Genomic DNA, 57,671 nt, shown 5'->3' with positions numbered 1-57,671 from the left:
AGCGGCAGCCAGCACCGGGCCGTTGGTCTTGCCCAACTGGCCGAACAGGTCATCGAGGTTGTCGGCGGTCTCGATCTCCAGCTTGACGCCCAGGTCATCGGCAAAGCGCTTGACCAGTTCGTATTCGAAACCGGTTTCACCGTTGCGGTCCTGGAAATACGTCGCCGGGCTGTTCCGGGTAATCACCCGCAATACGCCATCCTCCTTGATTCGCTCGAGCGTGCTGGGTTTATCAACACAGGCGCTGAGCAGCAGGAAGAGTCCGGTTGCGAAGAGCCATTTGGCACATCGCGGGCGCAAAGCAGTTGGGGAGAACATCTGCGCAGTATACGCAAACGGCCCACGGCGCCATATCTCGACAGCGTTGGCGTTGTCTGCTAGACGCCGGAAAAGCGTGCTGCAGCCCGCAGAAATGGGGCTTGGCGCGGGATTGTGACGGTTAAAATAACTGCGCGACCTACCGCGGATTTTGCCCCGATAGCGTGCAAACCCGGCCAACTGACGTTCGGCAGCGGCCAGCGGTGCCGTTTCGGGTGCCGTTGGCGACGGTTTACGCTAGAATGCACGGCCTCAAAGCACACCCCTTCCCGAGGCTGTCCCGAAGATGTTGATCCTGCGCGGCGCTCCTGCCCTTTCTGCCTTTCGCCACAGCAAACTCCTTGAACAACTGAGCCAGAAGGTTCCAGCGGTTACAGGCCTGTATGCTGAATTTGCTCACTTCGCCGAAACCACCGGCGTCTTGACCGCCGACGAACAGCAAGTGCTGGCACGCCTTCTGAAGTACGGCCCAAGCGTTCCCGTTCAAGAGCCGACCGGCCGCTTGTTCCTGGTTCTGCCACGGTTCGGCACCATCTCGCCCTGGTCGAGCAAGGCCAGCGATATCGCCCGCAACTGCGGCCTGGAAAAAATCCAGCGCCTGGAACGCGGTATCGCCTTCTATGTCGCTGGCCAGTTCAGCGATGCCGAAGCCGAGCTGATCGCCAGCAGCCTGCACGACCGCATGACCCAGATCATCGTCAGCCAGCTGGAACAGGCTGCCGGCCTGTTCAGCCACGCCGAGCCCAAGCCGCTGACCGCGATTGACGTGCTCGGTGGCGGTCGCGCCGCCCTCGAGAAGGCCAACACCGAACTCGGCCTGGCCCTGGCCGACGACGAGATCGACTACCTGGTCAATGCCTTCAACGGTTTGCAGCGCAACCCGCACGACATCGAACTGATGATGTTCGCCCAGGCCAACTCCGAGCACTGCCGTCACAAGATCTTCAACGCCAGTTGGGACATCGACGGCGAAAGCCAGGAAAAAAGCCTGTTCGGCATGATCAAGAACACCTACGTGATGCACAGCGAAGGCGTTCTGTCGGCTTATAAGGACAACGCCTCGGTCATCGTCGGCTCCGTCGCCGGTCGTTTCTCCCCGGCCCCGAAACCCCGCCAGTACGGCGCGGTGCAGGAGCCGGTGCACATCCTGATGAAGGTCGAGACCCACAACCACCCGACCGCGATTGCCCCGTTCCCGGGCGCAGCCACCGGTTCCGGCGGCGAGATCCGCGACGAAGGCGCTACCGGCCGTGGCGCCAAGCCAAAGGCGGGCCTGACCGGTTTCACCGTGTCCAACCTGCAGATCCCGGGCTTCGAACAGCCGTGGGAAGTGCCGTACGGCAAGCCTGAGCGCATCGTGACTGCGCTGGACATCATGATCGAAGGCCCGCTGGGCGGCGCCGCGTTCAACAACGAGTTCGGGCGTCCGGCCCTCACCGGCTACTTCCGTACCTTCGAACAGTCCATCACCACCCCGCGTGGCGATGAAGTGCGCGGCTACCACAAGCCAATCATGTTGGCCGGCGGCATGGGCAACATCCGTGAAGAACACGTCAAGAAAGGCGAGATCCTGGTCGGCTCCAAGCTGATCGTCCTCGGCGGCCCGGCGATGTTGATCGGCCTGGGCGGCGGCGCCGCTTCCTCCATGGCCACCGGCACCAGCTCGGCAGACCTGGACTTCGCTTCCGTACAGCGCGAAAACCCAGAGATGGAGCGTCGCTGCCAGGAAGTCATCGACCGTTGCTGGCAGTTGGGTGACAAGAACCCGATCAGCTTTATCCACGACGTCGGCGCGGGCGGTTTGTCCAACGCCTTCCCGGAACTGGTCAACGATGGCGACCGTGGTGGCCGTTTCGAACTGCGCAACATTCCAAACGACGAGCCGGGCATGGCCCCGCACGAAATCTGGAGCAACGAATCCCAGGAACGTTATGTTCTGGCAGTCGGCGCTGAAGACTTCGCACGCTTCCAGGCCATCTGCGAACGCGAGCGCTGCCCGTTCGCCGTGGTCGGCGAAGCCACTGCCGAGCCGCAACTGACCGTCACCGACAGCCACTTCGGCAACAGCCCGGTGGACATGCCGCTGGAAGTGCTGCTGGGCAAAGCCCCGCGCATGCACCGTTCGGCGGTACGTGAAGCCGAGCTGGGCGATGACTTCGACCCAAGCACGCTGGAACTGGCCGACAGCATCGAACGCGTGCTGCACCACCCGGCCGTGGCGAGCAAAAGCTTCCTGATCACCATCGGCGACCGCACCATCACCGGCCTGGTGGCCCGTGACCAAATGGTCGGCCCGTGGCAGGTGCCGGTGGCCGACGTTGCCGTCACCGCCACCAGCTTCGACGTCTACACCGGTGAAGCCATGGCCATGGGCGAGCGTACGCCGCTGGCCCTGCTGGACGCTCCGGCGTCGGGCCGCATGGCCATTGGTGAAACCCTCACCAACATCGCGGCGTCGCGTATCGGTAAATTGTCCGACATCAAACTGTCGGCCAACTGGATGTCCGCTGCCGGTCACCCGGGTGAAGATGCGCGCCTGTACGACACCGTCAAAGCGGTCGGCATGGAACTGTGCCCGGAGCTGGGGATCACCATTCCGGTGGGCAAGGACTCGATGTCCATGGCCACCCGTTGGAACGAAGACGGCACCGACAAGAGCGTCACCTCGCCGCTGTCGCTGATCGTCACCGGCTTCGCGCCGGTCACCGACATCCGCCAGACCCTGACCCCGCAACTGCGCATGGACAAGGGCACCACCGACCTGATCCTGATCGACCTGGGCCGTGGCCAGAACCGCATGGGCGCGTCGATCCTCGCGCAAACCCATGGCAAGCTCGGCAGTCAGGCACCGGACGTTGATGACGCTGAAGACCTCAAGGCCTTCTTCGCCGTGATCCAGGGCCTCAACGCCGACGGCCACCTGCTGGCTTACCACGACCGTTCCGACGGTGGTTTGCTGACCAGCGTGGTCGAGATGGCATTTGCCGGTCACTGCGGCCTGAACATCGTGCTCGACAGCGTTGCCGAGGCAGCGTGCGAGATCAACGGCATCCTGTTCAACGAAGAGTTGGGCGCGGTGATCCAGGTTCGCCAGGACGCTACCCCGGACGTACTTGCACAGTTCAGCGCTGCCGGCCTGGATGACTGCGTGGCAGTGATCGGTCAGCCGATCAACAACGGCGAGATCAATATCTCGTTCAATGGCGACACCGTGTTTGCCGGTCAACGCCGCTTGCTGCAACGCCAGTGGGCCGAGACCAGCTACCAGATCCAGCGTCTGCGCGACAACGTTGAGTGCGCCGAGCAGGAATTCGACGTGATCCTGGAAGAAGACAACCCGGGCCTGAGCACCAAGCTCAGCTTCGACGTCAACCAGGACATCGCCGCGCCTTACATCAAGAAAGGCATCCGCCCACAAGTTGCCGTACTGCGTGAGCAGGGCGTCAACGGCCAGGTAGAAATGGCGGCTGCGTTCGACCGTGCCGGTTTCAACGCGATCGACGTGCACATGAGCGACATCCTCGCCGGTCGCGTTGACCTCAACGAGTACAAAGGCCTGGTGGCCTGCGGCGGTTTCTCCTACGGCGACGTGCTGGGTGCCGGTGAAGGCTGGGCCAAGTCGGCGCTGTTCAACAGCCGTGCCCGCGATGCATTCCAAGGCTTCTTCGAACGCAACGACAGCTTCACCCTGGGTGTGTGCAACGGTTGCCAGATGATGTCCAACCTCAGCGAACTGATCCCGGGCAGCGAGTTCTGGCCGCACTTTGTGCGCAACCGTTCCGAGCAGTTCGAAGCCCGTGTCGCCATGGTGCAGGTGCAGGAATCCAACTCGATCTTCCTGCAGGGCATGGCCGGTTCGCGCATGCCAATCGCCATCGCCCACGGTGAAGGCCACGCTGAGTTCGCAAGCGAAGAAGCATTGCTTGAAGCCGACCTGTCCGGTTGCGTGGCCATGCGTTTCGTCGACAACCACGGCAAGGTCACCGAGACCTACCCGGCCAACCCGAACGGCTCGCCGCGCGGGATCACCGGCCTCACCAGCCGCGACGGTCGCGTCACCATCATGATGCCGCACCCGGAGCGCGTGTTCCGCGCCGTGCAGAACTCGTGGCGCCCGGAAGAGTGGAACGAAGACGGCGCGTGGATGCGCATGTTCCGTAACGCTCGCGTGTGGGTGAACTAAGACGGTGTACAAGCTCGCCTTCTTTGTGCCCGACAGCTTTGTTGAGACGGTGAAAACCGCCGTCTTCGCAGCTGGCGGCGGGCGCATCGGCAACTACGACAGCTGCGCCTGGCAAGTGCTGGGCCAGGGCCAATTCCGCGCGATGGACGGCAGCCAGCCGTTTATCGGGCAGGTGGGCCAGGTTGAAGTGGTTGAAGAGTGGAAGGTGGAGCTGGTGGTGGCGGATGAATTGATCGTGGCTGTCGTGGCTGCTTTGAAACTCAGCCACCCGTATGAGACACCGGCTTATGAAGTGTGGCAGTTGGCGGATTTCTGATTCGTACACTGCAAAAACAAGAAACCCGCTGGGCCAGTTTGGCCAGCGGGTTTTTTGTTGGCGGTGAGGGCGTCATCGCCATCATTTCCGATAAGTCGTCTGGGTTGCCTTTCGTCGTCAAAGTGATCGACCTGTAAGATTTGACAGTTACGGTTTTCGGCCAATGAATATTCAATTGAGCCTCATTTGAGTGTTCAAGGAGAAGAAACATGGCCTTAAAAATCGATAGAGTCTCTCACGGCGGTACCGCTTACCCTCCCGGAAGCCAGACAGATGCACCCGAACTCACCATTACCGTGTCAGGAGCGGTTGGGACAGAGGAGGAGGTAACGATTAAAAGCGATAGAATTTTGCTTGCAAGCAAAAAACCTCATGGCGATGGCACTGTTCAAATTACGGTGAACAATTTGCAGGTTGGTTTTTATCACTTTGTGGCGGGGCAGGAGGGGCAGCAGTCTTCGGGCCAGTGGACCATTGAAAAAACGTCCTGAACGTTTGGTTGACTGACCAGAAGGAAAGCCGTTGGGCTGGAAGCACAGCGGCTTTTTATTCCTCTGAGACGGTATTCGGCCGATCAGGCGTCGACTGAGCGAGCAACTAACCGCTCCAACGCCTCACCCAATCCAGTGGCTTTGACACCAATCAACAGGTGCCAAACACCGCTGTCCAGTTGGCTCACACCTTGGCAACCCAGTGCAGTCAGGTCAGCTTCGGACACCACCGAATCATCCCCCAACTCCACCCGCAACCGTGTCATCGCCACCGCTTCCAGCTGCCGCACATTCGCCCGGCCACCCAAGGCATCCAGCCACTTCTCGGCTTCCTGCACATTCACGACGACCGGCTTATCCACAGGCGCAACCGTTACCGGCGCACTCGCAACAAACGAAGGCATCGCCAAGCGAATCTCATCGGCAATGCTATCGGCCATCGGCCCGACCACGACCTGCAAACTGCCGCCATTGCCCGGTCGAACCACGGCCATGGCGCCCAGCGCTTTCAACTCCGCATCCACCGCCTTGTTGCGATCCACCATGTCCAGGCGCAGGCGCGTCGTGCACGCGCCCACACTCAACAGATTCGAAGCACCGCCCAATGCGCGGATATACGCGCTGGCCCGCTGGTTATCCGTCATCACCTCAGCCTGCAGCACCTGGACATCCTCGCGACCCGGTGTCTTCAGATTGAACCGGCGAATGCAGTAGCTGAACACGCTGTAGTAAATCAGCGCATACGCCAACCCCACCGGGAACACCAACCAGCCGTTGGTGGACTTGCCCCAACCCAGCACCATGTCGATAAACCCGCCGGAGAAGGTAAACCCCAGGTGGATATCCAGCAGATTGGTCACCGCCATCGACAACCCGGTGAGCAGCGCATGGATCAAGTACAGGAACGGCGCGAGAAACATGAATGCAAATTCAATCGGCTCAGTCACCCCGGTCAAGAACGAGGTCAGCGCCATCGACAGGAAAATCCCGCCCATCACTTTGCGCCGCTCCGGCAGTGCGTTGCGGTACATCGCCAGGCACGCCGCGGGCAGGCCGAAGAGCATCACCGGGAACATGCCGGTCATGAACTGGCCGCCTTTCGGGTCGCCGGCGAAGTAGCGCGTCAGGTCGCCGGTCACTACTGCGTCAGTCAGCGGATCGGTAAAGCTGCCAAACACAAACCACGCCATATTGTTGAGGATATGGTGCAGCCCGGTGACGATCAGCAGGCGGTTGAATACCCCAAACACGAATGCACCGAGGCTGCCGCTTTCCATCAGTAGCACGCCGAAGCTATTGATGCCGTGCTGGATCGGCGGCCAGATCAAGCCAAAGATCACCCCCAGCCCGACCGCCGAGAACCCGGTGACAATCGGCACAAACCGTCGCCCACCAAAGAACGCCAGGTACTCCGGCAGCTTGATGTCCTTGAAGCGGTTATACAGCCCGCCCGCCATCAGGCCGCTGGCGATACCGGCGAGCATGCCCATGTTGATGCTCGTATCCATCACCTTCAGCGTAGAGATCATCACCAGGTAACCAATCGCCCCGGCCAGCCCCGCCGTGCCGTTGTTGTCGCGGGCGAAACCCACGGCGATGCCGATGGCGAAGATCAGCGCCAGGTTGGCGAAGATCGCCTGCCCAGCGTCGTGCATCACCGCGATGTTCAGCAGATCGGTATCGCCCAGGCGCAGCAGCAGGCCGGCGATGGGCAGGATCGCAATCGGCAGCATCAGTGCGCGGCCGAGGCGTTGCAGGCCTTCGATAAAGTGTTGGTACATGGCGTGTCTCCTTTTTTCTTGTTGTTGTCAGCTCAACGGCCAGTGGTGTTGACAGGCTTGGCGCACGGCCTTGGCGCTGCTCAGGTCGAGCAGGCCCTGGCTCAGTTGCCGGCATTGCGCCGCGTCCAGGTGGCGGACGCGGTCCTTGATTTCGCCGATCTGCGGCGGGCTTACGGACAGCTCGCTGACGCCCAGGCCGATCAGCACCGGCGTGGCCAGCGGGTCTGAGGCGAGGGCGCCGCACACGCCGACCCAACGCCCATGCTTGGCCGCGCCCGCGCAGGTTTGGGCGATCAATCGCAGCAGTGCCGGGTGCAGCGCATCGACGCGGGCGGCGAGGCCGGCGTGGTCGCGGTCCATGGCCAGGGTGTACTGGGACAGGTCGTTGGTGCCGATGGAGAGGAAGTCCGCGTGCTTGGCCAATTGCTCGGCCAGCAGCGCGGCGGCGGGCACTTCGATCATCACCCCGAGTTCCGGGCGCTGGGTCAGTTCCAGCTCGACGCAGAGTTCGTCCAGGCGCTGACGGATCTGCAGCAGCTCATCGACTTCGCTGACCATCGGCAGCAGGATGCGGCAACGCTGCAGCGGCGAGACTTGCAGCAGCGCACGCAGTTGTTGATCGAGCAGTTCCGGCCGCACCTGGGCCATGCGAATCCCGCGCAAACCCAGCACCGGGTTGGCTTCCACCGGCAGCGGCAGATAGTCGAGCTGCTTGTCGCCACCCACGTCGATGGTGCGGATGATCACCGTCTTGTCGCCCATGGCATCCAGCACGGCTTGATAGGCGTGGCGTTGCTCCTGTTCATCCGGTGCGGTGCGGCGGTCGACGAAGAGGAATTCGGTGCGTAAAAGCCCGACACCATCGGCGCCGTTTTCGTACGCCACTTGGGCCTCGCTACTGGAGGCGACGTTGGCGGCGACTTCGATGCTCACACCGTCGGCGGTGCGGGCTGGCAGTTGCGCCTGGGCCTGTTGCTGTTGGCGGCGCAGTGTCTGCGCGTCGCGAATCTGGTGCACCTCGGCGTGGCGCGCCGCGCTGGGGGCCAGTTCCAGGCGGCCATTGGCGGCGTCCAGTACCACGCGTTGGCCCTGGGGTACGTCGAGCACTTCGCTGCCCAGCGCCACCACGCAGGGCAGACCCTTGCCGCGCGCCAGGATCGCCACGTGGGACGTGGCGCCGCCTTCGGCCATGCAGATGCCAGCGGCCTGTTGCGCGCTCAACTGCAACAAGTCCGATGGGGTCAGTTCATGGGCGCTGACAATCGCCCCGGCCGGTAACTCGAAGTGCCAGGCTTCACCCAGCAGTGCGCGCAGCACCCGTTGTTGCAGGTCGCGAAGGTCATTGGCGCGCTCGGCAAACAGCGGTTTGCCCAGGGCCAGCAAGACGTCGCACTGGGCCTGGAGCGTATCGCGCCACGCGTGGGTGGCGGCGCTGCCCAGTTCGATGGCGCGGGTGGCTGCGTCCAACAGTGTCGGGTCTTCAAGCAGTGCGAGGTGGGCGGCGAAGATGTCTTCTTCTTCGACGTGCTTGCGCTGGCGGGCATGGGCGAGGGTGCTGCGGATTTCGCTGCGCACCTGTTCCAGCGCGACGTCCAACTGTTGCAGTTGTTCGTCGGCTGAATGCTGGCCGGTGTCTGGCGGCAGGTCGATGCCGGTCAGGCGCACCAGTGGCCCGCACACCAGGCCGGGTGCTGCACAGACGCCCTGCAACACGCCGGCTTCGCTATTCGCGCGGCGTGGAGCAACGATAACGGGCGCTGGATGATCATCTTCGGTTGCAACGGACAGCGCAGCGACCAAGGCGTGCAGCGCCGCCTCGCAATCCTTGCCTCGGCAGCTGACACGCACCTCGTCGCCTTCGCCAATGCCCAAGCCCAGCAAGCCGATCAGGCTGTCGCACGCGGCCGACTTGCCGGCGAAGTGCAGCTGCGCCTGGCTGCTGAAACCCTGGGCGGTCTTGCGAATCAACGCCGCCGGGCGCGCATGCACGCCGCCCCGATGAGTGATGCGTACGTGGGCACTGGCTTCGGCCGTGGAGTTATCCACAGGCGCCTGAATCGAAGCTGCCGAGCGCGCCACAACTTGCAGCAACGGCTCCCCGACCTTGACGGTTTTTCCCGCCACCGACCGTAGCTCAAAGTGCTCGCCATTCGTGAGAATGATCAGGCTGACCAGGCTTTTGCATCGCCGCGCAATCCGGTCCAGATCGAACTGCACCAGCGCCTGCCCCTCACGCACTCGCGCGCCGTCCTTGACCAACAATGCAAACCCTTCGCCGTTCAACTCCACCGTATCGATGCCCACATGCATCAACACCTCGGCACCGTTCTCGGCGCGAATCGTCAGCGCGTGCCCGGTGCGCGCGACATGGATGATCACCCCATCACAGGGTGCATGCAGGCAGTCGTTCAGCGGGTCGATGGCAATGCCGTCGCCCATGGCGCCACTGGCGAACACTTCGTCGGGCACGCTGCCCAGGGCCAGCACGGGCCCGCTTAACGGGGCGCTGAGGGTCAATTCATTATTGTTGTAGGACATGGGCACGGTACTCATCAGGAAAACGCGACTCAGTGAGTGCGGGTAACTTTGCTCAGGTGACGCGGCTGGTCCGGGTCCATGCCCCGGGCTTCAGCCAAACCTGCCGCCATCACGTAGAAACTCTGGATCGCCAGGATCGGGTCCAAAGTCGGGTGCTCGGCGCGGCTCAGGGTCAGGTCACGCTCGGCGATATCGTCCGGCGCGGCCAGCAACACACGGGCGCCGCGTTGGCGCATGTCGGCGGCAAGGCTCAACAGGCCGGCCTGCTCGGCGCCGCGTGGGGCGAAGACCAGCAGCGGGTAGTCGGCGCCGATCAAGGCCATCGGCCCGTGGCGCACTTCGGCGCTGCTGAAGGCTTCGGCCTGGATCGCCGAGGTTTCCTTGAGCTTGAGCGCGGCTTCCTGGGCGATGGCAAACCCGGCGCCACGGCCGATCACCATCAGTTGCTGGCAGCCGCGCAGGGCGTCGATGGCAGCGCTCCAGTCCTGCTGGGCCGCTTCGCGCAGGCCGTCGGGCAGCGCCTGGCAGGCTTGCAGCAAGTTGGCTTCGGCGTTCCAGTGGCCGACCAGCAACGCACTGGCGCTGAGGGTGGCGATAAAGCTCTTGGTCGCTGCGACGCTTTGTTCCGGGCCGGCGCACAGCGGCACGTGGAACTCGCAGGCGGCTTCCAGCGGCGAGTCTTCGGCGTTGACCATCGAGATACTGAGCGCACCGCGTTTGCGCAGCAGGCGCAGGCTGTTGACCAGGTCCGGGCTCTGGCCGGACTGGGAGAAGCCGAACGCGACCTGCCCGCTGACTTTCATCGGCGCCTGCAACAAGGTCACCACCGACATCGGCAACGACGCCACGGGGATGCCCACGTGCTGCATCGCCAAATAGGCAAAGTAGCTGGCGGCGTGGTCCGAACTGCCGCGGGCGATGGTCATCGCCACTTGCGGCGGTTGGCGGCGCAGGCGGCCGGCGATTTCTGCAAGCTGTGGTTCCAGGCGTTGCAGCTGTGCCGCGACGGCGTCGCAGGAGGCCAGGGCCTCTTCAAGCATTTTTGAAGTCAATGGTTTCTCCTTCGACCATTACGTCGGTGAGTTGCAGGGAGCGGTCCAGGCGCACGCAGTCGGCAAAGCTGCCGGGTTGCAGGCGGCCGCGTTCTTCCAGGCCCAGGTAGTCCGCCGGAAATTGCGACAGGCGTTGTGAGGCTTCGCTGATCGGCAGGCCGATTTTCACCAGGTTGCGCAGCGCCTGATCCATGGTCAGGGTGCTGCCGGCCAGGGTGCCGTCGGCCAGGCGTACGCCGCCCAGGCATTTGGTCACGGTGTGGCTGCCCAGCTTGTATTCGCCGTCGGGCATGCCGGCGGCGGCGGTGGAATCGGTGACGCAGTACAAACATGGGATCGCACGCAAGGCCACGCGCATGGCGCCGGGGTGCACGTGGAGCAAGTCGGGGATCAACTCGGCGTACTTGGCGTGGGCCAACGCGGCGCCGACGATGCCCGGCTCGCGGTGATGCAGCGGGCTCATGGCGTTGTACAAGTGGGTGAAGCTGGTGGCGCCGGCGGCGAGGGCGGCGACGCCTTCTTCATAGCTACCCAGGGTGTGGCCGATCTGCATGCGCACGCCGCGGCCGCTGAGGGCGCGGATCAAGGCGTCATGGCCGGCGATTTCCGGCGCGATGGTGATCACGCGGATCGGCGCCAGGCGCAGGTAGGCTTCCACTTCATCCATCAGCGCGGTGTGGGCGAAGTTGGGTTGGGCGCCGAGTTTTCCCGGGTTGATGTAGGGCCCTTCCAAGTGCACGCCGAGTACGCGGGCGCAGCCTGCAGGGCGTTGTTCGCAAAAGGTGCCGAGTTGGCCGAGCACGCGGGAGATCTCGTCCACCGGCGCGGTCATGGTGGTGGCCAGCAACGACGTGGTGCCAAAGCGCACGTGGGTGCGGGTGATGGTCTCGAAGGCGGCAAAGCCTTCCATGATGTCCTTGCCGCCGCCGCCGTGTACGTGCAGGTCGATAAAGCCCGGCAGCAGGTAGGGCAAATCGTTGTCGGCCGGGTCGCAAGGTGTGCCTTCGATGGCGACGACCTTGCCGTGTTCGTGCACCAGGCGGCCGCGAATCCAGCCGCTGGGCGTGAGGATGTTGTCTTCGGACATGGGCAGTTCTCTAAATTCGCAGTTCGGCGGAATAGTCGTGGCGGCGCAGCTCTGCGACAAAGTCGTAGTAGTCGTTGCGGCAATAGGTGTCGGTGATTTCGATCGGCGTGTTGTCGGCGGTGTAGCCCACGCGAGTCATCAGCAGCATGGCGGTGCCGGGAGCGATGCCCACCAGCTTGGCGAATTCGTCGGAGGCGTTGATCGCCTGGATATGCTGGAGGGCGCGCACCACCGGTTTGCCGATGCCTTCCAGGTATTCATACAACGAATGGCCGATGGCTTGTGGCTGTGGCAACACCGAGGCGGGCATGGTGGTCATTTCAATCGCCATCACCGTGTCATCGGCCTTACGCAAGCGCTTGAGGCGTGCCACTTTGTCGGCGGGCGACAGGCCCAGGCGGATCATCTCTTCGTGGGTCGGCTGGGTCAGTTCACGCTCCAGCCATTGGGAGCTGGGTACAAAACCCTTGAGCCGCAGCATTTCGCTGAAGCCCGACAGGCGTGACAGCGGCTGTTCCAACCGTGGCGAAATATAGGTGCCGGAGCCTTGATTGCGGCGGATCAGGCCTTGGGCAAACAACACTTCCAATGCCTTGCGAGCGGTCACTCGCGAGATGCTCAATTGCTCGCTGAGCACGCGTTCTGACGGCAGTGCCTGTTCGGACGTCCACTGGCCGGCATGGATTGCCGCTTCCAGTTTGCGCGCCAATTGCAGGTACAGCGGCGTGGATTGTTTGTCGTCGGGGCGCAGGGCCAGGATGGGGTTCATCTGTTGGGATTCCGATGCGGTTATTGGAGTGTTGTCGCCCGGTATTGGCCGGAAATTAATACCACTTAAATACCATGTCAATGCAGCCAAAACGGTGCGGACCAGGGTTTTATAGCCCTGCAATGGGGCCTGGTATCAAGTGGTATTAGAGAGGTCTTTATTGCGTGCAGAACAGTGCAGCCCGGCGCGGTGAACTGGTATTCACCGGCAGGCGTGTTCGGCAGGGGGGATTTTTTTTGAATTATTTTACGAACGCTACGAGATTACGGACGAATCTCGATCAGCGTGCCGTCCTTGACCAGGTTCCAGACCTCACGCATGTCCACGTTGCGCATGCCGATGCAGCCGTCGGTCCAGTCCAGGGTGTGGAACCACTGCTCCGGGTATTCTTCGGTGTCGGGGGTGCCGTGGATCATGATCATGCTGCCGGGCTTCACCCCTTCACGGCGGGCGCGGGCGGCGTCGCTGATGTTGGGGTAGGAAATGTGCATGGCCAGGTTGAAGCGGTCACTGGTCTTGCGCCAGTCGAGCCAGTACAGGCCCTCTGGTGTGCGGCGGTCGCCTTCGATCAGCTTGTGGCCCTTGGGGTTCTTGCCGAGGGAAATGCGGTAGGTCTTGAGGGGCTTGCCGTCGTTGATCAATTGCAATTGGTGGGCGGACTTGAGGACCAGGACTTTTTCGACGGTTTTGCCGCCGAGGGTTTCCACCGTGGAGGCTGATGACAAGGTAGCGAACGACAGGCAGATAAGGGCGAGCAACAGACGCATTAAAACGATTTCCTGCCTGGAGTGTTATTTGGGCGATGGCATCATCGGCGGCACGGCTTCGCTGCGTACCGGGAACTGCTGTTGCCGACGGTCAGCGAAAAAGCATTCTAAGGTACGCCCGACCGTGCGGAAAGCCAGCTCGGACCAAGGGATGTCGGCTTCGTCGAATAGCTGCACTTCAAGGCTTTCGGGGCCTGCGGCGAAGTCCAGGTCCACCAACTCGGCGCGGTAGAAGATGTGCACCTGGTTGATGTGCGGCACGTCGATCAGGGTGTAGATGCTCAGGTTACGCACGCGGGCGCAGGCTTCTTCCAGGGTTTCGCGGGCGGCGGCCTGTTCGACGGTCTCGCCGTTTTCCATGAAGCCGGCGGGCAGGGTCCAGTAGCCCAGGCGCGGTTCGATGGCGCGGCGGCACAGCAGCACTTTGTCACCCCACACTGGCAGGGTGCCAGCGACGATATTGGGGTTCTGGTAGTGAATGGTCGAGCAGTGATCACACACAAAACGCAGGCGGCCGTCGCCTTCGGGGATGCGTTGGGTAACCGGTTTACCGCACTGGCTGCAGAAATTCATGCTGGGGTTCCTGGAAAGTGCGCCTATCTTGGCTTGGCGGGCAGGGCGCTGCAACAAGTTGTCGTTTAGCGACAGCCCCCGGGTTTTGGGGTTGGGCGCCCGCACGCTTTGGTGCATGATGCAAGGTAGCCAACAGACCGAGATGACTCATGCTGGACGAGCTACTTCGCCGGGTAAGCAATCACACTCCCCACACCCTGGAGACCGACGGGCGTTTCCCCGAGGCCGCGGTGCTGGTGCCGATTACTCGCAGTGACGAACCTGAGCTGATCCTGACCCTGCGCGCCAGCGGCCTGTCGACCCACGGCGGCGAAGTGGCCTTCCCTGGCGGGCGCCGCGACCCCGAAGACCCGGACCTGATCTTCACCGCCCTGCGTGAGGCCGAAGAAGAAATCGGCCTGCCGCCCGGCCTGGTGGAAGTGATCGGCCCGTTGAGTCCACTGATCTCCCTGCATGGCATTCGCGTCACACCTTATGTAGGCGTTATCCCCGACTACGTCGAATACCTGGCCAACGATGCCGAGATTGCTGCCGTTTTCAGCGTACCCCTGGAGTTTTTCCGACAGGACCCGCGTGAACATACCCACAGGATCGACTACCAGGGCCGCAGTTGGTACGTGCCCAGCTATCGGTTTGGTGAATACAAGATCTGGGGCCTGACGGCGATCATGATTGTCGAGTTGATCAACCTGCTCTATGACGACGCCAAGATCAGCCTGCACCAGCCACCGAAAAGCTTCATCAATATCTAAGCCATCGTTTGAATGGCGAGCCGTGAGGAAAAACCATGAAATACCGCCTGGGCGACGCCCGCGTCGAGACGCACCCCAACAGCTGGGTGGCCCCCAATGCCACGCTGGTGGGCAAGGTCAAGCTGGAGGAGGGCGCCAATGTCTGGTTCAACGCGGTGTTGCGTGGCGACAACGAACTGATCCTGATCGGCAAGAACAGCAACGTGCAGGACGGCAGCGTGATGCACACCGACATGGGCTACCCGCTGACCCTGGGCACCGGCGTGACCATCGGCCATAACGCCATGCTGCACGGCTGCACGGTGGACGACTACAGCCTGATCGGCATCAACGCGGTGATCCTTAACGGCGCCAGGATCGGCAAGCACTGCATCATCGGCGCCAACTCGCTGATCGGTGAAGGCAAGGAGATTCCTGATGGTTCGCTGGTGATGGGCTCGCCGGGCAAGGTGGTGCGTGAGTTGACCGAGGCGCAGAAGAAGATGCTCGAAGCCAGCGCCGCGCACTATGTGCATAACTCGCAGCGTTACGCGCGTGACTTGGTTGAGCAGGAAGAATGAACCCGACTGAACGCCCTGTTGCGTCGCCGTGCGTGAGTATTTGTGCGTTGGATGACGACGATATCTGTACTGGCTGCCAGCGTACGGTGGATGAGATCACGCGCTGGGGGCGCATGGACAATGCCGAGCGCCGGGTGGTGTTGGGGTTGTGTCATGAGCGGGCGGTGGCGGGGGGGATGGTGTTTATGGTTCCGGGGAAATCGGGCGCCCAATAGATCGCTATCGCAGGCAAGCCAGCTCCCACATTTTGACCGCATTCCTACAGGATAAACGCGGTCCAATGTGGGAGCTGGCTTGCCTGCGATGAGGCCCTCCCAGACGACATATTTCCAATTGTGAAGTACCCTGTGCGGCATAACCCACAGGTCCACTTTCCCATGCTCTTCCTGATCGCCTACATCAGCAGCGTCGTGCTGATCAACTTCGCCTTCTCCACCGCCCCGCACCTGGATGTCATCTGGTCCGCCTGGGGAGGCCTGGTGTTTATCCTGCGGGACATGGTGCAAACCCGCTTCGGCCACGGCGCAATCGTCGCCATGCTGGCGGCGCTGGTGCTGTCGTATGTCACGTCCGACCCGGCCATCGCTCTGGCCAGCGCCACGGCGTTCGCGGTGTCCGAATGCATCGACTGGCTGGTGTTCAGCATCACCAAGCGCCCGCTCCACGATCGCCTGTGGATCAGTTCGGCGCTGAGCATTCCCCTCGATACCTTTATCTTTTTCGGCCTGATCGGCGCACTCACCCCGGCCGTGGCCGGCACGGCGCTGGCGTCGAAATTCGCCGGGGTCACGGTGGTGTGGCTGATCATGGCCTGGCGTGTGCGCAAGCGCGCCGTCGTCAACTGAGGCCAATTCTTACAGTTCATGTAAAATGCCGGCCTTTCTCCCCATGATCCGCTCCCCTGAGGACCTGAGATGACCCGAATCGGAACTCCATTGTCGCCAACCGCGACCCGCGTTTTGCTGTGTGGCTGCGGTGAGCTGGGCAAGGAAGTGGTAATCGAACTGCAACGCCTGGGCGTTGAAGTGATTGCCGTGGATCGCTACGCCAACGCCCCTGCCATGCAGGTTGCGCACCGTAGCCACGTGATCAACATGCTCGACGGCGCCGCCCTGCGTGCGGTGATCGAGGCCGAGAAGCCGCACTTCATCGTGCCGGAAATCGAAGCCATCGCTACCGCCACCCTGGTGGAACTGGAAGCCGAAGGCTTCACCGTGATCCCGACGGCGCGTGCCACTTCGCTGACCATGAACCGCGAAGGCATCCGTCGCCTGGCTGCCGAAGAACTGGACCTGCCCACCTCGCCGTACCACTTCGCCGATACCTTCGAAGACTACAGCAAGGCCGTGCAGGACCTGGGCTTCCCGTGCGTGGTCAAGCCGGTGATGAGTTCGTCGGGCAAGGGCCAGAGCCTGCTGCGCAGCGCCGATGACGTGCAGAAAGCCTGGGATTACGCCCAGGAAGGCGGGCGTGCCGGTAAAGGCCGGGTGATCATCGAAGGCTTTATCGACTTCGACTACGAAATCACCTTGCTGACCGTGCGCCACATTGGCGGCACCACTTTCTGTGCGCCGGTTGGCCATCGTCAGGAGAAGGGCGATTACCAGGAATCCTGGCAGCCACAGGCCATGAGCCCGATTGCCCTGGCCGAATCCGAGCGCGTTGCCAAAGCCGTGACCGAGGCATTGGGTGGCCGTGGCCTGTTTGGTGTGGAGCTGTTCATCAAGGGTGACCAGGTGTGGTTCAGCGAAGTGTCGCCGCGCCCGCATGACACGGGCTTGGTGACCCTGATTTCCCAGGACCTGTCGCAGTTCGCGCTGCACGCCCGCGCGATTCTCGGTCTGCCGATTCCGTTGATCCGTCAGTTCGGGCCTTCGGCGTCGGCGGTGATTCTGGTGGAAGGGCAGTCGACCCAGACCGCATTCGCCAACCTCGGCGCGGCCTTGAGCGAGCCGGACACGGCGCTGCGTTTGTTTGGCAAGCCGGAAGTGAATGGCCAGCGGCGGATGGGTGTGGCGTTGGCGCGGGATGAGTCGATTGAAGCGGCTCGGGCTAAAGCGACCCGTGCTTCCAAGGCTGTTGTAGTAGAGCTGTAATCGAGTCGCGTCCATCGCAGGCAAGCCAGCTCCCACATTGGACCGCGTTTATCCTGTAGGAATGCGGTCAAAATGTGGGAGCTGGCTTGCCTGCGATAGCGGTGCATCAGGCAACGCGATTCAAATCATTATCCCGCGTCTCTTTCAGGCACAGCACCGCAATCAAGCTCAGCAACGCTGCCGCCGACACATACCCGCCGACATAACTCAGCCCACCCATCGCCACCAGCTTGGTCGCGAAGAACGGTGCCGCTGACGCGCCCACAATCCCACCCAGGTTATATGCCGCCGATGCGCCGGTATAACGCACGCGCGTCGGGAACAGTTCCGGCAGCATCGCGCCCATCGGCGCAAACGTCACGCCCATCAGGAACAGCTCCAGCGCCAGGAACAGTGCCACGGCCCAGGTCGAACCATGGGTCAGCAGGGGCTCCATGGTAAAGCCCGACAGGATCGCCAGGATCGCGCCGACGATCAGCACCGGCCTGCGCCCGTAGCGATCACTGGCCAGGGCTGCCAGCGGTGTGGCCAGCCCCATGAACAACACTGCGAAGCACAGCAAGCCGAGGAACGTCTCGCGGCTGTAACCCAGGGTTGAAACCCCGTAGCTCAGGGAAAACGCGGTGGTGATGTAGAACAGCGCATAACACACCACCATCGACGCCGCGCCCAGCAGCACCGGCAGCCAGTGCTGGCTGAACAGCTCCACCAGCGGCACTTTCACCGGGGCTTCCTTGGCGACCGCGTTGGCGAACACGGGGGTTTCATGCAGTTTCAGGCGGGCATACAGGCCCACCATGACCAAGGCGGCGCTGAGGATGAACGGGATACGCCAACCCCAGCTGCGGAACTGCTCGTCGCTCAGGCTCATGGCCAGGATCAGGAACAGGCCGTTGGCCGCGAGGAAGCCAATCGACGGGCCCAATTGCGGGAACATGCCGAACCAGGCGCGTTTGCCCTTCGGCGCGTTCTCGGTGGCCAGCAAGGCGGCACCGCCCCATTCCCCGCCAAGGCCCAGGCCCTGGCCGAAACGCAGTACGCACAACAGGATCGGCGCCCAGGCCCCGATGCTGTCGTAGCCCGGCAGCAAGCCGATCAGCGTGGTGCACACGCCCATCAACAGCAGCGAGGCAACCAGGGTTGATTTGCGGCCAATGCGGTCGCCAAAGTGGCCGAACAACGCCGAACCCAGCGGGCGGGCGATAAAGGCGATGCCGAAGGTCAGGAACGAAGCCAGCATCTGCGCAGTGCCGGAGGTCTGCGGGAAGAAGACCGGGCCGATCACCAGCGCGGCGGCGGTGGCGTAGATATAGAAGTCGTAGAACTCGATGGCGGTGCCGACGATGCTGGCCGTGGCCACCCGTGCGGTCGAGTTGGTCGGGGCGGCGTCGGTCGCGGCCTCGTTATAGGTGGTGCTCATGGCGGTATCCCTAGCGGTCATTGCGCGTTTGGACGCGGATTATTATGGGCCGAACTCCCATGGATCATGGGTTGTGCGCGGGGCAGCTCGGGATGGGAGCGAACACCGGTCAGACACGGTAAAGCGGTGCCTGGACGCTTGAAGTGCGGGTAGCACGCGGACGGGCGGGGCTCTGGTAAGCCGCAGGGATTATAGGAAGGGGTTTTGAAATACAACAAGAGGGACTGATGCACCGCAAATCAAATGTGGGAGCGGGCTTGCTGTGGCGAGGGAGCTTGCTCCCGTTCGACAGCGCAGCTGGAGGCGGCTTTTTGGGAGCGCTTCGCACTCCAGCGGGAGCAAGCTCCCTCGCCACAACAAGCCCCACATTGGATTGTGTGCTGTCAGAAAACTAGGCGGCGACGGGCACCCGGCTGGTATGCCAGATCAGCACCTTGCTCACCCGGTTGTCCTCGGTCTCGAGGATTTCCAGGCGATAACGCCCGATCTTCAGGCACACCGCACAATCGGGAATCGTCTCCAGCGCCTCGGTCACCAAGCCATTGAGGGTCTTGGGGCCGTCGCTGGGCAGGTGCCAGTTCAGGCTCTTGTTCAGTTCGCGGATCGACGCGGCGCCATCGACAATGTAGCGGCCATCGGGCTGCGCTTCGATATGCGGGTTGTCCGCACCCTGTTCGCTTTCGAATTCGCCGACGATTTCTTCAAGGATGTCTTCCAGGGTGACAATGCCCAGCACTTCGCCGTATTCGTCCACCACCATGCCCAGGCGGCGCTGCTGTTTGTGGAAGTTCAGCAGTTGCAGTTGCAGCGGCGTGCTTTCCGGGACGAAGTAGGGTTCGTGGCAGGCGGCGAGCAGGGCTTCCTTGGTCAGGCTGGCGTCGGGTAGCAGGTGCTGGATCTGCCGGGTGTTGAGGACGGCTTCGACCTGGTTGATATCGCTGTGGAACACCGGCAGGCGGGTGCGCTGGGACGTGCGCAGCTGCTCGATGATCTCGTCGATCGGGTCATCCAGGTTGATGCCGTCCACTTCGCTGCGCGGCACCAGGATGTCGTTGACGGTGATGTTGTCGAGGGCGTGGATGCCCGGCATGCCGGGTGTGCGGTCTTCGTCGGCCTGGGGCTCGGGTTCGTCATCATGATCCGGCAACGGCTCGTCGCTCTTTTTCACCACGCCGGACTTGCGGGCGAACGGGCGCAACAACAATAAGCTGATGCCATTGAGCAGCCAGGCCAGGGGATAGAGGATTTTCAGCGGCACGCCCAGCAGCGTGTTGCCAAAGCCCAGCACCGCCTGCGGATAGCGCGTGGCGAGGGCACGGGGCAGGTAGTCGGCGAGGATCAGCAGGATCGCGCAGGAAATCATCCAGCCCAGCCACGGGCCGTTTTGCGCCCAGGCGTAGATCGCCAGCAGTGTGCAGAGGATCACCACCGCCGCACGGCACAAGCTGTTGCACAGGATCAGGCTGTTGCGTGGGAAATTCAGGCGGGCCGCCGCCTTGTCACCCTGGCGTGTACCGGGGCGCAGGGCCAGCAGGTGTTGTTGTGCGGCTTCGATGGCGGTAAACAGCGCCGCCCATAACACCAGCAAGGCGATTACCGCGAGCATCGGCCCCAGGGGCAAGTTGTCCATGATGGCTGCCCGTCAGATATGCAGGATGTATTCGCGAACCAGCTTGCTGCCGAAATAGGCCAGCATCAGCAGGCAGAAACCGGCCAGGGTCCAGCGGATCGCCTTGTGCCCGCGCCAGCCAAGGCGGTTGCGGCCCCACAGCAGTACGCTGAACACGACCCAGGCCAGGCACGCCAGCAGGGTCTTGTGCACCAGGTGCTGGGCAAACAGGTTTTCGACGAACAGCCAGCCGGAGATCAGTGACAGCGACAGCAGCGTCCAGCCGGCCCAGAGGAAACCGAACAGCAGGCTTTCCATGGTTTGCAGCGGCGGGAAGTTCTTGATCAGCCCGGACGGGTGCTTGTGCTTGAGCTGGTGGTCCTGCAGCAGCAGGAGCAGGGACTGGAACACCGCGATGGTGAACATGCCGTAGGCCAGGATCGACAACAGGATGTGCGCGAGGATGCCCGGCTCCTCATCGATCACCTGGACGGTGCCGGTGGGGGCGAATTGCGACAGCAGCACCGTCAGCACGCCCAGGGGGAATAGCAGGACGAGCAGGTTCTCCACCGGGATGCGCGAGCAGGCGATCAGCGTCAAGGCGATCACGGCCGCTGCGATCAGGCTGGCCGCGCTGAAAAAATCCAGGCCCAGGCCGACCGGCGTCATCAGGTGGGTAAACAGGCTGGCAGCGTGGGCCAGCAGGGCAGCGACGCCAAGGCCAACCAGCAGGCGTTTGTCCGCCTTGGTGCCTTGGGCCAGACGAGTGCCCTGATAGAGAGTCGCAGCGGCGTACAAAATGGCGGCGGCGAGGCTGGGTAGCAAACTGGGTGACAAAGGGAGCATAAATCCTGTTAGGCAAGCCCGAAAGGCGCTGAGTTTGGCATACCCCCGCGTAACACGAAAGACTCTCAGGCCAGACAGCGGGTGTGCATGGCGGCAGTCTTCGCTATAATCCGCGACCTGCCCACGCCGCAGGCTCGCCGAGCGCTGTTTTTAATAGCGATTTACCACAGCCTGGGCCGTCATTACCTCGGTCTACCACTGCATTTCGATGAGTAGGGCCTGAAAGGAACGCGCATGTTTGAAAACTTGACTGACCGTCTCTCGCAGACGCTGCGCCACGTAACCGGCAAGGCCAAGCTGACCGAGGACAATATCAAAGACACCCTGCGTGAAGTGCGCATGGCGTTGCTGGAAGCCGACGTGGCCTTGCCCGTGGTGAAGGACTTCGTCAACTCGGTCAAAGAGCGCGCAGTGGGCACCGAAGTGTCCCGCAGCCTGACCCCGGGCCAGGCCTTCGTGAAGGTCGTCCAGGCCGAACTTGAAAGCCTGATGGGCGCGGCCAACGAAGATTTGAACCTCAGCGCCGTGCCACCGGCCGTCGTGCTGATGGCCGGTCTGCAAGGTGCGGGCAAGACCACCACCGCCGGCAAGCTGGCGCGCTTCCTTAAAGAGCGCAAGAAGAAGTCCGTGATGGTGGTGTCGGCTGACGTCTACCGTCCGGCGGCGATTAAACAGCTGGAAATGCTCGCGGGCGAAGTGGGCGTGACCTTCTTCCCGTCCGACCTGAGCCAGAAGCCGGTCGATATCGCCAACGCGGCTATTAAAGAAGCCAAGCTGAAGTTTATCGACGTGGTCATCGTCGATACCGCCGGTCGCCTGCACATCGACGAAGAGATGATGGGTGAGATCAAGGCGCTGCATGCCGCGATCAATCCGGTCGAGACGCTGTTCGTGGTCGACGCCATGACCGGCCAGGATGCGGCCAACACTGCCAAGGCGTTCGGCGACGCACTGCCGCTGACCGGCGTGATCCTCACCAAGGTCGACGGCGACGCCCGTGGCGGTGCCGCGCTGTCGGTACGTGCCATCACCGGCAAGCCGATCAAGTTCATCGGTATGGGCGAGAAGAGCGAAGCGCTCGAACCGTTCCACCCGGAGCGTATCGCTTCGCGCATCCTTGGCATGGGCGACGTGCTCAGCCTGATCGAGCAGGCCGAAGCCACCCTCGACAAGGACAAGGCCGACAAGCTGGCCAAGAAGCTGAAGAAGGGCAAGGGCTTCGACCTCGAAGACTTCCGTGACCAGCTGCAACAGATGAAGAACATGGGCGGTCTCGGCGGCCTGATGGACAAGCTGCCGAATATCGGCGGTGTGAACCTGGCGCAGATGGGCAATGCCCAGGGCGCGGCAGAGAAGCAGTTCAAGCAGATGGAAGCCATCATCAACTCCATGACCCCGGCCGAGCGCCGTGACCCTGAGCTGATCAGCGGTTCGCGCAAGCGTCGGATCGCCATGGGTTCCGGCACCCAGGTGCAGGACATCGGTCGCTTGATCAAGCAACACAAGCAGATGCAGAAGATGATGAAGAAATTCTCCGCAAAAGGCGGAATGGCCAAGATGATGCGCGGCATGGGCGGCATGTTGCCCGGCGGCGGCATGCCGAAAATGTAAAGAATTCGAGCAGGAGTTCGCTCTTGCTCCGACCCACAGGGATGTGGGATCTCCAGCAAACCCGCGGTTAGCGGGAGCTGACTTGCCGTTTTAACCGACGGCTCTATAGCAGATCTGAATGGCACGCCGATAGGCGCCAGAAAAAGACATTTGCAAAAGTCCGGATATTCCTTAGAATATGCGGCCTTTCGGGCACCTATGCCCGCTGTGCATTTAGATTTGCAGCACCGACTACAGGAACGATGTTCACATGCTAACAATCCGTCTTGCCCTTGGCGGCTCCAAAAAGCGCCCGTTTTACCACTTGACCGTAACTGACAGCCGCAACCCACGTGACGGCTCTCACAAGGAACAAGTTGGCTTCTTCAACCCGATCGCTCGTGGTCAAGAAGTTCGTCTGTCCGTGAACCAAGAGCGCGTAGCCTACTGGCTGAGCGTTGGCGCACAGCCATCCGAGCGCGTTGCCAAGCTGTTGAAAGACTCGGCTAAGGCCGCAGCCTGAGCAATATGAACGCGACGCCAGCTGTTGCTGATGATTTGATCGTTATCGGCAAGATTTACTCTGTTCATGGCGTTCGCGGCGAAGTGAAGGTGTATTCCTTTACTGATCCGACTGAAAACCTGTTGCAGTACAAAACCTGGACGCTCAAGCGCGAAGGGAGTGTGAAACAGGTCGAGCTGGTCAGTGGACGCGGGAGCGACAAGTTCCTGGTCGCAAAGCTCAAGGGTCTTGATGATCGTGAAGAAGCTCGTCTTCTGGCCGGTTATGAGATCTGCGTGCCGCGCAACCTGTTCCCTGAATTGACCGACGGCGAGTACTACTGGTACCAGCTGGAAGGTCTGAAGGTTGTTGATCAACTCGGGCAATTGCTCGGGAAAATCGACCATCTTCTGGAAACCGGCGCCAATGATGTAATGGTGGTCAAGCCTTGCGCTGGCAGCCTGGATGATCGCGAACGCCTGTTGCCCTATACGGAGCAATGCGTGTTGGCCGTCGACCTGGCCGCGGGCGAGATGAAGGTGGAATGGGATGCGGACTTCTAAGCGTGGCTAATTTGCGCATTGAAGTGATCAGTTTGTTTCCCGAGATGTTCTCCGCCATCAGCGAGTACGGCATCACCAGTCGGGCGGTGAAACAGGGGCTGTTGCAGCTCACCTGTTGGAACCCGCGAGACTACACGACGGATCGACATCACACTGTGGACGATCGCCCATTTGGCGGTGGCCCGGGCATGGTGATGAAGATCAAGCCCCTGGAAGACGCGTTGGCCCAGGCCAAGGCCGCAGCCGGGGAGAAGGCGAAGGTAATTTACCTGTCCCCTCAAGGCCGTCAGCTGAAACAGGCTGCGGTACGCGACATGGCGAATGAGGTAGCATTGATCCTGATTGCCGGTCGCTATGAAGGCATTGACGAGCGTTTTATAGATGCTCATGTCGATGAAGAGTGGTCGATTGGGGACTATGTGCTGTCTGGCGGCGAGCTGCCAGCGATGGTCCTGATAGATGCGGTTACACGACTGCTGCCTGGAGCTTTAGGGCATGCGGACTCCGCGGAGGAAGATTCCTTCACGGATGGTTTGCTGGATTGCCCGCACTACACCCGACCGGAGGTGTATGCGGATCAGCGTGTTCCCGACGTATTGCTAAGTGGCAATCACGCACACATCCGGCGTTGGCGTTTACAGCAGTCCCTTGGTCGGACCTATGAACGACGCGCCGATCTTCTGGAAAGCCGCTCGCTTTCTGGAGAAGAGAAGAAGCTGCTCGAGGAATACATCCTCGCGCGGGACGATAGTTAACAACGTATCGATGGTAGGTCCATTGACTTACCTTAGGAGCACAGCATGACTAACAAAATCATCCTTGCACTCGAAGCAGAGCAGATGACCAAAGAGATCCCTACCTTTGCCCCGGGCGACACCATTGTCGTTCAGGTGAAAGTGAAGGAAGGCGACCGTTCGCGTCTGCAAGCGTTCGAAGGCGTGGTAATCGCCAAGCGTAACCGTGGTGTGAACAGTGCTTTCACTGTTCGTAAAATCTCCAACGGTGTTGGCGTAGAGCGTACTTTCCAGACCTACAGCCCGCAAATCGACAGCATGGCCGTTAAACGTCGCGGTGACGTACGTAAAGCCAAGCTGTACTACCTGCGTGACCTGTCCGGTAAAGCAGCTCGCATCAAGGAAAAACTGGCTTAAGTCCAGCTTCCCGATGCAGAAAAAAGCAGCCTACGGGCTGCTTTTTTGTGCCTGAAATTTGTCTATTTGCCGGTATTTGTTAATGACCACCCGCCTCGAAGAAATCCAGCGCCGCACCGACCTGTCCGTGACCCATGTGACCAAGGCAGTGTTTCCGCCGACCACCAACCACCACAACACGCTGTTCGGCGGCACCGCGCTGGCCTGGATGGATGAAGTGTCGTTCATCACCGCCACGCGGTTTTGCCGGTTGCCGTTGGTGACGGTTTCCACCGACCGTATCGACTTCAATCATGCGATCCCTGCTGGCTCCATCGTTGAGCTGATCGGCCGGGTGATCAAAGTGGGTAACACCAGCCTCAAGGTTGAAGTGGAAGTGTTTGTCGAGAGCATGAGTGCCGATGGCCGTGAAAGGGCGATCCAGGGTGTGTTCAGCTTTGTGGCGATTGATGCCGATAAGCGGCCGGTGCCGGTGTTGCCTGGGTTTGTTGACTGATCCTGGACCGAGTCGCGGCTATCGCAGGCAAGCCAGCTCCCACATTTGATCAGTGTCGGTCACAAATCATTGGCCAGATAGAAAACCCGTGTGGGAGCTGGCTTGCCTGCGATAGGATCTAACAGACACCACAGAAGCCCGCCTGAGCCCCTATGCCCGCCATCGACCACCCCTTGATCGACCGCTTCCTCGACGCCCTCTGGCTGGAAAAAGGCCTGTCGGACAACACCCGCCAGGCCTACCGCAGCGACTTGGCCCTGTTCAATGGCTGGCTGCAGGAAAAAAACCTCGAACTGCCCAACGCCGGCCGCGAGCTGATCCTCGATCACCTGGCCTGGCGCCTTGAGCAGAACTACAAGCCGCGTTCCACTGCGCGATTCCTCTCTGGTGTGCGTGGCTTCTATCGCTACTTGCTGCGGGAAAAACTGATTACCCTCGACCCGACCCTGCAAGTCGACATGCCACAACTCGGCAGGCCGTTGCCCAAATCTTTGTCGGAAGCCGACGTCGATGCCTTGCTCGCCGCCCCAGACCTGAGCGAAGCCATCGGCCAGCGCGACCGCGCCATGCTGGAGGTGTTGTACGCCTGCGGCCTGCGGGTGACCGAGTTGATCAGCTTGACCCTGGAACAGATCAACCTGCGCCAGGGCGTGTTGCGGGTGATGGGCAAGGGCAGCAAGGAGCGACTGGTGCCGATGGGCGAGGAAGCGATCGTGTGGGTCGAGCGTTACATGCGCGACGGGCGCAGTGAGTTGCTCGGCGGGCGCCCCAGCGATGTGCTGTTTCCCAGCCTGCGTGGCGAGCAGATGACCCGCCAGACGTTCTGGCACCGGATCAAGCATCAAGCCAAGGTCGCGGGTATCGGCAAGAGCCTGTCGCCCCATACATTGCGTCACGCTTTTGCCACCCATTTGCTCAACCACGGGGCGGATTTGCGCGTCGTACAAATGCTGCTCGGTCACAGCGACTTATCCACAACCCAGATCTACACCCACGTGGCACGTGCACGCTTGCAGGATATGCACGCCAAGCACCACCCGCGTGGCTGAAAACCGCCAATTTGTCCCGCTGCGGGCTGCCCTTGCGCCCAACTGTGGTAGGCTTTGCCGGTTAGCAAAGGGGACGGCCCAGGCCTGTGTTTCCAAGCGGCGTCAATGCCCGTCCCTGCATCTGCCTTCAGGAGTTCCCATGCGCTTGACCCAGATTATTGCCGCCGCAGCCATTGCGTTGGTTTCCACCTTTGTTGTCGCCGATGACGCTGCCGAGCAGACCATCCGCAAGAGCCTGGCCAACCTGCAACTCGACACGCCGATCGAAAGCATCAGCGCCAGCCCCATGGCCGGCCTGTATGAAGTCAAGCTCAAGGGCAGCCGCGTGCTGTACGCCAGTGCCGACGGCCAGTACATTGTCCAGGGCTATCTGTTCCAGTTGAAGGACGGCAAGCCGGTCAACCTCACCGAGAAAGCCGAGCGCCTGGGCGTGTCCAAGCTGATCAATGGTATTCCGGTGGCCGAGACCGTGGTTTACCCGGCCATCGGCGAGACCAAGACCCACATCACCGTGTTCACCGACACCACCTGCCCGTACTGCCACAAGCTGCACGCCGAAGTGCCTGCGCTGAACAAGCTGGGCGTGGAAGTCCGCTACGTCGCGTTCCCGCGCCAGGGCCTGGGCTCACCGGGTGACGAGCAGTTGCAAGCCGTGTGGTGCTCGGCCGACAAGAAGGCGGCCATGGACAAGATGGTCGATGGCAAGGAAATCAAGGCGGCCAAATGCGCCAACCCGGTTTCCAAGCAGTTCGCCTTGGGCCAGTCCATCGGTGTGAACGGTACACCGGCCATCGTTTTGGCCGACGGCCAAGTGATTCCGGGCTACCAGCCGGCACCACAAGTTGCCAAACTGGCGCTCGGTGCCAAATAAACCAGCATCGTCGAAGCGTCGACGATCAAGGCTCGCTGACACGTCGGCGGGTCGTTAATTGCAAGCCGCAGTCGTGCGGCTGTTTTCCACGGCCGACCTAGCGTCGGCCGTTTCATGGGGAGTTCTTCAGTGAAACCGGTCAAAGTAGGCATCTGTGGGTTAGGGACCGTCGGTGGCGGCACCTTCAACGTACTTCAGCGTAATGCTGAAGAAATTTCCCGCCGTGCAGGTCGCGGGATTGAAGTGGCGCAAATTGCCACGCGTTCGCCAAAGCCTCAGTTCGAAACGACCGGTATTGCGATTACCAACGATGTTTTCGCCGTGGCCACCAACCCTGAAATCGATATCGTCATCGAGCTGGTCGGCGGCTACACCGTGGCCCGCGAGCTGGTGCTCAAGGCGATCGAGAACGGCAAGCACGTGGTCACCGCCAACAAGGCGCTGATCGCCGTGCACGGCAACGAGATCTTCGCCAAGGCCCGCGAGAAGGGCGTGATCGTGGCGTTCGAAGCCGCCGTGGCCGGTGGTATCCCGGTGATCAAGGCGATCCGTGAAGGCCTGTCCGCCAACCGTATCAACTGGGTCGCCGGCATCATCAACGGCACCGGCAACTTTATCCTCACCGAAATGCGCGAGAAGGGCCGCACTTTCGAAGACGTGCTGGCCGAAGCCCAGGCCCTGGGTTACGCCGAAGCCGATCCGACCTTTGACGTGGAAGGCATCGACGCGGCGCACAAGCTGACCATCCTGGCGTCCATCGCCTTTGGTATCCCGCTGCAGTTCGACAAGGCCTACACCGAAGGCATCACCAAGCTGACCACCGCCGACGTGAACTACGCCGAAGCCCTGGGCTACCGCATCAAGCACCTCGGCGTTGCGCGCAGCACCCCAGCCGGTATCGAGCTGCGTGTGCACCCGACACTGATCCCGGCCGACCGCCTGATTGCCAACGTCAATGGCGTGATGAACGCCGTGATGGTCAATGGTGATGCTGCCGGTTCGACCCTGTTCTACGGCGCCGGCGCCGGCATGGAGCCGACTGCTTCGTCGGTGATCGCCGACCTGGTGGACGTGGTTCGCGCCATGACCAGCGACCCGGAAAACCGCGTGCCGCACCTGGCCTTCCAGCCGGACTCGCTGTCGGCCCACCCGATCCTGCCGATCGAAGCCTGCGAAAGCGCCTACTACCTGCGCATCCAGGCCCAGGATCACCCGGGCGTGTTGGCCCAGGTCGCCAGCATCCTGTCGGAGCGCGGTATCAACATAGAGTCGATCATGCAGAAGGAAGTCGAGGAGCAAAACGGCCAGGTGCCGATGATCCTGCTGACCCACCGCGTGCTTGAACAGCACATGAACGATGCCATCCAAGCACTGGAAGCTCTTCAGGGCGTGGTTGGGCCGGTCGTCCGTATTCGCGTCGAACATTTGAATTAATTTAGCTGCAAGCTATTAGCTACAAGCTGCAAGTGGAAGCCGATTCGCTTTAACTTGCAGCTTGTAGCTTGAAGCTTGAAGCCCAAACCAAAGGTTTGCTTTCATGCGCTACATCAGCACCCGCGGCCAGGCACCGGCCCTGAATTTCGAAGACGTCCTGCTGGCAGGCCTTGCCACTGACGGCGGCCTGTACGTGCCGGAAAACCTGCCACGCTTCACCCAGGAAGAAATCGCCTCCTGGGCCGGCCTGCCGTACCACGAGCTGGCGTTCCGGGTGATGCGCCCGTTCGTCACCGGCAGCATCCCGGATGCGGATTTCAAGAAGATCCTCGAAGAGACCTACGGCGTGTTTTCCCACAGCGCCATCGCGCCATTGCGCCAGCTGAACGGCAACGAGTGGGTCCTGGAACTGTTCCACGGCCCGACCCTGGCGTTCAAGGACTTCGCCCTGCAACTGCTGGGTCGCCTGCTCGACTACGTGCTGCAAAAGCGCGGCGAGCGTGTGGTGATCATCGGCGCGACTTCCGGTGATACCGGTTCGGCCGCCATCGAGGGCTGCAAGCACTGCGAAAACGTCGACATCTTCATCCTGCACCCGCACCAGCGCGTGTCGGAAGTGCAGCGTCGCCAGATGACCACCATCTTTGGCGAGAACATCCACAACATCGCCATCGAAGGCAACTTCGATGACTGCCAGGAAATGGTCAAGAACAGCTTCGCTGACCAGAGCTTCCTCAAAGGCACGCGCCTGGTGGCGGTGAACTCGATCAACTGGGCGCGGATCATGGCCCAGATCGTCTACTACTTCCATGCCTCGCTGCAGTTGGGCGGGCCGGCGCGTTCGGTGTCGTTCTCGGTGCCGACCGGCAACTTCGGCGACATCTTCGCCGGTTACCTGGCGCGCAACATGGGCTTGCCGATCAACCAGTTGATCGTCGCCACGAACCGCAACGATATCCTGCACCGCTTCATGAGCGGCAACCGGTACGTCAAGGAAACCCTGCACGCCACGCTGTCGCCGTCGATGGACATCATGGTCTCGTCGAACTTCGAACGCCTGCTGTTCGACATGCACGGCCGCAACGGCGCGGCGATTGCCGGCTTGATGGACACCTTCAAGAGCGGTGGCGGTTTCAGCGTTGAAGAAGAGCGCTGGACCGAAACCCGCAAGCTGTTCGACTCCCTGGCTGTCGATGACGCAGAGACCTGCGAAACCATCGCCGACGTCTACGCCCAGACCGGCGAGCTGCTGGACCCACACACCGCCATCGGTGTGAAGGCCGCCCGCGAATGCCGGCGCAGCCTGGACATCCCGATGGTGATCCTCGGCACCGCGCACCCGGTGAAATTCCCGGAAGCGGTGGAGAAGGCAGGTGTTGGCAAGGCGCTGGAGTTGCCGGCGCACTTGGCAGACCTGTTCGAGCGTGAAGAGCGTTGCACCGTGTTGGCCAATGATCTGAAAGCGGTGCAGGCGTTTGTCAGCCAGCACGGCAATCGTGGCAAACCGCTCTGATCCAACGGCGTTGCGAGGTTGCTCAAGCCCGTCTTCGTGACGGGCTTTTTCATTGGGGCACGCCATACTCCAGTGGGCAATCGACTAAAAAAGAGAGGAAACCAACCCGGTGCGTTTATTGAGCCAGAGGTGTGTGTGGCTGCTGTGTTTGCTCTTGCTTGGTCAATCGCCGGCAAGCCTGGCCGCCGACAGCCTGCCGTTCAAACTGGTGCCGGCGTTTACCCCGCTCGCCCCCTTGCCGCTGACGGCAGGCGAGCAGCAATGGCTGGCGAGCCATCGGACACTGAAGGTCGGCATTTCCATTGCTGACTACCAGCCGATTGATATCACCCGTGACCATAATCGCTACCAGGGCATCAGCGCCGACTACCTGAGCCTCGTCGGCGCGCGCCTCGATGTGCCCATGCAGGTGATGGGCTTCGCTGAGCGGGCGCAGGCGGTGGAAGCCTTGCGCAGTGGCGCCATCGATATCCTGACCAGCGCCAACGGTTATGAGCGGGATGTGCCTGGGTTGCGGTTTACCCGCGACTACATGCCGGACCGTTCGGTGGTGGTCGTGCGCCGCGACGACACCACGCAGAACGACGACCTTGAGGGCAAGAAGGTGGTCTTGCTGGAGGGCTATGCCAATGTCGGCAACGTGCATCGGGCTTACCCCGCCAGCCACATCATGCTGGCTCCGAACCTCTACAGCGGCCTGGAAGCGTTGAACCAGGGGGATGCCGATGCCTTTATCGGCAATGAAGTGATTGTGCGTGCCTACAAGTCATTGCGTCCTTACCTGGGTTTGCAGATCAACGTGGAGAGCCGGCTGGCGCCGATTGGCTTTGCCTTTGCTTCGCGTACGGCCGACCCGCTGTTGGGGGGCATGATGGACCGGGCCCTGGCAAGTATCGACGAGTCGATACAACGTGAAATCCTCGCGCGCTGGACCACCGGCCTGGGGGTGGGCATCGCCGCAGACCGCATCGAGCTGTCGGCCCAGGAGCAAGCCTGGTTGTTGCATCATCCCCATGTGGTGGTGGTGTCCCAGCAACAGTCGCCGTACATCTTCAAGGACAAGGACGGCCAATGGGTCGGCCTGAACGTCGATCTGCTCAACCGGATCTCACGCATGACGGGCTTGCAGTTCGTGATGGAGGAGGTGTCTTCCACCGCGCAGACCCTGGAGTTACTGGCAGCGGGCAGGGCGGATATGAACACCACGCTGGCGGAGAACCAGGAGCGCAGGCGATTCCTGGATTTCAGCCATGGTTTTGGTGGTGCCGGCTGGGTGTTTGTCCAGCGCAGCGACACGCCGCTACTGGCCAGCTTGAGTGAGCTTTCTGGCCAGGTCTTGGCGTTGCCGGCCCGGCATGTGCTGGAAAATTTCATTCGCCGTGAACACCCAGGCATCGAGATTCTCTCCGTCGACAACTATACCCAGGCCCGTGACCAGGTGATCCAGGGGCATGCAGCGGCGACGATCCAGAATGAAGTGGAGGTGCAGAGCTACCCGTCCGACGGCTTGCGCATCGGGCGCAGCGTGGAGGGCAAGTGGTCGTCCAACAGCCTGGTGGTGCGCAAGGACCAGCCCGAGCTGTTGAGCATTGTGAACAAGGCGCTGGAAGCGATGCCGGTGGCCGAGTTGAGCGCGCTGCGTTTGCGCTGGCTGGGCACGGTGCCGATCCCGACGTCGGCTTGGCAGCGTGTGCCGCCATGGGCCTATTGGACGGTCGCGATGGCGCTGTTGTGTGTGTTGGTATCGCTGGTCTGGAATAGCCGGCTCAAGCGGCAGATCCAGCAGCGCCTGGTGGCCGAGCAACGACTGAGCGATCAGTTGGCCTTCAAGCGTGCCCTGCTGGATGGCATGCCCAATCCGGTCTTTGTAAGGGACCTGGCTGGCCGGTTGGTGACCTGTAACACCCGCTATGAGCAGCAACTGGCCACCCGGCGGGAGCTGATCCAGGGCCTGACCCTGATGGAAAGCGGCCTGATGCCGGAGGCCACGGCCGCACGCCTGCATGCCGGGCACATGGAGCAGTTGGCGACGCAGCAATCGTTGTTTGTTGATCGGCAACTGGAGTTCAACGGCGGGACTTTCCACGTTTACCAATGGACGGTGCCGTTTTTCGATGCGCGCGGCCAGCTGCAAGGGCTGCTTGGCGGGTGGATCGATATCAGTGAGCGCAAGGTCCTGGAGCATCAGCTGATGGACGCACGCCAGGCCGCTGATGACGCGAACTACGCAAAAAGTGCGTTTCTCTCCACACTCAGTCACGAAATTCGCACTCCCATGACCGCCATCATCGGCTTGCTTGAGTTGGAGCAGGAACGCGCCTTGGCCGAGGGCAAGCGTGTCTCCGAAGCGCTACAGGTGGCCCATCGTTCGGCACGTGAGCTGATTGAGTTGATGGGCGATAGCCTGGACCTGGCCAAGATCGAAGCAGGCCATTTGCAACTGGTGCCGCAGACCACTGACCTGAAGGGTTTTTTCGAAGGCATCCAGCGGCTGTTTGAGGCGATGGCGGGTAAAAAAGGCCTGGGTTTTACCCTGGCGTTCGACCCGGCGGCGCAAGGGAGTTATTGGTTCGACCCGCTGCGGTTGCGGCAGGTCATGCATAACCTGGTGGGCAACGCTTTGAAGTTCACCGAGCTGGGTGAGGTCCGTCTTAGCGTCGTGACTCAGCGCGATGCCTCCGGGGCTGAATTTCTGCACCTGTGTGTCGAAGACAGTGGGCCAGGGATTGGCATTGAACAGCAGGCGCGGGTGTTCAAGCCGTTTGTCCAGATCAGCCCGCTGACAGCGGCGCAACATGGCGGGACGGGGTTGGGCTTGAGCATTTGCCAGCAGCTGGTGGAGTTGATGGGCGGCACGATCTCCCTGAGCAGCGCGGCGGGCGAGGGCACGACGATTTGCATTGACCTGTATTTGCAGCGGGTCAGAGGCGACGACAGGCCAACTGAGCCTGCAGCGGTCCTGCAGGCTGCCGGTCGCCGTTTGTCGGTGCTGATCGTCGATGACCTGCCGGCCAACCGCCTGGTGCTGGCTCAGCAACTGCAATTCCTCGGCCACCGGGTGGTGGCCTTCGACTCGGCCGAGTCGGCCTTGCAGTGCTGGCGCGATGACGCCTTTGACGTGCTGGTGACGGATTGCAACATGCCGGGCATGTCCGGCTATGCCTTGAGCAAAGCCGTGCGCGGGATTGAAACGCAAGAGCAGCGACCGCGCACTGCGCTGGTGGGATGCACCGCCAATGCCATGGAGGATGAGCGCCAACGTTGCCTGGCGGCGGGGATGGATGAGCTGCTGGTCAAGCCGGTGACCCTTGAGCATTGGGCCAGGGTCCTCGCCCGCGTGGGCCCGGCGCGCACCTTCAATATCCACACCTTGCAGGCGATGACCCAGGCCGATGGGCCGGTCCTGCAGCGCATGCTGGAAGAGTTGGCGAAGAGCCTGGAACATGAACACGATGGGATCAAGACGGCGTTGGCGGGTCAGGACTTTCCAGGAGTAATGGCTTCACTGCATCGCCTCAAGGGCATTTGCTGCCTGGTGGATGCGCTGCCGCTGGCCAAGGCGTGTGTGGGGCTTGAGGGCTGCCTGCGTGAGCAGCGCATTGACGAGGTTGACGCGCTATGGCGCATGCTGGATGAGGCGCTGGCAGCATTCAGGGTGGAGTTGGGCACCCATTTGCATCCGCAAGAATAGGACGCGTCCTATGGGGCGCGCATGGCCTTTTGCGTAGTCTGCGCAACCTTGCTTCTGCGTCTTAGAGTTCGCCATGCGCTCCCTCAATGTCTTGATCCTCGAAGATCACCCGTTCCAACTGATGGCCCTGCACCAGATGCTCAATGCCAACGGTGTCTTCAATGTCATGACCGCCGAAACCGTAGAGGCCGCCCGGCAGTCGTTGGCGAGCAAGGGGCCGGTGGACATTGCTATTTGCGACCTCTATCTGGAACAAGGCGATGCCCTTGAACTGATTCGCGAATTGGGTGAGCAGCGCCAGGCTCAGGTGCTGATCCTGCTAAGCAATGCTCAGCAGGATGTGTTGGCAGGGGTCGCCAGCATGGCGCGCCAGGCCGGGTTGAATGTCCTGCGCTGTTTGCCCAAACCCGCCTCGGCCCAGTTGGTTGGGCAACTGTTGACGGCTTGCCTGCAACACTTGCGTCCGGGGCCGCAGGTCGTGTCCTGGGATAAGGTGCGCCAACTGTTGGGGCTCGGTGAGCTGGATGAGTTGCCGCCTTCGGTGGATGCCTGTCAGGTGGCCATCGCGCGCTACGCCAGCGCCAGCTTCCAGCCTATCGTCTGCCAGGCCGGCGTAGTGCAGGGGGTTGAGGTGCTGGCGCGCTGGTATCTGCCTGACGGCGGAGTGTTACTGCCCCATGAGTTCCTGCCGGTGCTGGAGTTTGCCGGCATGGAGGAGGCGTTTACCTGGCATGTGCTGGAAGAGGCCCTGGGTTTTGTCAGCCAGATCGTGTCGGACACGGGCGAGCTCTTGCCGGTGGCGGTGAATATTCCCGGGCGGATGCTCGAACATGCGCATTTTCCCCAGGCGCTGCAGCGCTTGCTGCAACGCCATGCCGTGCCAGCTCATAGCCTCACGCTGGAGCTGGTCGAAACCACGCGGCTGAACACCGACAGCGCGCATGTCAGCAGCTTGCTGCGTTTACGGATGATCGGCTGCAAGTTGTCTATCGGTGACTTCGGCGTCGGCGGTACCAGTTTGCAGCGTTTGCTGGAGCTGCCGTTCACTGAACTGAAAATACCCCCGGCCTTTGCCAGTGGCGTGGCGAGTGATGAGCGCAAAGTGGCCGTCGTCGCAGGCGCCATGAGCATGGCCAGCCGCATGGGCATGAACGTGGTGGTGACGGGGATTGAAACCGCAGCCGATCGTGACGCGGTCGCTACGCTGGGCCCTGCCTGGTTGCAAGGTTGCCTGATTGCACCGCCAATGGATGCCCAGGCACTGAAAGCGTGGATCGGCTACCCGGTCAGGCCAAGCCATGCTCCTGCACGTAGATAAACAATGATGCGTCGGTACTGAGCCCCAGCTTGCGCATGGCGCTGACTTTTTGCGCGCTGACCGTCTGCTTGCTGCGATGCAGGTGTGCCGCGATCTCGCCAACGGTCAGCCCTCTTGCCAGCAGGCGAATCACCTCCAATTCGCGGGGCGACAGCTGCTCGTGGGACTGCAATCGATCCGTGCCCAGCGCGCTCAGCGCCTGGCGAATGGTGTGGGCTACATAGCAGCGCTGCTGGCGGACCTGTCGGACGGCTTCAGGCAATTCATCCGCGAGGCTGGCTTTGCTCAGCAGGCCCATGACACCCAGCTCCAGGATGGCGTGAAACAACCCCGCGTTGTTGAGCATGGTCACCACGACAATGGGCAGCGACGGATGATGGCGGCGCAGTTGGTCGATCAGGCGCAAGCCGTCGGCCTGGGGTTCGCCAGGCATCATGAAATCGGTGATCAGCAGGTCGCAGGCACAGTGTTGCAACAATTGGGTCAGGGATTGGGGAGAGTTGGCTTCGCCGACAATCTCCAGTTGTTCATCGCGCTCCAGGACCGCCCGCAGACCAATCAGGAAAATCGGATGGTCGTCGGCAAGGATGATGCGCAAGGGTTTTTCAGGTGCGCTTCTCAAAGTAGGTTCCCCGGGCAATTCGGGGATTCTAGCCTGTTAACCCTGTGGTGGTTGCAGGTGGGGTTTTAATGGTGCATAAAAACGCCGCTTTGCATTCCTTGGGTTAGCGACGTTTTTTGTTTTTGGCAGGCCCGGCCGAGCGCTATGAGAATAGCTTCTGCGCGACCACGATCACGGTGCCGACAGCGGCATAAAAGCCTGTTGCGATAGCCACGGGGTACCAGAAAATCTCACAGGTTATCTTCAGCGATTCCTTGTTGAGTTTGTTTTGCTCAGCATTCATTTTGTTTTGCTCAGCGTTCATACGTGCTATTTCAGCAAAAATACGTGATACCTCGGCGTGCATTCTGTCTGCCGACGTCTGCTGTTCATTGTGTTCCGCCATCGTCTTCATCCTTTGCTATAAGGGCCTTTTGACATGCGCTTTTATCTGCATCACAGCGTCACCAGCGCTCACCGAGTATAGGATTCACCTCTGGCCCGAGCCGTCGGCAACCCCCAAAACAGTCGCCCATTGCGTAAGCAGTTATGTGCGCCGTTTTTTGCTTGTCATGTTGCAAGCGCATGCTGGAATCCGTCACCCCTGACGGCCCCATAAAGACGATAAAGCGAACTTTCCTACGTCACAAACAGTCACTTAGGATAGATGCAGCTCCCGTTGAACCGATTGTTCCTGAACTATTGAGTGGTGATCGAGATGGAAAGTATCAGCCTATTGCTCGAAGAAGCACTGAGCCCTTATCAGGTTACGCTGACCACCTCCGGTGTGCAGGACGAGTGCCTGGTCACCGTGAAGAACCCTGCTGGCGCCATCGTGGTCGAGCGTGAAGTCGACCGCACGCAATTGATGGACAAGCGTGTGCTGGTGGACGTGGTGGATTGCCTGCTGCGCGATATCAAGATTGCCGAAGGGCGTCTGGAACCCTCGGTCATTGCGGCGTTGCGCAACGCTGCCCAGACCCGCAGCGCCGCCGCTGCATGAAGAATTGTTTAATCGTGGAAACTTCCTACAGCATGGCCGGTCAGATTTCGTAACAGCAAGAGCAAACATTGTGCTCCGGTGTTTGCGCCTTGTTGTACTGGTCTTTATAGGCCACGTTTAACCCCGAAGTGTCTCCCCACTCTTCGGGGTTTCTTTTTGCCTGCGATTTGTCAGGGCTCTGGCGAATCCTGGAAGAAGCTGGGGTTGTCCCGCAGGTAATGCTCGCGCATCACCGGGTCCAGCCACGAGGCGTAGGACTGCTGCACCTGTTCCAGTGGGATCTCCAGCAGCAGCTGATTGATGCGCTGAATGATCTGACGCCCCTGAGGCGTATCCGAGCAACCGATGTGGGTGCGTTGGTAGGGCGCTGAGCCTTTGATCGGGTAAAAGCTCAGGTCAGCGGAAGGGATGCCCTGCTGCATGGCGTGATAGCGGATTTCCGGCCAGTAACCCAGTACCGCTTCCAGGCGCCCCAGGCGTTGCATTTGCAGCAGGCTGCCCAGGGCATCGTTGCCGTAGTGAAGGGCGAGCTTGTGCGCATCGGCCTGCTTGAGCTGTTGATCGACGACCGGCCCGTAACTGCGTTCGGCGATGGCGCCCACCCGTGCTTTATGGGCATCGAAAAAGGCCTGCAGGTCGAACTGGCCATCGACGATATAGGGCACCATCGCGTCCTCCTGGCTATGCCGGATCGTGATGCCATTGCTGGCGACCACAAACGCCTGGCTGGAGAACACGATGTAGTTGGCTCGCTCCGCCGTCCACAGCAATGAAGGATCGCAGGTGAGTGTGGTCGGTTCGCGCATCATCTGCATGCCGCGCGCGCGATTGACGTGCAGGACCTGATGTTGATAGTCCGGCAAGTGCTCGATGAGGATCGGCAACAGTTGGTCCAGTGCGCCCTGGCCTTTGCGCGGCCCCTCGAAAATGGTCAGCGGCGGCAGGTCGCGCAACAACCAGGTCAACGTCTCGCCGGCGTGCGCCGACAGGGGCCAGCCGCTGAACAACGAGGCGACAAGGCAGAGCTGCACCCACCCGCGTTTGCACCGAAGCACCATCAGATCGCGCCTGCCTCACGCAAGCGGGCAATGGCGGCGGCGTCGTAACCCAGGCTCTCCAGCAGCACACCATTGTGTTCACCCAACTGCGGCCCCACCCACTCGCAGCTGCCGGGGGTGTCCGACAACTTGGGCACGATGCCGGGCATCTTGAAGTCCTTGCCGCCGGGCAGTTGCGCCTTGAGGAACATTTCCCGGGCGAGAAATTGCGGGTCGCCCAGCATGTCCTCGGCACTGTAGATGCGGCTGGCGGGCACCTCGGCTTTGTTCAAGGCCTCGACCACTTGCTCCAGCGACAATGAATTGACCCAGCGATCAATCACGCCATACAGCTCATCGCGACGGGTATCGCGCCCGTCATTGCTGGCCAGTACCGGGTCGTTGGCCAGGTCTTCGCGACCGATGGCCAGCATGAAACGCTTGAAGATCGCATCCCCGTTGGCGCCGATCTGCACATGCTTGCCGTCGGCGCTGGTATGGATCGACGACGGCGTAATGCCGGGCATGATGTTGCCGGTGCGCTCGCGGATAAACCCGAACACGTCGAACTCGGGAATCATGCTTTCCATCATGGCGAAGATGGCTTCATACAGCGCCACATCCACCACCTGGCCCAAGCCGCCGTTGACCTCGCGATGCCGCAGGGCCATCAGCGCGCCGATCACCGCCCACAGCGCGGCAATCGAGTCGCCGATGGAGATCCCGGTACGCACGGGCGGGCGGTCCTCGAAACCGGTGATATAGCGCAGCCCGCCCATGGATTCGCCCACCGCGCCAAACCCCGGCTGGTCCTTCATCGGCCCGGTCTGGCCGAACCCCGACAGGCGCACCATCACCAGCTTCGGGTTCAGCGCGTGCAGGGTCTCCCAGCTCAGGCCGAGCTTTTCCAGCACGCCGGGGCGAAAGTTCTCGATCAGGATGTCGGCATCCGCCAGCAACTGCTTGAGAATGGCCAGGCCGTCCGGGTGCTTGAGGTTCAGTGTCAGCGACTTTTTGTTGCGGGCCTGCACAAACCACCACAGCGAAGTGCCTTCATACAACTTGCGCCATTTGCGCAGCGGGTCGCCGCCGTCCGGGGATTCGACCTTGATCACCTCGGCACCGAACTCGGCGCAGATCCGCGAGGCAAACGGGCCGGCGATCAGGGTGCCCAGTTCGATGACTTTCAGGCCGGCAAGGGGTTTGGCATTAAGCGACATGGGGATCCTTACAAACACGGGACGGTGGTGTGATGCCTTTTAACATAGGCGAGCGGCCCATGGATAAGGATGATGCAGCGCAGTATTCGTTGAATGGCCCTGCCATCGGTTAGACTGGCCGCCTTTCCCTGTCTCTAGAAGCCCGTTCATGGCCCAGCCGTCCACGACCTACAAATTCGAACTCAACCTCACCGACCTTGATCGTTCGGTGTACGAGAGCGTCAAACAGACCATCGCCCGCCATCCTTCGGAAACCGAAGAACGCATGACCGTGCGCCTGCTGGCCTACGCCCTCTGGTACAACGAGCACTTGTCGTTCGGCCGTGGCCTGTCAGATGTAGACGAGCCAGCCCTGTGGGAAAAAAGCCTGGATGATCGGGTTTTGCATTGGATCGAAGTTGGCCAGCCGGATGCCGATCGCCTGACCTGGTGCTCGCGTCGCACCGAGCGCACCAGCCTGCTGGCGTACGGCAGCCTGCGCGTGTGGGAAGGCAAGGTAGTGCCGGTGGCCAACAACCTGAAAAACGTGCACATCGCCGCCGTGCCGCAGGAAGTCCTCGAGACCCTGGCCAAGGATATGCCGCGCGTGATCAAGTGGGATGTGATGATCAGCGAAGGCACGATCTTCGTCACCGACGACCGTGGCCAGCATGAAGTGCAACTGCAATGGCTGGTCGGCGAGCGCGGCTGAACCTGTGGAAGCAGGCTTGTGTCGGAGCTGGCTTGTCGGATCGCCGCACCGCTGCGATGCAGGCACCTCGGTGTAACAGTTACACCGCGTTGATGCCATCGCAGGCAAGCCAGCTCCCACAGTTGATATGTGTTGTTTTGAAAACTCCTGTTTAACCGCTGTATCGAAGAGAAGCCTTCCTCACCCCATGCGTATCGATCCCCGCCCGTTGCCCGCCGTCCTGCCGTTTCTCGGTGAATTGCCACCGCTGTTGACCCGTCTCTACGCTGCGCGCGGTGTGCAGTCCGAAGCCGAGCTGGATAAAAGCCTGGCGCGGTTGATCCCCTACCAGCAGCTCAAAGGCATCGACGCGGCGGTGGACTTGCTGGTGACGGCCCTGGAGCAACGCCAGCGCATCCTCATCGTCGGTGACTTCGACGCCGATGGCGCCACCGCCAGCACCGTGGGCACCCTGGGCTTGCGCTTGCTCGGCGCGGCCCACGTGGATTACCTGGTGCCCAACCGCTTCGAGTACGGCTATGGCCTGACCCCGGAAATCGTCGCCGTAGCATTGCAACGCGAGCCGCAGTTGCTGATCACCGTGGACAACGGCATCTCCAGCGTCGAAGGCGTGGCGGCAGCGAAAGCGGCGGGGCTGCAAGTGTTGGTCACCGACCACCACTTGCCGGGCGATGAATTGCCGGCAGCGGACGCCATCGTCAATCCCAACCAGCCGGGCTGTGGTTTCCCGAGCAAGGCCCTGGCTGGCGTGGGCGTGATCTTCTACGTGCTGATGGCCCTGCGCGCGCGTTTGCGCGACCTGGGCTGGTACGCAAACAAACCGCAGCCGAACATCGGCGACTTGCTCGACCTGGTAGCCCTGGGCAGCGTGGCGGACGTGGTACCCCTGGACGCCAACAACCGCATCCTCGTGCACCAGGGCCTGGAGCGCATTCGTGCCGGTCGGGCGCGGCCGGGGATCAAGGCGATCCTGGAAGTGGCCAAGCGCGACGCGGCGCGTATCACCTCCACCGACCTCGGTTTCATCCTCGGCCCACGGCTCAACGCCGCCGGGCGCCTGGATGACATGAGCCTGGGCATCGAATGCCTGCTCACCACCGACGTCGCCGCCGCGCGGGAAATGGCCGCACAACTGGACGGCATGAACCAGGACCGCAAATCCATCGAGCAAGGCATGCAGCGCGAGGCCCTGGCCCAGCTCAAGGACTTGCCGGTGGAGTCGATGCCGTTCGGCTTGTGCCTGTTCGACCCGGAATGGCACCAGGGTGTGATCGGTATCCTGGCGTCACGCATGAAGGAGCGTTACTTCCGCCCGACCATCGCCTTCGCCGACGCCGGTGATGGCTTGCTCAAGGGCTCAGGGCGCTCTGTGCCGGGCTTTCACATCCGTGACGCGCTGGCGGTGGTGGCGAGCCAGCATCCCGACCTGATCGCCAAGTACGGCGGCCACGCGATGGCGGCAGGGCTGACGCTGCACGAAGAAAACTTCCCACTGTTTGCCGAAGCCTTTGATGCTGAAGTGCGTCGGCAATTGCGCGAAGAAGACCTCACTGGTCGTCTACTGTCCGACGGCACCCTGGCGGTGGAAGAGTTCCACCTGGAACTGGCTCGCGCCCTGCGCCACGCCGGCCCGTGGGGGCAGCACTTTCCCGAGCCGTTGTTTCACGGGGTGTTCCAGTTGGTAGAGCAGCGCGTGGTCGGGGAGCGGCACCTGAAGGTGGTGCTCAAGAGCGAATGCGGGTCGGTGAAGCTCGATGGCATTGCATTTGGCGTGGACCGTGACGTCTGGCCGAACCCGACGGTGAAGTGGGTGGAGTTGGCGTACAAGCTGGATGTGAATGAGTTTCGAGGCAATGAGACGGTGCAACTGATGATTGCCCACATCGAACCACGCTAGGTATCAGCCACACCCTCAAACAAATGTGGGAGCGGGCTTGTGTGGGAGCCGGGCTTGCCCGCGATGCAGGCACCTCGGTCTTGCAGTGACACCGAGGTGATGCTATCGCAGGCAAGCCAGCTCCCACAAAAGCCAGCTCCCACAATTAGATCTGTATAAGTCTCAGGCTTACTCGGCCTTGGCCTGATGCTTCACGATGATATCCACCAAGCGCTGCGCCAGCGCCGGGTAGTTCTCGTCGAAGTGATGCCCACCTGGCAGCTTCAACGCTTCACCCACCGCCGTCTTGTCGGTGCAGCCACTCTCATCGACTTCTTCTGCACCGTAGATGCACACCACTTTCTCCGGCGGCAGCTTGGCCATTTCCGGGCCGGTCGCCGCTTCTTTGCCGGCGTTGCCCAGCCAGCCTTCCACTTCGATTTCAAAGCTGCCGGTACGGGCAAAGGCCAGCAGGATGATCGCGTCGACCCGCTGCTGTTCGTTTTCCGGCATGCGGTTGTAGATCGCGGGCAGCACGTCGGCGCCGAACGAGTAACCGGTCAGGACGAAGCGCTTGGTGCCCCACTTCTGCCGGTAGTGCTGCATCAGTTCGGTGAGGTCCTTGGCGCTTTGTTCCGGGGTCTTGTGCTGCCAGTAGTAGCGCAGCGTGTCGATGCCGACCACCGGGTAGCCGATCTTGGCCATCTCGCCGGCCACGTCGCGGTCCAGGTCGCGCCAGCCGCCGTCACCGGAGAGGAACAGGGTCACGGTGTCCTTGGCCTGGCCGGCTGGTACTTCGACCACCGGGATGGCCAGGCCACCGTTGTCCGAACCCACCAGTTGCTTGCGCAGTTCGTTGTTCAGCACTTGCGGGTAGTGAATGTCGTAGTCGCTGATGCTGGTGGTGGCGCGCGGCGTGTCGCGTACGAAACTGGCGCTTTCATCGTCAGGGTTGTCGTTCCACGCCACCAACCAGTTGCCATGGGCTGCGGTTTTCGGCAGCGGGTCCTTGCAGCCTTCCTGTACCAGGGCGAAACCGACGGAGATGGCATTGGCCTTGTCGTCGTTCTGTGTCGCCAGCCAGCGCCAGGCGAGGGCTGCGCCTGGGCCGATGCCGCTGACCAGGGTGGCCGGGCCCTTGAGCTGGGCCAGGGCGCCTTGCAGCGCTTGTTCCTGCAGCTTGCAGTCATCCTTTGGCAGGACCACTTGTACGATTTGTGCCTTGCCGCCCTGGCTTAGGGCGATCAGCTGGCTATCGGTCAGGGTTTCATCCGCCATCACGGCCACGACGACGCGGGCTTTGGGTGTGCCGTTTGGCGTCACGCGGGTGATCGCCGAGCCGTCCGCCTGGGGCAGTTGCTCCAGGGTCGGCTGCGGGGCAGGGCGGTTCCAGTACCAAAAGCCACCGCCCGCGATCAAGGCGAGCAGCACTACAGCGACCAATACATACCGCCAGGAACGTCGAATCATCAGCGTTTCACCAATCCAGTCAAGCCGCCCGCGATCAGGGCGGCGGTATCGGCCAGTGCCACCAGCGGATCAAGTCCTGCGGGCACGGCCATGTAACGGGGTTCCCAGTCAGGCTGGAACTTGTCTTTGAAGCGGCGCAAACCTTGGAAGTTATACAGTTGCTCGCCACGGCGGAACACCATCGAACCCAGGCGTTGGGTCAGTGGGGCGCCGCGGCGTGGTTGCAGGCCCGACAACGGCACCATGCCGAGGCTGAAGCGGGCGTAGCCGTGACTCTTATAGTGTTGAATCAGGCCGACCATCATGAACTCCATGGTCAGCTTGGGCGCGTCCGGGTGCGCACGCATCAGGTCGAGGCTGGCCAGGTCGTGGTTGTAGGTCTCGAGCAGGTTGGCGAAGGCCACCGGGCGCCCTTCGAAGCGAATGATCGCGATGCGAAAGTGCTTGAGGTAGTCGTCGCTGAATCGTCCCAGGGAAAAGCCTTTTTCCCGCACGTTCTTGCCGGTCAGCCAGGCGTCGGAGATGACTTTGAGTTCATCCATCGGCGCCGTGCCCGGTTCATGGATCTCCAGGGACAGGCCGTCCCGGGTGCCACGGTTCCAGGTGTAGCGCAGGTCCTTCATCTCTTTGCCCTTGGCTTCCAGGTCAAAGCGTTTCAGGTCGACGCGGGCTTCTTCGCCCAGCTTGATCGCGGTGAGGCCGATGTCCATGTAGTACGGCAGGTTTTCCGCCCGCACCTGGTAGAACACCGGGCGCGCATGGTGGATGTCGCACAGGTCGCGGAACTGCCAGATCATCTCGGCACGCGGTTGGGTCGGGCCGATCGGATCGTACAAGGCTACCAGGCTGCGGCCGCGACGGGCGTACATGAGGAAAGCTTCATCATTGGGGTGGAACAGCAGCGCTTTGTCGCCGGTCAGCGCCAGGCCGCCGTCGGGCTGGGACGAGGCCATCAGGATCTTGCTGGCGCGTTCCAGTTCTTCCGGGGTCGGCAAGTGGATGATCGGGCGTGCGGTGCGCAGCAACCAGGTCAGCGACACGATCACCAGCAGCACGGCGGCACCCAGCAACGAGCGCAGGCCGCGCGGGGCGTTGGCGTCGAGGGTGAACTGCCACCACAACTGGTGGCTGTAGGGCACGTCTTGATAGGCGAACAGCAGCAGCCAGATCGATGCGCCGAGCACGCAGACGCTGGCCACGAGGTACAGCGGCGAGAACGGCAGTTCGGTCAGGCGGCTGGCGCGGTAGAACGAGCGGCGGAAGATCGCCAGCAGGATCGCCGTCATGGTCATCAGGCTGGCCTCTTCCCAGTCGAAGCCCTTGAGCAGCGAGAGCAGGGCACCGGTCAGCAGCAACACCATGGTCAGCATCCAGGCCGCCGACAAGCGTCGGCGCAAACCCTGGGCGAGCAACAGGCACAACACACCGATCAGGCTGGCGCCAAAGTGCGAGGCGTCAATCAGGCGGTGGGGAATCAGGAAGCCGATGTTTTCCAGGCGTGAGTCGATTTCTGGCGTGGCGCCGGAAAACAGCAGGACCACGCCGGACAAAAAAACCAGGACGGCCAACACCGGTGCCGCCAGGCCAGAGGCGACCCGCAGGCTTTGCTGGGTCTGGAACAGACGCTGCGCTTCATTGACCAGCAGGAACACGCAGGCGATCAGCAATGGCAGGACCACATAGATCATGCGGTACAGCAGCAGGGCGGCGGCCAATGGCGCGGCACCGAGCTTGTCGGCGAAGGCGGCGAGCAGGATCGCTTCGAACACGCCCACACCGCCCGGCACATGGCTGAGCACGCCGGCGGCCAGGGCCAGCAGGTACACCAGCAGGAACGGGCCGAAGGGTGGCGCTTCCGGCAGCAACATATAGAGGACGGTGGCGGCGGCAGCGACGTCCAGTGCGGTGATGATCAGTTGCAGGAAGGTCAGGCGCCGGCCCGGCAGGCGCAGGGTGCGCCGGCCGGCTTTCACCAGCAGGTTGTCCGGGTAGGGTTGCTCTGGCAGGCGGCGGCGATAAATACCGATGCACAACACCGCCGACAACAGCAGCACCGCGCCAGCAATCCCGCCCAGCACCGCTTGCGGCAAATGCAGGTAGGTCGAGGCGGCCGGCAGGTTGCTCAGGGTCGCCAGTGCAGCCAGTGGCGGCAGGGCGGTGCCCAGGGCCAGGCTGGCAAACACGGTCATGTGCGCGACTTCTGAAGCCCCGATGCCATGTCGTGCATATAAACGGTAGCGCACCGAACCGCCGGAGAGCATCGACAAGCCGATGGCATTGCCGATGGCAAAGGCGGTGAAGCCACCGAGGGCCAGGGTCTTGGCCGGCAGGTTCACGCCCGCGTAGCGCGCACCGGAAAACTCATAGCCCAACAGAATGACGAAACCGGCGACCGCTGCAGCAAACGCACCGAGCAGGGCGGGCTTGGGCACTTCCAGGATTGAGTCGTGCAGGGCGTAAAGGTCCAGCTCCAGCAACAAGTGCCGGCAGGCGATCAGGGCGATTGCGAACAGCAACAAGGTGACAGCCAGGCCGATGGGCTGGCGGTACTTGCTCAACAGATCCAGCCAGCGCAAACGGGCGGGAGCGATCGGTTGTTCTGCTGTGACGGTGTCTAGTGGTTCAGACGAGTTGGCGCGCATCAATCACCTCGTGGATTGTGCGCGACAGGATGGAGGTATCCAGCCAAGTTACCAATCCCTATGGACAAAATAATTACAAATATTAACGCGGATCGCCGGGGGCGGCGACAGCGGCCATTGGTCGTAGAGGGCAGCGCTTGAGCATTGAGCATAGCTTGCAATGAGATGGACTCTACAAACCGTCTACGGTTTCATGAAAGATGCCATGTCATTGTTTCAGAAGGACTTTTTCACCGGATACAAAAAAGGCCACTCTTTCGAGTAGCCTTTTTTGATGTTTGGTTGCGGGAGCCGGATTTGAACCGACGACCTTCGGGTTATGAGCCCGACGAGCTACCAGACTGCTCCATCCCGCGTCTGTGGGCGGCATTCTACAGCCAAGCGGCGGGGTGTCAACCGGTAATGGAGGTATCGGTCAAATAAGTGTGAATTAGCCGTTGAATGGCCGCTCGCGAGCGGTAAGTGCGCGATAGACAAAGATTTTTGTCCGACAATCGAAAAATGGACGCGCACAAAAAAGGCCACTCTTTCGAGTAGCCTTTTTTGATGTTTGGTTGCGGGAGCCGGATTTGAACCGACGACCTTCGGGTTATGAGCCCGACGAGCTACCAGACTGCTCCATCCCGCGTCTGTGTGTCGGCATTCTACAGAGGAACACGGGGGTGTCAACCGCTTATTCGAAGAAAAGCGCTTGTGGTTCAATCGGTTAGCGCTATAAGGCACTTGTGTGAACGGCTCTGGCCCAGTCTGGCCAAGGGTTTCAGCTCTATTGGGGCGCTCGATTCGATTGAAAAAATAAATTCATCCGCGAATCTTCCTACCGTTCAAACGGAAGATTCAAACTACTGGTGCTATATACAGGGGTGGATGCGATACTGGCCATCCGTTGAATCAACCCTCTGTTTATATGACGCAGCGCAAAATCATCCACGTTGATTGTGATTGTTTCTACGCCGCCATCGAGATGCGCGACGACCCGAGCCTGGCGCAAAAGCCGCTGGCGGTGGGTGGCTCGGCTGACCGGCGCGGGGTGATCGCCACCTGCAACTACGAGGCGCGGGCGTATGGGGTGCGTTCGGCCATGTCGTCACGCCACGCCTTGAAGCTGTGCCCGGACCTGACCATCGTCAAGCCGCGCATGGATGCCTATAAGGAAGCGTCGAAGGAAATCCACACGATCTTTCGCGACTACACCGACCTGATCGAGCCGCTGTCGCTGGATGAAGCCTACCTGGATGTGTCCGACTGCCCACACTTTGGCGGCAGTGCCACGCGCATTGCCCAGGATATCCGGCGCCGGGTTTCCAATCAGCTACACATCACTGTCTCTGCGGGCGTGGCGCCGAACAAGTTCCTGGCCAAGATCGCCAGCGACTGGAAAAAGCCCAACGGCCTGTTTGTGATTACCCCGGACCAGGTTGAAGATTTTGTGTCCCAATTGCCGGTGAACAAATTGCACGGCGTGGGCAAAGTCACGGCGGACAAGCTGGCGCGCCTGGGCATTGAAGACTGCCTGCAACTGCGCGAGTGGAACAAGTTGGCGCTGGTGCGCGAATTCGGCAGTTTTGGCGAGCGACTGTGGAGCCTGGCACGTGGGATTGATGATCGAGTGGTGCACAACGACAGTCGGCGACAATCCATCAGTGTGGAAAACACCTATGATGTTGACCTGCCGGATCTCTCAAGCTGCCTGGCGAAACTGCCCGAACTGATGGAAACCCTGGCGGGGCGGATGGCGCGTATCGACAGCAGCTACCGTGCGGGCAAGCCGTTCGTGAAGGTGAAGTTTCATGACTTTACCCAGACGACCCTGGAACAGGCGGGGGCAGGGCGGGATCTGGAGAGTTATCAACAGCTGCTGACGCAGGCGTTTAATCGGGGTGGGAAGCCGGTGCGGTTGTTGGGCATTGGTGTGCGCTTGCTGGATCTAAGCAGCGGCAACGAACAACTCGAATTTTCCTGGTAGAAACCGGATAAAACTGTGGGAGCTGGCTTGCCTGCGATAGCGGTGGATCAGTCAATACATGCTTTGACTGACACTCCCTCATCGCGGGCAAGCCCGCTCCCACATTAGATCTTCAGCAGGCTTTAGATCTCAGCGAGCGCCAGGATCTGCGACCAAGCGCCCCGCATCCTTGGTCAACGCCTGCAAAAACTCCTGCTGCAACTCGGGATCATTGCGCGTCAGTTCGATCAGGCTCTGCTCAAGCTCGCTGGCCTCTTCTTCCAAACCCAACTCCGACAAGCGCTTGACCCGGTGCACCCACTGGTTCACCTCGTCATCTTCCAGGTCGTCGTAGATCAGGCCGTGAGCTTCCAGCAGCTTGCCGCGCAATGTGCTGCTGATCGCCAGTGTGGAGTCCGAATGCACATCGTCCTGGCCATCTTCCACGCTGATTTTCAGGGTGGTGACGCGGTTCAGGTCTTGCTCGGCAAAGGGGCTGTCCAACAGGTTCAGGCGCAGGACGCCGTTGCGGTCGGTGCTCAGCTCGTGGGTTTGCTTGCCGGCGGTGACTTGTACCGGGCGCTCGCTCCAGGGCAGGCTCGAATACTCCACGCGCTTGTCGCGCTGGACTTCATCGATACCCGCCAGGTTCTGTTGCGCGCGGCCATGGGACTGCACGTTCATGAACGGGTTGAGGCCGTCCACGCCGTAGGTCAGCCAGTCGCGGGTAACGCTGGTCGGCAGGTTGCCCAGGGCGAAGATATTCACCACGTTGGCGCCCGCGCCGGCCACCAGGGCGACGGCACCCAGAGGCATCTCATAGAGTTTGCGCCAGGGCTGGTAGGGGGTGTAGCGGTCGTAGCGACGGGTGACTTCGAACTCGGTGACCTCAAAGGTCTTCTGCTCGTGAATGCGCACCCGGCGTTGCGGCAGCTCCAGCACTTTGGGTTCGCCTACATCGATCTGCAGGCTGTGGTCGAGCAACTTGCGCTCGACCCGCTCCTCGTGCTCACTGCGTTGCGACATCTGGTTGGCGCAGCCGCTGACCAGCAGGGCGCCGCACAAGGCGGCGCCCCCCAGGGCTCTGGTGTTTCGCTTGAACATGACTTCTCTTGATCTGGTTTTCAGCGACGAATACGCGCCTGAAGGAAAGACAGCACGTCAGCCACCGGCAACGGTTGGGCTTCGGCTTCGGTCCGGCTCTTGTATTCCAGATTGCCATCGGCCAGGCCGCGGTCACTGACCACGATCCGGTGCGGGATGCCAATCAGTTCCATGTCGGCGAACTTGATGCCCGGGCTGGTTTTCTTGTCCCGGTCATCCAGCAGCACTTCAAAACCGGCGGCCGTCAGTTCGGCATACAGTTTGTCGGTGGCTTCGCGTACTTGCTCGGTTTCGTAGCGCAGGGGCACGAGGGCGATCTGGAACGGCGCCAGGGTGTCGCTCCAGATGATGCCGTTTGCGTCGTTGTTCTGCTCGATGGCAGCGGCCACCACGCGGGACACGCCAATACCGTAGCAACCCATTTCGAGGATCACCGGCTTGCCGTTTTCGCCCAGCACCTTGCAGTTCATCGCCTGGCTGTACTTGTTGCCCAGCTGGAAGATGTGCCCGACTTCGATGCCGCGCTTGATTTCCAGGGTGCCCTTGCCATCCGGGCTTGGGTCGCCAGCGACGACGTTACGCAGGTCGGCCACGGTCGGAACCGGCAGGTCACGCTCCCAGTTCACGCCGAAGTAGTGCTTGTCGTCGATGTTCGCGCCAATGCCGAAGTCGCTCATCAGCTCGACCGAACGGTCGATGATGATCGGCAGCGGCAGGTTCAGCGGGCCGAGGGAACCGGCGCCGGCGCCAATGGCGTCGCGCAGTTCGGCATCGGTGGCCATGACCAGCGGGCTGGCCACGCCAGGTTGCTGGGCCGCCTTGATTTCGTTGAGTTCGTGGTCGCCACGGATCACCAGGGCGATCAGCTTGCCTTCTTCTTCGGCGCGCACGATCAGGGTCTTGATGGTCTTTTCAATCGGCAGATTGAATTTTTCCACCAGGGCCGCGATGGTCTTGGTCTCTGGGGTGTCCACCAGGCGCAGCTCTTCGCTTGGCGCTGGGCGGGAAGTTTCCCGTGGCACGGCTTCGGCTTTCTCGATGTTCGCCGCGTAGTCGGAGCCGTTGCTGAACACGATGTCGTCTTCGCCGGACTCGGCCAGTACGTGGAATTCGTGGGAGCCGGCGCCGCCGATGGAGCCGTTGTCCGCTTCAACCGGGCGGAACTTCAGGCCCAGGCGCGTGAACACGTTGCAATAGGCCTGGTGCATGCGGTCGTAGGTGACCTGCAGCGATGCCTGGTCAGCGTGGAACGAATAGGCGTCCTTCATGATGAATTCGCGGCCGCGCATCAAGCCGAAGCGTGGGCGGATTTCATCACGGAACTTGGTCTGGATCTGATACAGGTTCAGCGGCAGCTGCTTGTAGCTGCTCAGCTCGTTGCGCATCAGGTCGGTGATCACTTCTTCGTGGGTCGGGCCGGCGCAGAAATCGCGGCCATGACGATCCTTGAAGCGCAGCAACTCCGGGCCGTACTCTTCCCAGCGCCCGGATTCCTGCCACAGTTCAGCCGGTTGGGTGCTCGGCATCAACACTTCCAGAGAGCCGGCGGCGTTCATTTCTTCGCGAACGATGGCTTCGACCTTGCGCATCACCTTCAAGCCCATGGGCAGCCAGGTGTACAGGCCGGAGGCCAGTTTGCGGATCATGCCGGCGCGCAGCATCAGCTGATGGCTGATCACAACCGCGTCGGAAGGCGTTTCTTTCTGTGTGGCGAGCAAATATTGACTGGTACGCATGGTAGGCCGTTGTCGGTTGCTTGGACTTGAAATGACTTGGGATTGTACGGGCGGTTGCTGCTGGAGTACAGGCGCGAGGTCGCAGTGTGTTTTTGTGGGAGCTGGCTCCCACACTGATCGGGGTGTGTCAGTCTTCTTGCGTTGGATTCAACCGCGCCCGCCGATTTTCCTGAAACCAATGCAACGCAATCAGAAACAGCGTCGGCACGCCCAGCAGGCAGGTAATCAGGAAGAAGTTGTGATAGCCGAACTTCTCCACCATCACCCCCGAATAGCCGCCGATCAGGCGCGGCAGCAGCAGCATGATCGAGCTGAGCAGGGCGTATTGGGTGGCAGAGAACTTCAGGTTGGTCAGGCTCGACAAGTAGGCGACGAATGCTGAGGTGGCCATGCCCGAGCTGAAGTTATCCAGGGAAATGGTGAAGATCAGCATCTGCAAGTCCGGGCCCATGTCGGCCAGCGCCACGAACAGCAGGTTGGTACCGGCGGAGAACACACCGCCGATAAACAGGATCGGCAAGATACCGAACCGCACAATCAGCAGGCCGCCCATGCCGGCGCCGAGCAGGGTCATGATCAGGCCGAAGATCTTGCTGACTCCGGCGATCTGGTCCTTGGTAAAGCCCTGGTCGATGTAGAACACGTTGGCCATCACGCCCATCACCGTGTCGGACATGCGGTAGGTGGCAATCAGCCCGAGCAGCAGCAGCGCTTGCCAGCGGTAACGCAGGATAAAGTCGTTGACCGGCGTCAGCACCGGCGCCAGGCCGCGGCGGCCCATGGCCGACAGGCACAGCGCGGTGAGGGTGATATAGAGGATGGCCCGCAGGAACGCGCGGTCGTCCATCAGCAGGTCCCACAGGCTCATGCCGTGGAACATCACGCTCTCGAAATCGGTGTTGTACAGCTGGGTGAACATCGCCGGCACTGACACCAGCAGCACAATCAGCACGAACACCGAGACCAGTTGGTGCACAAAGCTGTAGCGCCCGGCCTGCAATTGGGTGCGCAGTGGCACGTTCGGTTCGCGCATGAACAGGGTGGTCAGCAGCGCCGGCACCATCAGTACGCCGAACAGCACATAGGTGCCGAGCCACGCCGAGTGCTGGTAGTTGAAACCGGTGGAGCCGAAGCCTTCGGCAAAGAACAGTGCACCGGCCGTGGCCAGCAGGGCGGCGATGCGGTAGCCGGACATATAGCTGGCAGCCAGGGCGGCCTGGCGGCTGTCGTCGGCAATTTCCAGGCGGTAGGCGTCCACCGCAATATCCTGGGTGGCCGACGCGAAGGCCACGACCACGGCGATAGCTATCAGCCAGGACAGGTGTTTCTGCGGATCGCAGAAACCCATGCCGATCAGTCCGAGGATCACCAGCGACTGGGCAAGCACCAGCCAGGAACGACGACGCCCGAGTTTGCCGAGGATTGGCAGGCGCCACTGATCGAGCAGCGGCGACCAGACCCATTTGAAGGCGTACGCCAAACCGATCAGGCTCGCATAGCCGATGGTCTCGCGGGCCACTCCGGCCTCACGCAGCCACACCGAAAGCGTCGAGAACACCAACATGTAAGGCAGGCCGGCGGCAAAGCCGAGCAACAACAGGACTAATGTCGAGGGGCTGGCATAGGCGGCGAGCGCGGCGCGCCAGGTTTTACGGGGCATGGGCTGGAGTCTGCCTCAGGATTGCGAAAACAAAGCGCGCACTCTAACCGCTGTGCTCTACCGGGCGCCAGCCATGACGCTGAATATCCACGCGATTGTTCAGGATACTGACACCTTCGCTGCGTAAACGCGCACGTTGTTCGTCGCCCGAGGCGCTGCCCACTGGCAGGCTTATCCGACCACCGGCAGCCAGCACCCGGTGCCAGGGCAGCCGCGTGTCTTGCGGCAACTGGCTCAACGTGCGCCCGACCCAGCGCGCTGCGCGGCCCAATCCGGCCAGCTGTGCCAGCTCGCCGTAACTCACCACGCAGCCTTCGGGCACCTGGGCCAGCGTCAGGTACAGCGCCGTACGGCGCGTTTCGGCGGGGCTTTGCGGGGTGTCGGCGGGTTGATTCACTGTGGGTACATCCGTTGAGATCTTCGGCCTAATTGTAAGAAGCGTCTGTAATTATGCTGATGAGAATTGAACTCAATATTAATCCTTGAGTCAGTCCTAGCTATCTAACACGATATCGCGCCCTTTTCGCCAATCCTGAGCCCCGAATCCGCTTATGTTGTCCAGAACCCTGCTGTGCCTTGCTGTTTTCAGCGCCTCCACGCCCTTGCTGGCTGACACCGTCTGGTTGAAGAACGGTGACCGCCTGAGCGGCAAGATCAAAGTCTTCGACGGTGGCAAGCTGCTGATTCAGACCGACTACGCAGGGGCCATCCCGATTGACTGGAAACAGGTGAAAACCCTGGAGAGCGACCAGGAGTTGCTGGTCAAGCAGGACGCCTACACCGGCGAGAAGGCCAAGTCGTTGAAAGCGGCGGATGACGGCAAGGTGGTCCTGGCCAACGGTGAGGCACCGAAGACCGTCGACCTGGCGAGCATCCAGCAGATCATCAAGCCCAAGCCGGTGATCGAAGACCTGGTGTGGAAGGGCAATGTCGATCTGGCGCTGGACTACAAGCGTGCGGAAAAAGACACCAATGACTACGACATCGACTTCAAGACCACTGCGCGCCACGGCCAGTGGCGTCACACCGGGCAGGGCGAGTACAACCGCGAGTTCCAGGATGACGTGACCACCACCGACAACTGGGCGCTGGAATATGACCTGGACCGGTTTATCACCGAGCACTGGTTCTGGCAGGGCCGTTTGACCTACAAGCGCGACAAGGTTGAAGACCTGTCGCGCCAGCGCACCGTCGGTACCGGCCCGGGCTACCAGTTCTGGGATGATGAACTGGGCGCGTTCTCCCTCGGTTCCCTGGTCAACCGCACCGATTACGAATATTCCGAGGGCGGCAAAGACCATTTCTACTCGTTGGCCATAAAGTGGAACTACAACCGCTATCTAGTGGGCAAGACCGTTGAGTTCTTCACCACAGGGGAACTGGGCAAACCGGTGGATGGGCCGATCGACTATTCCCTGGATGCGGAAATGGGCCTGCGCTACAAAGTCACCGAGTGGGCGTCCCTCAATCTCAAGGCCGAGCGCGACATCATCAGTGGCGATTCCGACAGCAGCTTGAGCAAGACCCGCTATACCGCAGGTTTTGGTGTGGCCTGGTAACAAGGTCGAACAAAACCTGCTTGGCAACCTCTGCGGATATTGATTACCTTGTGTTGAGATCCATTCCCATATGCCATGGGCGGCTGAATACCCCGAGGAGTCATACGTTGAGCGCACAGGTTGCCAAGAACGCCCGAGAGCTGTTGCTCAAGGAATACCGTGGGGCTCTCGCCACACAATCCAAAGCCATGCCCGGGTTTCCTTTCGGTTCAGTGGTGCCCTACTGCCTCGACGAGCAGGGCCGCCCGCTGATCCTGATCAGCCGCATCGCCCAGCACACCCACAACCTGCAAAAAGACCCCAAGTGTTCGCTGCTGGTCGGCGAGCGCGAGGCGGATGACGTGCAAGCAGTAGGGCGCCTGACCTACCTGGGCGAAGCCGAGAAGATCGACGACCCGGTCGCGATTGAAGCGGCGGCAGAGCGTTATTACCGCTACTTCCCCGACTCGGCCAACTACCACAAGGCCCATGACTTTGATTTCTGGGTGCTCAAGCCGGTGCGCCATCGCTACATCGGCGGGTTTGGCGCGATTCACTGGGTTGATCAGCTCACCCTGGCCAACCCGTTTGCCGGCAAGGCCGAGCGCAGCATGATCGAACACATGAACAGCGACCACACCAAGGCCATCGCCCATTACGTCGAATTGACCGGCTTGCCCACCCGTGAGCCCGCGCAGTTGGCCGGTATCGACAGTGAAGGCATGCACTTGCGTGTCGGCCAGTCTTTGCATTGGCTGCCTTTTGCAGAGCCTTGCAACACGCCGACACAAGTGCGCGAAGCCCTGGTTTCATTGGCTCACGCCGCGGCCTGGCCGAAAAAAACCACGGCCAGCGCTTGAATTCACGAAACGGCGACGTCATCTAAGGTGGACTAGCAAGGCATTCTTGCGTTGAGGAACCAGTTGATGCGCCCTTTTTTATTGCTCTTTCTGCTATTTCCAGTGTTGGAGCTGTTCGTCTTCGTTCAAGTCAGCAGTGCGATCGGGTTTTTCCCGGCATTGCTGCTGATCATTCTCGGCTCGATGCTTGGCGTGTTGGTGCTGCGCGTCGCCGGCCTGGCCACGGCACTGCGTGCCCGTGAAAGCCTGAATCGTGGCGAACTGCCAGCTCAGACCATGCTTGAAGGCCTGATGATGGCCCTGGCCGGTGGCCTGTTGATCCTGCCGGGGTTCATCAGTGACGTGATCGGCCTGCTGCTGTTGTTGCCGTTCTCGCGCAAGCTGCTCGCCGGCAAGATGCGCCAGCGTGCCGAAGAGGCTGCCCTGCGTCAGCGTGCGTTCGCCGACGACCTGCAACCCCGTGGCGGCCCGGCCCCGCGCCAACCGCTGGGGCGTGAAGGCGATGTGATCGAAGGCGAGTTCGAACACCGCGACAGCAAATAACGCTTCACTGGCACGGCACCTCAGGGTGCCGTGTTGCTTTCAGCCGTCGGCACAGGTAAAAAATTTCCGCCGCGGCCCCTTGTAATAAGCTTATGCGCCCTTATGTATCGGTCACCGCAAGGTTTCTGGTGGCGACACCAGACAGACTTCCGCGTCTTGCTTGGCGAGGCGCGACCGGCACAGCCGGAATACAACCCGCCGGTACTGATACCGGCCGATGAAAAACACAATTAGGAGAGATCGACAATGAGCAAGCTTCGTCCTCTGCACGACCGCGTCGTAATCCGTCGCAGCGAAGAAGAAAAGAAAACCGCTGGCGGTATCGTTCTGCCAGGTTCGGCTGCTGAAAAAGCCAACCACGGTGTGATCGTCGCTGCAGGCCCAGGCAAGACTCTGGAAAACGGTGACGTGCGTGCGCTGGCCGTAAAAGTCGGCGACAAGGTTGTATTCGGCCCTTACTCCGGCAGCAACACTGTGAAAGTTGATGGCGAAGATCTGCTGGTCATGGCTGAGAACGAGATTCTCGCCGTTCTGGAAGACTGATTTCCCCGCTCATTTTCCCGTTACTACAAAGTATTTAAGGAATATCGATCATGGCTGCTAAAGAAGTTAAATTCGGCGATTCCGCCCGTAAAAAAATGCTCACCGGTGTCAACATCCTGGCTGACGCAGTAAAAGCGACCCTGGGCCCGAAAGGCCGTAACGTGATCATCGAGAAGAGCTTCGGCGCTCCGACCATCACCAAGGACGGCGTTTCCGTAGCAAAAGAAATCGAACTGGAAGACCGTTTCGAAAACATGGGCGCGCAGCTGGTCAAAGACGTTGCCTCCCGTGCCAACGATGACGCAGGCGACGGTACTACCACCGCTACCGTTCTGGCTCAGTCGATCGTCAACGAAGGCCTGAAAGCCGTCGCTGCCGGCATGAACCCGATGGACCTCAAGCGCGGCATCGACAAGGCGACCATCGCCATCGTCGCTGAGCTGAAAAACCTGTCCAAGCCATGCGCTGACACCAAGGCTATCGCTCAGGTTGGCACCATCTCCGCCAACTCCGACAACTCCATCGGCGACATCATTGCCGAAGCCATGGAAAAAGTCGGTAAAGAAGGCGTGATCACCGTTGAAGAAGGCACCGGCCTGGAAAACGAACTGTCGGTTGTAGAAGGCATGCAGTTCGACCGTGGCTACCTGTCCCCGTACTTCGTCAACAAGCCAGACACCATGGTTGCCGAGCTGGAAAGCCCGCTGATCCTGCTGGTCGACAAAAAGATCTCGAACATCCGCGAAATGCTGCCAGTACTGGAAGCCGTTGCCAAAGCCGGCCGTCCACTGCTGATCGTTTCCGAAGACGTTGAAGGCGAAGCCCTGGCGACTCTGGTTGTGAACAACATGCGTGGCATCGTTAAAGTCGCAGCCGTCAAGGCTCCAGGCTTCGGCGACCGTCGCAAGGCCATGCTGCAGGACATCGCTGTTCTGACCGGCGGTACCGTTATCTCCGAAGAGATCGGCCTGAGCCTGGAAAGCGCCACCCTGGAAAACCTGGGCAGCGCCAAGCGCGTGACCATTTCCAAGGAAAACACCATCATCGTTGACGGTGCTGGCGTTGAAGCTGACATCCAGTCGCGCATCACCCAGATCCGCGCCCAGGTTGCCGAAACTTCGTCCGACTACGACCGTGAAAAACTGCAAGAGCGCCTGGCCAAGCTGTCCGGCGGCGTTGCAGTGATCAAGGTTGGCGCTGGTTCCGAAGTAGAAATGAAAGAGAAGAAAGCCCGCGTTGAAGACGCCCTGCACGCTACCCGTGCAGCCGTTGAAGAAGGCGTGGTACCTGGCGGTGGCGTTGCGCTGATCCGTGCTCTGGAAGCCCTGGTTGACCTGAAAGGCGACAATGCTGACCAGAACGTCGGTATCGCTGTTCTGCGTCGTGCCGTTGAATCCCCACTGCGCCAGATCGCTTCCAACAGCGGCGACGAGCCAAGTGTTGTGGTCAACGAAGTGAAGAACGGTAAAGGTAACTACGGTTACAACGCCGCAACCAGCGAATACGGTGACATGGTTGAGATGGGTATCCTGGACCCAACCAAAGTAACCCGTTCGGCGTTGCAGGCTGCCGCTTCTATCGCTGGTCTGCTGCTGACCACCGAAGTTGCGATTGCCGACAAGCCAAAGGCTGAAGGCGCTGGCGGCGGTATGCCAGACATGGGCGGCATGGGTGGCATGGGCGGCATGATGTAAGCCAGCCTTACCCCCGTACTGAAAAAGCCCCGCCTGCAGTGATGCAGGCGGGGCTTTTTTATGGCTTGAGGCCAGTGTCTTGAATGCTTCACCCATCAAACGGTGGGACTGGGTTATGTGGGAGCTGGCTTGCCTGCGATGCAGGCAACTCGGTGTATCAGTAGAACCGAGG

50 protein-coding genes and 2 tRNA genes (1 of these 52 running past the window's edge) are annotated in these 57,671 nt (G+C 61.2%); 29 read left to right on the top strand and 23 right to left on the bottom strand.

Features of this window, described 5'->3' with window-relative positions:
* Positions 1 to 318, bottom strand: the 5' portion of a protein-coding gene (mltF, locus tag B348_RS0114470) for a membrane-bound lytic murein transglycosylase MltF (RefSeq protein WP_026136794.1). It extends 1,143 nt beyond the left edge of the window; the window shows 318 of its 1,461 coding nt (coding positions 1–318); it begins with the start codon at positions 316 to 318; its stop codon lies off the left edge, out of view.
* A gap of 286 nt (positions 319 to 604) precedes the next feature.
* Here mltF and purL point away from each other — a divergent pair, with 286 nt between their 5' ends.
* From purL to B348_RS0114450, 3 genes are all read left to right on the top strand, one after another.
* Positions 605 to 4,501, top strand: coding sequence for a phosphoribosylformylglycinamidine synthase (gene purL / locus B348_RS0114465; RefSeq protein ID WP_017736795.1), 3,897 nt, complete (start codon positions 605 to 607; stop codon positions 4,499 to 4,501).
* A gap of 4 nt (positions 4,502 to 4,505) precedes the next feature.
* Complete coding sequence (locus B348_RS0114460; protein ID WP_017736794.1) at positions 4,506 to 4,817, top strand: NIF3 1; 312 nt, start codon at positions 4,506 to 4,508, stop codon at positions 4,815 to 4,817.
* Between the two features lie 209 nt (positions 4,818 to 5,026).
* Positions 5,027 to 5,308, top strand: coding sequence for a hypothetical protein (locus B348_RS0114450; protein WP_017736792.1), 282 nt, complete (start codon positions 5,027 to 5,029; stop codon positions 5,306 to 5,308).
* Between the two features lie 83 nt (positions 5,309 to 5,391).
* On the opposite strand, the gene nagE is transcribed toward B348_RS0114450, so the two are convergent.
* The 7 genes from nagE to B348_RS0114415 form a co-directional block, all read right to left on the bottom strand.
* On the bottom strand, positions 5,392 to 7,089 hold the full coding sequence (gene nagE, locus B348_RS0114445; protein ID WP_017736791.1) for an N-acetylglucosamine-specific PTS transporter subunit IIBC: 1,698 nt from the start codon (positions 7,087 to 7,089) through the stop codon (positions 5,392 to 5,394).
* Between the two features lie 27 nt (positions 7,090 to 7,116).
* Entirely contained in the window at positions 7,117 to 9,627 is a 2,511-nt protein-coding gene (gene ptsP, locus B348_RS0114440; RefSeq protein WP_017736790.1) for a phosphoenolpyruvate--protein phosphotransferase, read from the bottom strand.
* Between the two features lie 29 nt (positions 9,628 to 9,656).
* The gene (locus B348_RS0114435; RefSeq protein ID WP_017736789.1) at positions 9,657 to 10,667 is read right to left on the bottom strand and encodes an SIS domain-containing protein; all 1,011 of its coding nucleotides are present in this window, start codon (positions 10,665 to 10,667) and stop codon (positions 9,657 to 9,659) included.
* Positions 10,660 to 11,766 (bottom strand): N-acetylglucosamine-6-phosphate deacetylase, encoded by a 1,107-nt coding sequence (nagA, locus tag B348_RS0114430; RefSeq protein WP_017736788.1) that lies wholly within the window; start codon positions 11,764 to 11,766, stop codon positions 10,660 to 10,662. Before nagA ends, B348_RS0114435 begins: the two co-directional genes overlap by 8 nt.
* A gap of 10 nt (positions 11,767 to 11,776) precedes the next feature.
* Positions 11,777 to 12,535: a GntR family transcriptional regulator gene (locus B348_RS0114425; RefSeq protein ID WP_016977704.1), complete on the bottom strand. Its 759-nt coding sequence runs from the start codon at positions 12,533 to 12,535 to the stop codon at positions 11,777 to 11,779.
* Between the two features lie 263 nt (positions 12,536 to 12,798).
* A complete protein-coding gene (locus B348_RS0114420) occupies positions 12,799 to 13,302 on the bottom strand; it encodes a murein L,D-transpeptidase family protein (protein ID WP_017736787.1) in 504 nt (167 codons plus the stop codon).
* A gap of 24 nt (positions 13,303 to 13,326) precedes the next feature.
* The gene (locus B348_RS0114415) at positions 13,327 to 13,875 is read right to left on the bottom strand and encodes an NUDIX hydrolase (RefSeq protein ID WP_017736786.1); all 549 of its coding nucleotides are present in this window, start codon (positions 13,873 to 13,875) and stop codon (positions 13,327 to 13,329) included.
* Positions 13,876 to 14,024: 149 nt separating this feature from the next.
* Between B348_RS0114415 and B348_RS0114410 the strand changes: the two genes are divergently transcribed.
* From B348_RS0114410 to purT, 5 genes are all read left to right on the top strand, one after another.
* Complete coding sequence (locus B348_RS0114410) at positions 14,025 to 14,627, top strand: CoA pyrophosphatase (protein ID WP_017736785.1); 603 nt, start codon at positions 14,025 to 14,027, stop codon at positions 14,625 to 14,627.
* Positions 14,628 to 14,662: 35 nt separating this feature from the next.
* A complete protein-coding gene (locus B348_RS0114405) occupies positions 14,663 to 15,187 on the top strand; it encodes a gamma carbonic anhydrase family protein (protein WP_017736784.1) in 525 nt (174 codons plus the stop codon).
* The gene (locus B348_RS0114400) at positions 15,184 to 15,402 is read left to right on the top strand and encodes a DUF1289 domain-containing protein (RefSeq protein WP_017736783.1); all 219 of its coding nucleotides are present in this window, start codon (positions 15,184 to 15,186) and stop codon (positions 15,400 to 15,402) included. The genes B348_RS0114405 and B348_RS0114400 overlap by 4 nt, the downstream gene beginning before the upstream one ends.
* Before the next feature lie 162 nt (positions 15,403 to 15,564).
* Entirely contained in the window at positions 15,565 to 16,032 is a 468-nt protein-coding gene (locus B348_RS0114395) for a VUT family protein (RefSeq protein WP_017736782.1), read from the top strand.
* 69 nt (positions 16,033 to 16,101) lie between these two features.
* Positions 16,102 to 17,283 (top strand): formate-dependent phosphoribosylglycinamide formyltransferase, encoded by a 1,182-nt coding sequence (gene purT / locus B348_RS0114390; protein ID WP_017139720.1) that lies wholly within the window; start codon positions 16,102 to 16,104, stop codon positions 17,281 to 17,283.
* Between the two features lie 106 nt (positions 17,284 to 17,389).
* Here purT and B348_RS0114385 read toward each other — a convergent pair whose 3' ends face one another.
* From B348_RS0114385 to B348_RS0114375, 3 genes are all read right to left on the bottom strand, one after another.
* Positions 17,390 to 18,703, bottom strand: coding sequence for an MFS transporter (locus B348_RS0114385; protein WP_017736780.1), 1,314 nt, complete (start codon positions 18,701 to 18,703; stop codon positions 17,390 to 17,392).
* Positions 18,704 to 19,094: 391 nt separating this feature from the next.
* Positions 19,095 to 20,333 (bottom strand): transporter associated domain-containing protein, encoded by a 1,239-nt coding sequence (locus tag B348_RS0114380; protein ID WP_017736779.1) that lies wholly within the window; start codon positions 20,331 to 20,333, stop codon positions 19,095 to 19,097.
* A gap of 12 nt (positions 20,334 to 20,345) precedes the next feature.
* Positions 20,346 to 21,158 carry a cytochrome c biogenesis protein CcsA gene (locus B348_RS0114375; protein WP_026136792.1) on the bottom strand — a complete coding sequence of 271 codons (813 nt, stop codon included), beginning with the start codon at positions 21,156 to 21,158 and terminating at the stop codon, positions 20,346 to 20,348.
* Between the two features lie 234 nt (positions 21,159 to 21,392).
* Here B348_RS0114375 and ffh point away from each other — a divergent pair, with 234 nt between their 5' ends.
* The 12 genes from ffh to B348_RS0114315 all read left to right on the top strand — a co-directional run bounded on the left by ffh (position 21,393) and on the right by B348_RS0114315 (position 35,336).
* Entirely contained in the window at positions 21,393 to 22,769 is a 1,377-nt protein-coding gene (ffh, locus tag B348_RS0114370) for a signal recognition particle protein (RefSeq protein ID WP_017736777.1), read from the top strand.
* Positions 22,770 to 23,019: 250 nt separating this feature from the next.
* Complete coding sequence (gene rpsP, locus B348_RS0114365; RefSeq protein WP_003238923.1) at positions 23,020 to 23,271, top strand: 30S ribosomal protein S16; 252 nt, start codon at positions 23,020 to 23,022, stop codon at positions 23,269 to 23,271.
* 5 nt (positions 23,272 to 23,276) lie between these two features.
* Complete coding sequence (gene rimM, locus B348_RS0114360; protein ID WP_017736776.1) at positions 23,277 to 23,813, top strand: ribosome maturation factor RimM; 537 nt, start codon at positions 23,277 to 23,279, stop codon at positions 23,811 to 23,813.
* A complete protein-coding gene (gene trmD, locus B348_RS0114355; RefSeq protein WP_017736775.1) occupies positions 23,795 to 24,568 on the top strand; it encodes a tRNA (guanosine(37)-N1)-methyltransferase TrmD in 774 nt (257 codons plus the stop codon). The genes rimM and trmD overlap by 19 nt, the downstream gene beginning before the upstream one ends.
* A 45-nt stretch (positions 24,569 to 24,613) precedes the next feature.
* Positions 24,614 to 24,964, top strand: coding sequence for a 50S ribosomal protein L19 (gene rplS / locus B348_RS0114350; RefSeq protein WP_003175895.1), 351 nt, complete (start codon positions 24,614 to 24,616; stop codon positions 24,962 to 24,964).
* A gap of 82 nt (positions 24,965 to 25,046) precedes the next feature.
* A complete protein-coding gene (locus B348_RS0114345; protein ID WP_017736774.1) occupies positions 25,047 to 25,460 on the top strand; it encodes an acyl-CoA thioesterase in 414 nt (137 codons plus the stop codon).
* A 152-nt stretch (positions 25,461 to 25,612) separates the two neighbouring features.
* Complete coding sequence (xerD, locus tag B348_RS0114340; RefSeq protein ID WP_017736773.1) at positions 25,613 to 26,509, top strand: site-specific tyrosine recombinase XerD; 897 nt, start codon at positions 25,613 to 25,615, stop codon at positions 26,507 to 26,509.
* 139 nt (positions 26,510 to 26,648) lie between these two features.
* The gene (locus B348_RS0114335; RefSeq protein ID WP_017736772.1) at positions 26,649 to 27,380 is read left to right on the top strand and encodes a thioredoxin fold domain-containing protein; all 732 of its coding nucleotides are present in this window, start codon (positions 26,649 to 26,651) and stop codon (positions 27,378 to 27,380) included.
* A gap of 129 nt (positions 27,381 to 27,509) precedes the next feature.
* The gene (locus B348_RS0114330) at positions 27,510 to 28,814 is read left to right on the top strand and encodes a homoserine dehydrogenase (RefSeq protein ID WP_026136790.1); all 1,305 of its coding nucleotides are present in this window, start codon (positions 27,510 to 27,512) and stop codon (positions 28,812 to 28,814) included.
* 103 nt (positions 28,815 to 28,917) lie between these two features.
* Positions 28,918 to 30,327, top strand: coding sequence for a threonine synthase (gene thrC / locus B348_RS0114325; protein WP_017736770.1), 1,410 nt, complete (start codon positions 28,918 to 28,920; stop codon positions 30,325 to 30,327).
* Between the two features lie 142 nt (positions 30,328 to 30,469).
* Positions 30,470 to 34,018, top strand: coding sequence for a transporter substrate-binding domain-containing protein (locus B348_RS0114320; protein ID WP_371105871.1), 3,549 nt, complete (start codon positions 30,470 to 30,472; stop codon positions 34,016 to 34,018).
* A 73-nt stretch (positions 34,019 to 34,091) separates the two neighbouring features.
* Complete coding sequence (locus tag B348_RS0114315) at positions 34,092 to 35,336, top strand: EAL domain-containing protein (protein ID WP_017736768.1); 1,245 nt, start codon at positions 34,092 to 34,094, stop codon at positions 35,334 to 35,336.
* On the opposite strand, the gene B348_RS0114310 is transcribed toward B348_RS0114315, so the two are convergent.
* Complete coding sequence (locus B348_RS0114310; RefSeq protein ID WP_026136788.1) at positions 35,305 to 35,958, bottom strand: response regulator transcription factor; 654 nt, start codon at positions 35,956 to 35,958, stop codon at positions 35,305 to 35,307. The genes B348_RS0114315 and B348_RS0114310 overlap by 32 nt on opposite strands.
* A gap of 142 nt (positions 35,959 to 36,100) precedes the next feature.
* On the bottom strand, positions 36,101 to 36,343 hold the full coding sequence (locus B348_RS0114305; RefSeq protein ID WP_017736766.1) for a hypothetical protein: 243 nt from the start codon (positions 36,341 to 36,343) through the stop codon (positions 36,101 to 36,103).
* Between the two features lie 312 nt (positions 36,344 to 36,655).
* Between B348_RS0114305 and B348_RS0114300 the strand changes: the two genes are divergently transcribed.
* Positions 36,656 to 36,940: a DUF3509 domain-containing protein gene (locus B348_RS0114300; protein WP_026136787.1), complete on the top strand. Its 285-nt coding sequence runs from the start codon at positions 36,656 to 36,658 to the stop codon at positions 36,938 to 36,940.
* Positions 36,941 to 37,110: 170 nt separating this feature from the next.
* On the opposite strand, the gene B348_RS0114295 is transcribed toward B348_RS0114300, so the two are convergent.
* Positions 37,111 to 37,998 carry a TIGR02285 family protein gene (locus tag B348_RS0114295; protein ID WP_017736764.1) on the bottom strand — a complete coding sequence of 296 codons (888 nt, stop codon included), beginning with the start codon at positions 37,996 to 37,998 and terminating at the stop codon, positions 37,111 to 37,113.
* Positions 37,998 to 39,197: a CaiB/BaiF CoA-transferase family protein gene (locus B348_RS0114290; protein ID WP_017736763.1), complete on the bottom strand. Its 1,200-nt coding sequence runs from the start codon at positions 39,195 to 39,197 to the stop codon at positions 37,998 to 38,000. Before B348_RS0114290 ends, B348_RS0114295 begins: the two co-directional genes overlap by 1 nt.
* Before the next feature lie 148 nt (positions 39,198 to 39,345).
* Between B348_RS0114290 and B348_RS0114285 the strand changes: the two genes are divergently transcribed.
* Positions 39,346 to 39,888, top strand: coding sequence for a YaeQ family protein (locus B348_RS0114285; RefSeq protein WP_017736762.1), 543 nt, complete (start codon positions 39,346 to 39,348; stop codon positions 39,886 to 39,888).
* A 187-nt stretch (positions 39,889 to 40,075) separates the two neighbouring features.
* Positions 40,076 to 41,785, top strand: coding sequence for a single-stranded-DNA-specific exonuclease RecJ (gene recJ / locus B348_RS0114280; RefSeq protein WP_017736761.1), 1,710 nt, complete (start codon positions 40,076 to 40,078; stop codon positions 41,783 to 41,785).
* 168 nt (positions 41,786 to 41,953) lie between these two features.
* Here recJ and B348_RS0114275 read toward each other — a convergent pair whose 3' ends face one another.
* From B348_RS0114275 to B348_RS0114255, 4 genes are all read right to left on the bottom strand, one after another.
* A complete protein-coding gene (locus B348_RS0114275) occupies positions 41,954 to 43,234 on the bottom strand; it encodes a virulence factor family protein (RefSeq protein ID WP_017736760.1) in 1,281 nt (426 codons plus the stop codon).
* Complete coding sequence (mprF, locus tag B348_RS0114270) at positions 43,234 to 45,876, bottom strand: bifunctional lysylphosphatidylglycerol flippase/synthetase MprF (protein WP_017736759.1); 2,643 nt, start codon at positions 45,874 to 45,876, stop codon at positions 43,234 to 43,236. The genes B348_RS0114275 and mprF overlap by 1 nt, the downstream gene beginning before the upstream one ends.
* 279 nt (positions 45,877 to 46,155) lie before the next feature.
* Positions 46,156 to 46,232, bottom strand: a tRNA-Met gene (locus B348_RS0114260).
* Positions 46,233 to 46,427: 195 nt separating this feature from the next.
* Positions 46,428 to 46,504: transfer RNA gene (locus B348_RS0114255), tRNA-Met, on the bottom strand.
* A gap of 279 nt (positions 46,505 to 46,783) precedes the next feature.
* Between B348_RS0114255 and dinB the strand changes: the two genes are divergently transcribed.
* Entirely contained in the window at positions 46,784 to 47,842 is a 1,059-nt protein-coding gene (gene dinB, locus B348_RS0114250) for a DNA polymerase IV (protein ID WP_017736757.1), read from the top strand.
* 129 nt (positions 47,843 to 47,971) lie between these two features.
* On the opposite strand, the gene B348_RS0114245 is transcribed toward dinB, so the two are convergent.
* From B348_RS0114245 to B348_RS0114230, 4 genes are all read right to left on the bottom strand, one after another.
* The gene (locus B348_RS0114245) at positions 47,972 to 48,925 is read right to left on the bottom strand and encodes a hypothetical protein (RefSeq protein ID WP_017736756.1); all 954 of its coding nucleotides are present in this window, start codon (positions 48,923 to 48,925) and stop codon (positions 47,972 to 47,974) included.
* 20 nt (positions 48,926 to 48,945) lie between these two features.
* Positions 48,946 to 50,661 (bottom strand): proline--tRNA ligase, encoded by a 1,716-nt coding sequence (locus tag B348_RS0114240; protein ID WP_017736755.1) that lies wholly within the window; start codon positions 50,659 to 50,661, stop codon positions 48,946 to 48,948.
* A gap of 127 nt (positions 50,662 to 50,788) precedes the next feature.
* Complete coding sequence (locus tag B348_RS0114235; RefSeq protein ID WP_017736754.1) at positions 50,789 to 52,321, bottom strand: AmpG family muropeptide MFS transporter; 1,533 nt, start codon at positions 52,319 to 52,321, stop codon at positions 50,789 to 50,791.
* Positions 52,322 to 52,364: 43 nt separating this feature from the next.
* The gene (locus B348_RS0114230; RefSeq protein WP_371105870.1) at positions 52,365 to 52,739 is read right to left on the bottom strand and encodes an MGMT family protein; all 375 of its coding nucleotides are present in this window, start codon (positions 52,737 to 52,739) and stop codon (positions 52,365 to 52,367) included.
* Between the two features lie 133 nt (positions 52,740 to 52,872).
* Between B348_RS0114230 and B348_RS0114225 the strand changes: the two genes are divergently transcribed.
* The 5 genes from B348_RS0114225 to groL all read left to right on the top strand — a co-directional run bounded on the left by B348_RS0114225 (position 52,873) and on the right by groL (position 57,499).
* Positions 52,873 to 53,880, top strand: a complete 1,008-nt coding sequence (locus B348_RS0114225) for a DUF481 domain-containing protein (protein WP_017736752.1) — start codon at positions 52,873 to 52,875, stop codon at positions 53,878 to 53,880.
* Between the two features lie 107 nt (positions 53,881 to 53,987).
* Complete coding sequence (locus tag B348_RS0114220) at positions 53,988 to 54,719, top strand: HugZ family protein (RefSeq protein WP_017736751.1); 732 nt, start codon at positions 53,988 to 53,990, stop codon at positions 54,717 to 54,719.
* 66 nt (positions 54,720 to 54,785) lie between these two features.
* Positions 54,786 to 55,262, top strand: coding sequence for an FxsA family protein (locus tag B348_RS0114215; RefSeq protein WP_017736750.1), 477 nt, complete (start codon positions 54,786 to 54,788; stop codon positions 55,260 to 55,262).
* A 246-nt stretch (positions 55,263 to 55,508) separates the two neighbouring features.
* Positions 55,509 to 55,805, top strand: a complete 297-nt coding sequence (gene groES / locus B348_RS0114210; protein ID WP_003175874.1) for a co-chaperone GroES — start codon at positions 55,509 to 55,511, stop codon at positions 55,803 to 55,805.
* A gap of 50 nt (positions 55,806 to 55,855) precedes the next feature.
* Positions 55,856 to 57,499, top strand: coding sequence for a chaperonin GroEL (groL, locus tag B348_RS0114205; protein ID WP_017736749.1), 1,644 nt, complete (start codon positions 55,856 to 55,858; stop codon positions 57,497 to 57,499).
* The last annotated feature ends 172 nt before the right edge of the window (positions 57,500 to 57,671 follow it).

This window comes from Pseudomonas sp. CBZ-4, assembly GCF_000346755.1.
Lineage (GTDB): Bacteria > Pseudomonadota > Gammaproteobacteria > Pseudomonadales > Pseudomonadaceae > Aquipseudomonas.
This window is presented reverse-complemented; position numbering and strand designations above follow the sequence as displayed.

Bases quoted from the DNA above. Each gene is read 5' to 3' on its own strand.
- ptsP (WP_017736790.1), bottom strand. From the start codon at position 9,627: ATGTCCTACAACAATAATGAATTGACCCTCAGCGCCCCGTTAAGCGGG.
- B348_RS0114345 (WP_017736774.1), top strand. From the start codon at position 25,047: ATGACCACCCGCCTCGAAGAAATCCAGCGCCGCACCGACCTGTCCGTG.
- B348_RS0114285 (WP_017736762.1), top strand. From the start codon at position 39,346: ATGGCCCAGCCGTCCACGACCTACAAATTCGAACTCAACCTCACCGAC.
- B348_RS0114290 (WP_017736763.1), bottom strand. From the start codon at position 39,197: ATGTCGCTTAATGCCAAACCCCTTGCCGGCCTGAAAGTCATCGAACTG.
- B348_RS0114400 (WP_017736783.1), top strand. From the start codon at position 15,184: ATGAACCCGACTGAACGCCCTGTTGCGTCGCCGTGCGTGAGTATTTGT.
- nagE (WP_017736791.1), bottom strand. From the start codon at position 7,089: ATGTACCAACACTTTATCGAAGGCCTGCAACGCCTCGGCCGCGCACTG.
- trmD (WP_017736775.1), top strand. From the start codon at position 23,795: ATGGGATGCGGACTTCTAAGCGTGGCTAATTTGCGCATTGAAGTGATC.
- B348_RS0114305 (WP_017736766.1), bottom strand. From the start codon at position 36,343: ATGGCGGAACACAATGAACAGCAGACGTCGGCAGACAGAATGCACGCC.
- B348_RS0114415 (WP_017736786.1), bottom strand. From the start codon at position 13,875: ATGAATTTCTGCAGCCAGTGCGGTAAACCGGTTACCCAACGCATCCCC.
- recJ (WP_017736761.1), top strand. From the start codon at position 40,076: ATGCGTATCGATCCCCGCCCGTTGCCCGCCGTCCTGCCGTTTCTCGGT.
- B348_RS0114435 (WP_017736789.1), bottom strand. From the start codon at position 10,667: ATGCTTGAAGAGGCCCTGGCCTCCTGCGACGCCGTCGCGGCACAGCTG.
- rimM (WP_017736776.1), top strand. From the start codon at position 23,277: ATGAACGCGACGCCAGCTGTTGCTGATGATTTGATCGTTATCGGCAAG.
- B348_RS0114245 (WP_017736756.1), bottom strand. From the start codon at position 48,925: ATGTTCAAGCGAAACACCAGAGCCCTGGGGGGCGCCGCCTTGTGCGGC.
- B348_RS0114215 (WP_017736750.1), top strand. From the start codon at position 54,786: ATGCGCCCTTTTTTATTGCTCTTTCTGCTATTTCCAGTGTTGGAGCTG.
- B348_RS0114450 (WP_017736792.1), top strand. From the start codon at position 5,027: ATGGCCTTAAAAATCGATAGAGTCTCTCACGGCGGTACCGCTTACCCT.
- B348_RS0114405 (WP_017736784.1), top strand. From the start codon at position 14,663: ATGAAATACCGCCTGGGCGACGCCCGCGTCGAGACGCACCCCAACAGC.
- B348_RS0114395 (WP_017736782.1), top strand. From the start codon at position 15,565: ATGCTCTTCCTGATCGCCTACATCAGCAGCGTCGTGCTGATCAACTTC.
- B348_RS0114420 (WP_017736787.1), bottom strand. From the start codon at position 13,302: ATGCGTCTGTTGCTCGCCCTTATCTGCCTGTCGTTCGCTACCTTGTCA.
- B348_RS0114315 (WP_017736768.1), top strand. From the start codon at position 34,092: ATGCGCTCCCTCAATGTCTTGATCCTCGAAGATCACCCGTTCCAACTG.
- groES (WP_003175874.1), top strand. From the start codon at position 55,509: ATGAGCAAGCTTCGTCCTCTGCACGACCGCGTCGTAATCCGTCGCAGC.
- purT (WP_017139720.1), top strand. From the start codon at position 16,102: ATGACCCGAATCGGAACTCCATTGTCGCCAACCGCGACCCGCGTTTTG.
- ffh (WP_017736777.1), top strand. From the start codon at position 21,393: ATGTTTGAAAACTTGACTGACCGTCTCTCGCAGACGCTGCGCCACGTA.
- rplS (WP_003175895.1), top strand. From the start codon at position 24,614: ATGACTAACAAAATCATCCTTGCACTCGAAGCAGAGCAGATGACCAAA.
- rpsP (WP_003238923.1), top strand. From the start codon at position 23,020: ATGCTAACAATCCGTCTTGCCCTTGGCGGCTCCAAAAAGCGCCCGTTT.
- B348_RS0114275 (WP_017736760.1), bottom strand. From the start codon at position 43,234: ATGATTCGACGTTCCTGGCGGTATGTATTGGTCGCTGTAGTGCTGCTC.
- nagA (WP_017736788.1), bottom strand. From the start codon at position 11,766: ATGTCCGAAGACAACATCCTCACGCCCAGCGGCTGGATTCGCGGCCGC.
- thrC (WP_017736770.1), top strand. From the start codon at position 28,918: ATGCGCTACATCAGCACCCGCGGCCAGGCACCGGCCCTGAATTTCGAA.
- purL (WP_017736795.1), top strand. From the start codon at position 605: ATGTTGATCCTGCGCGGCGCTCCTGCCCTTTCTGCCTTTCGCCACAGC.
- B348_RS0114335 (WP_017736772.1), top strand. From the start codon at position 26,649: ATGCGCTTGACCCAGATTATTGCCGCCGCAGCCATTGCGTTGGTTTCC.
- B348_RS0114380 (WP_017736779.1), bottom strand. From the start codon at position 20,333: ATGGACAACTTGCCCCTGGGGCCGATGCTCGCGGTAATCGCCTTGCTG.
- B348_RS0114425 (WP_016977704.1), bottom strand. From the start codon at position 12,535: ATGAACCCCATCCTGGCCCTGCGCCCCGACGACAAACAATCCACGCCG.
- B348_RS0114410 (WP_017736785.1), top strand. From the start codon at position 14,025: ATGCTGGACGAGCTACTTCGCCGGGTAAGCAATCACACTCCCCACACC.
- B348_RS0114225 (WP_017736752.1), top strand. From the start codon at position 52,873: ATGTTGTCCAGAACCCTGCTGTGCCTTGCTGTTTTCAGCGCCTCCACG.
- xerD (WP_017736773.1), top strand. From the start codon at position 25,613: ATGCCCGCCATCGACCACCCCTTGATCGACCGCTTCCTCGACGCCCTC.
- B348_RS0114295 (WP_017736764.1), bottom strand. From the start codon at position 37,998: ATGGTGCTTCGGTGCAAACGCGGGTGGGTGCAGCTCTGCCTTGTCGCC.
- B348_RS0114385 (WP_017736780.1), bottom strand. From the start codon at position 18,703: ATGAGCACCACCTATAACGAGGCCGCGACCGACGCCGCCCCGACCAAC.
- mprF (WP_017736759.1), bottom strand. From the start codon at position 45,876: ATGCGCGCCAACTCGTCTGAACCACTAGACACCGTCACAGCAGAACAA.
- dinB (WP_017736757.1), top strand. From the start codon at position 46,784: ATGACGCAGCGCAAAATCATCCACGTTGATTGTGATTGTTTCTACGCC.
- B348_RS0114235 (WP_017736754.1), bottom strand. From the start codon at position 52,321: ATGCCCCGTAAAACCTGGCGCGCCGCGCTCGCCGCCTATGCCAGCCCC.
- B348_RS0114300 (WP_026136787.1), top strand. From the start codon at position 36,656: ATGGAAAGTATCAGCCTATTGCTCGAAGAAGCACTGAGCCCTTATCAG.
- groL (WP_017736749.1), top strand. From the start codon at position 55,856: ATGGCTGCTAAAGAAGTTAAATTCGGCGATTCCGCCCGTAAAAAAATG.
- B348_RS0114240 (WP_017736755.1), bottom strand. From the start codon at position 50,661: ATGCGTACCAGTCAATATTTGCTCGCCACACAGAAAGAAACGCCTTCC.
- B348_RS0114375 (WP_026136792.1), bottom strand. From the start codon at position 21,158: ATGCTCCCTTTGTCACCCAGTTTGCTACCCAGCCTCGCCGCCGCCATT.